We start from the raw sequence: 56,625 nt of genomic DNA, 5'->3' as shown, positions 1-56,625 counted from the left end.
GCGATGAGGAGTGCGGGCCGGAAGTATGTCACGCGCGAACCTGTAGGAGCGCTGCGCGACAGGCGCAACCGCCGCCGTCTCTGGTAGACGACGGTGAGATGTACGGACAAGACTATTTTTATGACAGTCCGAGGGAAAGACAGTCAGTTTGTTAGTTGATGACCAGCTCCGTGCCGGTCAGGCGGTGGTAGGCCTCCAAATAGCGCTTGCTGGTCGCGTCGATCACCTCAGGGGGCAGCGGCGGCGGCGGGGCTTCACCGTTCCAGCGGCCGGCGCGGCGCTCGATGTCGAGATAGTCGCGCAGCGGCTGCTTGTCGAAGCTCGGCTGCGGCTGGCCCGGTCTATAGACGTCGGCGGCCCAGAAGCGGGAGCTGTCGGGGGTCATCACCTCGTCGATCAGGATGATGCGGCCATTGCCTTCCCTGCCGAATTCGAACTTGGTGTCGCCGATGATGATGCCTGCCTCGCGGGCGATCTCTTCACCCTGGGTGTAGACGGCGCGAGTCATGCTCTCGAGCGTGAAGGCATCCTCCTCGCCGATGATCTCGCGCATCCGGGCGATGGTGATGTTCTCGTCATGGCCGGTCTCGGCCTTGGTGGCCGGGCTGAACAGCGGCTCAGGGAATTTCTGGCTTTCAAGCAGTCCGGCTTCCAGCTTCTCGCCGGCCAGCGTGCCGCTCGCGGCATATTCCTTCCAGGCCGAGCCCGAAATGTAGCCGCGGATCACGCATTCGATCGGAAACACGGTGGTGCGGCGGCACAACATGGCGCGACCGGCCAAGGCGGCGCGGTGACCTGCGAGAGCCGGCACCTGCTGGATGATCTCGTCAGCATCGGCGGAGATCATGTGATGCGGGACCACGCCGCCAAGCTGGTTGAACCACCAGGCGCTGATCTGGGTCAGCACCGCGCCCTTCATCGGGATGGTCTCGTGCATGACCACGTCGAAGGCGCTGATGCGGTCGGTGGTCAGCAGCAGTACGCGGTCGTCGCCGACGGAATAGATATCGCGCACCTTGCCGCGACCAATCTTGGGGAGGGGCAGGTCGCTGGTGGCCATCGTGGTCATGTCAGGGTCTTTCGAAAACAGAGTCGTCCGGCGTCTGGCCGGCGGCGGCGTGATGAAGGAGTGAGCCTATTCCGGCAGCGGGATGAATTCGTGTTCGTTGGGCACATGGGCGAAGCGGCCGGTCTTCCAGTCCTCTTTCGCCTGCTCGATGCGCTCCTTGCTGGAGGACACGAAATTCCACCACAGGTGCCTCGGCCCTTCCAGCGCGTCGCCGCCGAGGAACATCATACGGGTATTGCGCGTCGCCTTGATGGTGATGGCATCGCCGGGCCGGAAAATCAGCAGTTGCGGCCCCTCATGGCGGTCGCCGGCGATCTCGATCTCGCCATCAACCACATAGACTGCACGTTCCTCATGGTCGGGATCGAGCGGCACGCTGGTGCCGGCCTCAACGGCCACTTCGGCATAGAACCATGGCGATACCATCGACACCGGCGATGCTTTGCCAAACGCCTTGCCGGCGATCACGCGCGCGGTGAAGCCGGTGTCGGTGATGGTCGGTAGGCTGTCCGCGGCATAATGCTGGAACGACGGCGCGATTTCCTCGGAGCCCTTGGGCAGCGCGATCCAGCTCTGCAGGCCCAGCATCTTCTGGCCGTCGCGGCGTTGCACGTCCGGCGTGCGCTCGGAATGGGCGATGCCCTTTCCGGCGGTCATCAGATTCATGGCACCCGGCTGGATCTCGCGGACATTGCCCTCGCTGTCGCGATGCATGATCGCGCCGTCGAACAGATAGGTGACGGTGGCGAGACCGATATGCGGATGCGGTCGCACATCCATGCCCTTGCCGGAGATGAACTGCATCGGGCCGAAATGGTCGAAGAAAATGAACGGGCCGACCATCTGCCGCTTGCCATGGGGCAGGGCACGGCGGACGAGAAAGCCGTCGCCGAGATCGCGGGTGCGCGGCACGATCACGAGCTCCAGCGCATCACAGGTCTGCGCGTCGCCGAGGATCGGATCTTCTGAAGGTTGCCAGCTCATGAGGGCTCCATAGGGTTGAGGCCATCATAGCAGCATTTGGCGGGGTGGGTAAAAGGGGCAGCTTCTCCGGTCTCTCAGTCGTTATGCCCGGCGAATGCCGGGTATCCACGTCTTTTCCCAGCGGGATGCAAGGCGTGAATGGCCGGGACAAGCCCGGCCATGACGGAGTGTGGTGTTCGAAAAAGAGCCTTACAGCGGCTTGATCTGGACCTTGCGGAATTTCACCACGCCGGAGCCGTATTGCAGGGCGATCGGGCCGGCGGCGTGCTTGGTGTCCTCGACATCGACGGTCTTTTCGCCGTTCAGGATGACAGTGAGCTTCGGACCTTTCGCCGTGATTTCATAGGTGTTCCACTTGTCCGCCGCCTTAGGCATCGGATTGACCTTGGCCACATCGACAATGGCGCCGGTGCCATAGGACGGGTCGGGCCGCTTGTCGAAGATGTTGACCTCATAGCAGGTCTTGCCATCGATCACCTTCGGGTTATCGCAGCGGATGAAGATGCCGCTATTGGCTTCGGCATCGGTCCAGAACTCGGCCTTGATCTGGAAATCCTTGTAAGGCGTCTTGCTGACGAGATAAGCGAGATCCTTGCCGGAGAGCAGCTTGTCGGCGGCGAGCGCGCCGTCCTTCATCTCCCAATTGGCGTCGCCAACCTTGTCCCAGTCACCCATCTTGGTGCTGTCGACCAGCGTGACCCAGCCGTCAGACTGGCTCATGGCAGGCTGGATTGTCGTAAGAGCCGCAACGCCGATGACGAATCCGGCCGCAATCGCTGTAACGCGCAACATAAAGGTCTCCTCCCGTTTGCTTTTTATTGGTGTGACGTTAGCCACGGGCGAATGCGGTTGTAAATCTACTTCACATTGTGCGGTGCGCTAACGCTTGATGCCTTGCGCTTAGCTGCTGGGCCGCGGGTCGTTCGTTCGTCCAGCAGCACTTTTTGCATTGCTTGGACGTTCGGTGAAGCTGCGCCCTTGCGCCAGATCAGCACGGTCTCGGCGTGATTCTCGCCGCGTGGCAGGCGATGCACGGTGAGCCGCTTGCCCTCCGGGAATGTCGACAGCACGCTTTCCGGCAGCAGCGCGATGCCCATCCCCGCGACTACGCAGCCGAGCATGGCGTGATAGGAGCCGAGTTCGATGGTGCGCTCGGGCATCTCACCGCGCTTTGCATACCAGTCTTCCAGCCGCTTGCGATGCGGGCAGCCGTTCTCGAACACCAGCACCGCGCGCGGCGCTTTTTCCTTGCGACCGATCGGCGGATGGCGTGGCGACGACACGATCACCGGCTCCTCGTCGAACGCATGCATGCGGTCGAACGGCGCCGCGGCGATCGGCTCAGCCACGAAGGCGGCATCGAGATCGCCGGCGAGGATGCCCTTCGCGAGCGTCTCCGGATTGCCGATGCGCATTTCGAGCTGCACGTCGGGATAGCGGCGGTGAAATTCGTTCAGCGGTCCGGGCAACCGCACCGCTGCAGTGCTCTCCATGGCGCCGAGGCGGAAGACGCCCCGCGGCCGCGGGTCCTGCACCGCGTCGCGGGCCTCGTCGGCGAGCGCCAGCAGCCGGTCGGCATAGCCGAGCAGCGTTTGACCTGCGGGCGTCAGATGCAACCGCTTGCCCTCGCGCACGAACAGCGCCGTGCCGAGATCGTCTTCGAGCTGACGCACCCGCGTCGTCACGTTGGACTGCACGCGATGCAACCGCTCCGCGGCGCGCGTCACACCGCCTTCGCGCACAACGGCGCGGAAGATGCGCAGCTCGGACAGATCCATACATCTCTCCATGAGATCGAAATGATCTTGATTATTCATTTTATGGGATGAAATGCGCCGGGTAAACCCATCGTGGCCAGCGTCACAGCATAAGCGGAGAGGGTGGACATGATCGAGGATGAACCCGAACCGCACGCGCACGATGCGCGCTACCTGACGCCGCTGCAATGGACCGCGCTGAAGCGAATCACTATTCAGCGCGCTCATGCCGAGCGCGGCCAGATGTTGCGTTCAGTCGCGAGCGCGGCCGTTGCAGCCCTGCGTCACGGCTGGCGCTGCCTGCGCGAGCGGCAACAGGCGCGTGACCAACTACGCTCCATGAGCGACTACGAATTGCACGATATTGGCGTGACCCGCGCCGGCATTGATGCCGTGACCCGCCGCGGCCATGACGATGCGACGCAGGACGCGTCACAACGATCACATTAAAACTGGAGAGCCATGATGTCGAAAGCCTACTGGATTGTCCGCGTCTCGGTGCGCGACGAGGGCCGTTATCCGGAATATCTCGCTGCGGCCAAGCCGGCGTTCGACAAGTTCGGCGCACGGTTCATCGTGCGCGGCGGCGCCTTCGAAACCATGGAAGGCGACGCCCGCGATCGCAATGTGGTGGTGGAATTCGCCGACCGCGCGACCGCAACCGCCTGCTACCGTAGCCCGGAATACGAAAACCGCCAGATCCATCCGGCAAAAATACGCCGATGCCGATTTTATCATCATCGACGGAGCCTGATGTCCGTTACCGTCCCAGCGCCGTCGCCGTTGCCACGCGGTCAAAACTCTCAAGCGAGAGGATCGCATCCGCGAATTTCTCGGCGCGATTGTTCAGCACGGGACGGGCAAGCTGCAGGAATTTCTGCTGCATGGCGGCGGCATCGGGAAACGATGTCGGCTCGCCCGACGGATCGGCATAGATGCGCTCATGCACGCCGTCCTCGGTGGTGATGCTGACCCGGGCGCCGAACGGATGGCGCTTGCCTTCGAGGCGTTCGTCCTGAACCACGTCGAAACGGTCGGCTAGCGTGTTGATTGCGCTGTCGCCGAGACGCTTGTAGTCGTCCCAGCCGAAGCTGCCCTGGTCGAGCGCCAGCGCGCCGGTGAAGAACATCGAGAACTGGCCGCCAACGATGGAGGTCGGATGGCGCTTGGTGGCGGCGTCGCCGGTCAGCGTGATGCCGTTGCGATGCAGGCCGATCTCGACGCGCTTGACCTGATCGGGTGTCAGATTGTGCTCGCGCCGCATCGCGACCAATGCGTCGATGGCGGCATGCGTGTAGCGGCAGCTCGGATAGGGCTTGATGCCGATCTTCATGGTCTCATAAACCGAGCCGAGATCGGCCACGGCCTTTTCCGGATGCGCGTTGTCGCTGTAGCCGACCAGGAGGCCATGCTTGCCCTCGACGGATTCGGTCGCGCCGACGAATTCGTTGCGCGCCAAGGTCGCGGCGATCACGCCGTTCATGGCGGCCGCGCCGACCTGATAGCGCTTGTTCCAGGCGCCGTTGACGAGGAATTGCAGCGAACCCGCCGCCTGGCTGCCCGACACGCCGAAGGCCGAGATGAGCTGATCCTTCGATAGCCCGAACAATTTTCCGGCTGCAGCCGCAGCGCCGTAGGTGCCGGCGGTGGCAGTGGGGTGGAAGCCCTTGGCATAATGCGAGGTCGGATCGAGCGCGTTGCCCAGCCGGCAGCAGACTTCATAGCCGGCGACGATGGCTGTCAGCACCGCTTTGCCGGATGCGCCGACCATTTCGCCGACGGCAAAGGCGGAGGGTACCACGGGAGCGCTGGGATGCAGCGAGGAATCAGCATGGGTATCGTCGAAATCGAGCGAGTGGCCGAGCGCGCCGTTGAGCAGGGCGGCCACGGCCGGTGTCCAGGTCTTGCTGTCGCCGAACACGGTGGATTCGCCCCTGCCGTCCAGCGACAGGGCCTCCAGCATCTTCAGCAGTGAGGGGGTAGATTCGGCCTCGCTGCGGGCACGGATGGTGCTGCCGAGATAATCGAGGGTGAGGACCTTGGCGCGTTCCAGCACGTCCTGCGGAATGTCGTCGAATTTCAGGTCCGCGACATAAGCGGCAAGCGTTGCGGTCTCATTGGCCATTGTGTTTCCTCACTCTTGTTGAAATAGCCTTAGGCGGACCAAATCGGCGTTTCAAGCGGCCATGGCGACGCGTGGATCAGCCATGCTGAAACTGGTTCGTCAAAATCCGTTTCAGGGATCAATTCTGACATGTCCGCATCGAAGCGAATTCTCGGCTTCCTGAAACGGGTGGTTGCCTTCTTCCGGGCGCGAAAGGTCGAACTCGGCCTCGGCGTCCGGGTGACCACGGCGGCGCTTGCTGCGCTGATCATAGCCCTGACCGTCGGGCTGAAACTGCCGCTGTGGGCTGTGCTGACGGCGATCATTGTCACCCAGATGAGTGTCGGGCGGTCGCTGAAGGCAACACGTGATTATCTGGTCGGCACGATCGGCGGCGCCATCTATGGCGGCGCGGTTGCGATCCTGATCCCGCATTCCAATGAAGGTGCGCTGCTCGCGGTGCTTGTGCTCTCCGTGGCGCCACTGGCCTTCATCGCGGCGATCAATCCGAGCCTCAATGTCGCGACCGTGACGGCCATCATCGTGCTGCTGCTGCCGATGATGAACCACAACACGCCGCTGGAATCCGCCATCGATCGTGTGCTCGAAGTCACGGTCGGTGCCGTTACAGGTCTTCTGGTATCGTTCCTGGTGCTGCCGTCGCGGGCGCATAGCCAAGTCCGGGCCAGTTCGGCGGAAGCGCTCGATCTGATCGCAACGGCGTTGACCGAACTGCTGGCGTCATTGACGCGCGGGCGCGACAATGAGGCACTGCACCGGTTGCAGGATGGCATCGGCCATGCGCTCACCAATCTGAATGCGATCGGCGCCGAAGCCGAGCGCGAGCGTGCGGCGCATCTGTCCAGCGGCCCTGACACTGGCCCGCTGCTGCGCACAACGCTGCGGCTGCGGCATGACCTGGTCATGATCGGGCGGTCCACTGTGGTGCCGTTGCCATCCGCGTTGCAGGTCAGGCTGGCGGGTCCGCTGTCGCGGGTTAGCGATGCTATGACGACGTTTCTGCATTCGACCGCCGTAGCACTGCGCAGCGGCACCGGCGCGCCGGCGATCTGGCCGGTGCAGACCGCACTACAGGCTTATGCAGGAGAGGTCGGTGCGCTTCGGCAAGAGGGGCTAACGCGCGGATTACCCGGCGATGTAGCCGAGCGCTTCTTCGCGATCGGCTTTTCGCTGGAACAGATGCGGCAGAATTTGAAGGATCTCGAACGTTGCGTCGCCGAATGGGCCGAGACGGATCCGGTGAGCAAGGAGCCTACTGACGCGATTTGAGCAATGCCAAGGCGTGGAGCTGCAGCTTTTCCGGGTCGCGCTCCCCGCGCGATGCTTCATCGAGAATACTGCTCGAGAGCAACTGCACGGCGTCCGATGAAATCCGCAGCGGCAATTCATCGAGGCAGCGATCCAGCGCTGTGGACATCGCAGCGACCGTCTCCGGGCCGAACGACTGGTTTCGTTGGTCGTCAGCTTGGGGCGCCAGATCGGGAGATGCGACGTCACGAATGCGGGCGGAAAGCCGCGCCGCCTCGGCGAGTACGCGGAGGTAAATCAATCCGGCCTCGCTGAGCGCCTTTTCATCGATCTGTCCTGACCGCGCCACGGCGACAATCCGCGCGGCAAGGCGGCGGCGGTTCTCGGGCGTGTCCGCGGACTCGCCTTCATGCGTCACAAAGGGCTGCCAAGCGGCGTCAAACGCGTGCGCCAGCGTGACTTTCAGCTCCTCGTTCTGCGGATCAATCTCTGTAAATGGCATATGGGCTAACGGGCTGCGATGACCCAGGTTCCCCACGGCTGCCACGGCAAATTCAGCGCGTGACCTGCCGCAGCATGGAACGGACCACCATTCGGTGAAACGGCTTGATGACCGTCAGGTAGATACGTCCGAGCCAGTTATGCATCAGCACGACGGTCGTTGCCGTAACGCGCTGGCCGGTACCGTCCGCTGCGACATCGACCACGACGCGAAAATCGAGATGATTGTCATTGAAGCCCGCGATCAGACGCTGCGGCGTCTCGCTGAGCACAGGGAAAAAGCCGACCTTGTCGACATTGGCGTGACGCGCGGATTGCGCCGTCTTCAGCCCGAAGGGCGCAACGATCAGATCCCGCAGCCGCATCAAGGCGTCCACCCAAGGCGGAGAATGGCTGAGCATGCGGGTGGCGGCGTCGCGGGCGGTCAGGTCCGTCGTCTCGGTCGTGATACTGAAGGCGTCGGCGAATTGTGCGCCGGTCAGCAGGCTCTTGGTATCGATCGTTGGGTGAACCATGGAGATGGTCATAGGACCTCCGTAGACGTCAAGGAACGGCGCCGCACGCCGTCGGTTACGCCGCTCTGCAGCATAACATGTCTTTGCATCCGGCGCCGGATACTCCCTAAGATCACGGAAAAATCAGGCAAAGATCTACTTAGACAAGACCTGGTCAGGGAGGATTTGGGATGGCTTGGTTCAGGCTTGCTCCGCTCTGTCTGGTGCTGATCGCGCCGCTGTGTGCATCCGCACAGGATTATCCCACCCGTCCCATCACGCTCGTTGTGCCATTCGCTGCCGGCGGCAGTTCCGATGTCAACGCACGGCTGATTGCCGAACAGATGAGCCGGCATCTCGGTCAGCCCATCGTGATCGAAAATATCGGCGGTGCGGGCGGGGCCGTGGCGCTGGCTCGCGTCGCGCAGGCCCCGCCTGACGGCTACACCATCGTGCAGGGCAATAGCGGCACCAATACTGCGGTCTACCTGTTCACGCCCGATGTGAAATTCGCGCCGTCGGATTTTGCAGGCATCGGCATGTTCAACAAGAGTTCGGCTATGGTTGCCATCCGGCGCAATTTTCCGGCCGACAATCTCGCGCAATTCATCGCGCATGCGAAACAGAATCCCGGCCGTCTCAATATCGGCCACTCCGGCGTGGGCTCGCAGAACTATCTATTCTGCAAGGCTTTCGTTCAGGCTGCGGGCATCGATGTCACGCTGGTCGGCTATCGCGGCGGCGGTCCGGCCCTGAATGATCTGATAGGTGGGCAGATCGATGGCATCTGCGATTCCTCGGCGTCGGTGACGCCGGCCATCCAGAGCGGTCTCATTCGCGCGATTGCGCTGGCATCCAGAACGCGCTTGCCGCATCTGCCTGACGTTCCGACCGCCAGCGAGGCCGGGTTGCCGCAATTTGAAATATCTGGCTGGTATGCGCTGTTCGCGCCGAAGGGCACGCCTGCGTCGATCATCGCGAAGCTCAATGCCGCGATGCGCGCTGCCGTTGCCAATCCCGATTATCAGAAACGCCTCGATGATCTCGGCTCGATGCCCGCCGCAGATGCCGAAATGGCGCCGGCCTATCTTGCGCATTTCGTGCCGCAGGAGATCGAACGTTTTCGAAAGATGCTGGGCGACAGCAAGTGATCTAAGGCCGGACCACCCATGCAACGGTATGGTATGGCCGTCATCGCTTCTGTGTTATAAGGGTTCCAGTCTGATTGTGAGTGGGGGACTAAGTTGGCTTATAATCGTTCGACCGTTGAAGCGGTGATCCAGCATTATTTCGACGGCCTCTACGAGGCCGATGCCGACAAGCTCGGCGCGATCTTTCATCCGACCGCGGACCTGCGCTGGGTCGAGAATGGCGAGCTGAAAGTGCTGACCATGCCGGACTGGATGCCCATGGTTCGTACGCGGACCTCGGGCAAGGTCGATGGCAAGACCCGCGATGACCTCATTGTCACCATTGATCGCTCCGACGACAAGACGGCCTTCATCAAGGTGCGCTGCCAGCTGCCGCCGCGTTATTTCACCGATTACCTGATTGCGATGAAGCTGGCCGATGGCTGGCAGATCGTCTCGAAATCCTATCGCTACGACGTGAAGGACTAACAGGCGCAAGCATCCTGTCTGCACCTGTAGAAGAGACGCGCCAGGTTCGGTTGCGCGACATTGGTTGTAAGTATCAAAAATTGCGATTGATCCCGGTCGGAATCCGTTCGCGGGCTTGACCTAAGTCAATCGCTGTGGCGGCGCAGTGAGCTAGTCGTGATGGTGTGAGGATGCTCTGTGCCGATCGGGCGCTGCGCGTCCTGCCTGACGAGCCGGTGCGAGACGAGTAGGGGATGACCGGATGATCGCGCAATTGACCAAATCGGAGCGGCAGCTCGCGCTCATCATCCTGCTGGCTCTCACGATTTGCGGCCTCGCGATGGCGATCGCCGGCCGCCAGGACCCGCTCGGCGTCCATGGTGCGATTGTCATGCTGGCGGGAATCGCCGGCACCTTCGGTGTCATTTATGTCTATTACGAGCCGGAGCCGGACGAGGCCCGGCTCGCGCTGTATTACGATGACCCTACCAAACTGGCGATCATTCTAGCGATGATCTGGGCCGTCATCGGCATGTTCATCGGCGACTGGGTCGCGTGGCAGCTGGTGTTTCCCAATCTGACGTTCGATGCTGGCTGGTCGAGCTTCGGCCGCATCCGCCCCGCGCATACCAGCGCAGTGATCTTCGGCTTCGGCGGCAATGGACTGATTGGCACCTCGCTTTATGTGCTCCAGCGCACCTCGCGCGCGCGGTTGCCGGATCAGATCAGCCCGTGGTTCGTGTTGCTCGGTTACAATCTGTTCTGCCTACTCGCCGCCACCGGCTATCTGATGGGCGTCACCCAGTCGAAGGAATATGCCGAGCCGGAATGGTATGCCGACCTCCTGCTGGAAATCGTCTGGATCGTCTATTTCGTCATCTATATGCGGACGCTGGCGCGGCGGAAGGAGCCGCATATCTACGTCGCCAACTGGTACTACATGGCCTTCATCCTGGTGGTGGCGATCCTGCATACCGTCAATAATTTGGCGATGCCGGTCTCGTTCGGTCACGCCAAGAGCTATTCGGCCTTTTCCGGCGTGCAGGATGCGATGACCCAATGGTGGTACGGCCACAACGCCGTCGCTTTCTTTCTCACCTCCGGCTTCCTCGGCATGATGTATTACTATCTGCCGGTGCGCGCGGGTCGGCCGATCTATTCCTACCGGATGTCGATCATCTCGTTCTGGGGCATCACCTTCATGTATATGTGGGTGGGCTCCCATCACCTGCATTACACGGCGCTGCCGCAATGGGTGCAGACACTCGGCATGACTTTCTCGCTGATGCTGCTGATTCCGTCCTGGGGCTCGGCCGGCAACGCTCTGCTGACGCTGAACGGCGCCTGGTACAAGGTGCGCGACGATGCGACGCTGCGTTTCATGATGGTGGCTGCGGTGTTCTACGGCCTCACCACGTTCGAGGGATCGTTCATGGCGATCCGTTCGGTGAATTCGCTGTCGCATTACACCGACTGGACCGTCGGCCACGTCCATGCCGGCGCGCTCGGCTGGGTGGCGATGATCACTTTCGGTTCGATCTATGCGTCGGTGCCGTGGCTGTGGAAGCGCGAGCGGATGTATTCGCCGGCGCTCGTCGAATGGCACTTCTGGCTCGCTGTCGCCGGCCTCTTCACATACGTCTTCGCGATGTGGAATTCAGGCATCATCCAGGGCTTGATGTGGCGCACCTATAACAGCAGCGGCACGCTGTCTTATTCCTTTATCGAGACAGTGATCGCGATGAAGCCCTATTACGTTGCGCGCGCGGTCGGCGGGTTCTTCTTCTTCGCTGGTGCGGTGATCGGTCTCTACAACATCGTCATGACTATCCGCACTGCTGATCAGCCGGCCGATGAACGTGCCGCAGATCGTCCGGCGGCACAGCCCGCTGGCGTGCCTGCGCTGCAGCCGGGAGAATGACGATGGGTTTGTTCGGTCTGCATTACAAGCTCGAACGCAAGACGATGGGCCTTGCCATCGGCATCATCATTGCCGCCAGCATCGGCGGCCTCATCGAGATCGTGCCGCTTTTCACGATCCATCAGACGGTGGAAGACGCGCCGGATATGCGCGTCTATACGCCGCTCGAAATCGCTGGCCGCAATATCTATATCCGCGAAGGCTGTTATGCCTGTCATTCGCAGATGATCCGCACTTTGCGCGATGAAGTGGAGCGTTATGGGCCATATTCGCTCGCGGTCGAATCCAAATACGACCATCCGATGCTGTGGGGCTCGAAGCGTACCGGACCGGATATCGCGCGCCTCGGCGGCAAATATTCCGACGAATGGCACGTCAAGCATCTGATCAATCCACGCGACGTGGTGCCGGAATCCGTGATGCCGCCTTACGCCTATCTCACGCGCGCCAAGGCGCGGATCGACGATCTCGGCCTGCATCTGGCCGCGCTGCGCAAGGTCGGCGTGCCCTATACGGATGAGATGATCGCCAACGCGTCGAACGATGCCTATGGCCAGACAACGCCGGATACGCCTTTCGCGGAAGGCGTCACCAAACGCTATGGCGAGGCGACCAATGTGCGCGCCTTCGATGGCCAGCCCGGCGAGCCCACCGAGATGGATGCGCTGGTCGCTTACTTGCAGATCTTGGGCAAGCTGACCGATGCGGCTCACAAGGCCAAAACGGCTGCGGCGAGAGAGTGATGATGGAGCACGAGGCCACTGTCTGGTTCGCGAAGTCCTTCGGGCTGTTCTATCTGATCGCCATGTCGATCGGCGTGGTGGTCTATGCATATTGGCCGAAGAACAAAAAGTCGTTCGACTCTGCGGCGCAGTCGATCCTCGATCCTTCCGTTGAGGACAAGCCATACGAGGCGAAGCGATGGCAGTAGAGGAACGCGATCCCGTCTCCGGCTATCTCACCACCGGTCACGAATGGAATGGCATCAAGGAACTGAACACGCCGGTGCCGCGTGCGGTGGTCTTCTTCCTCTGGGCGACCTTTCTCTATTCGGTCGTGTACTGGATCCTGATGCCGGCCTGGCCGCTCGGCATGACCTATACCAAGGGCCTGCTCAGGATCGACCAGCGCAACGTCGTGGCCGAGCAGATCAAGGACGCGGCCTCGGACCGCGCCAAGTGGAGCAAGCTGATCGAGACCGAAAGCTTCGAAGCTATCCAGGCCGATCAGAAGTTGATGAAGATCGTGCGGCAGACCGGCGCGACTTTGTTCGGCGATAATTGCGCGGCCTGTCATGGCCGCACCGCCGAGGGCGGCAACGGCTTTCCAACGCTGGTGTCGCAGGCCTTCCTGTGGGGCGGCACGCCCGATGCGATCGCTGAGACGATCCGCGTTGGCATCAATTCGCCGCACAAGGACTCGCGGACCTCGCAGATGCCGGCCTTCGGCCGTGACGGGATGCTGAAGCGCGAGCAGATCGACGATGTCGTCGACTATGTCCGCAGCCTGTCGAATCCCGCGGCGGCCAAGGCGATCGCGCCCGCGAAGCTCGCCAGCGGCAAGGCGGTGTTCACCGACAATTGCGTCGCCTGCCACGGCGAGAACGCGACCGGCAATATCGAACTCGGTGCGCCGAACCTGCGTGACAATTTCTGGATCTATAGCGGCGACGCCCAGTCGGTCTTCACGACTGTCTGGGGTGGCCGGCAAGGTCATATGCCGAGCTGGGATTCGCGACTGTCGGCGCTCGATCGCAAGATCCTCGCGCTCTATCTCGTCAACCTCAGGGCTGCCGGGCCATGAATGTAGCAGCGATGAAGCACGTCAACGCGAAGGTCTGGGTCTGGATGGCGATTGCTGCCGGTCTGCTACTGGTGCTGATGGCCAATGCGCACATGGTCTATGTGGCGTTCTCGTCGCAGCCCGACTGTATCGATCACGTCAAGCGCGGCGCCAGTGTCGCGGAAGCCGGCAAATTCAGTGCGGCGTCCTCGTCATGCACGGCGCGTCATTGAGATTGCGAGGTCGAAGATGACTCTTCCAGCCGTTGCCCCTCCGCTGCCGCCCTCGGTGTCGTGGAATCGCCATGTCGCGCCATCTGTCGCCTTTGACTGGCTCAAAGCCGGCTGGCGCGATCTGACAATTATCCCGTCGGTGAGCCTCAGCTATGGCGTGCTCGTTTTCGCGGTCTCGGTCGTCCTGGTCGGCGGGTTGTTCGCCTTTGGCTGGGACTACATCCTGTTTCCGGCCTTTGCCGGCTTCATGGTGGTCGGGCCGGTACTCGCCATCGGACTCTATGAGAAGAGTCGCCGGATCGCCGCCCATGAGCGTGTCTCGCTGTTGCAGATGATTCTCGTCCGGCCGAAGTCGGGTGGGCAGTTGCTATTCGCGGGCCTTTTGTTGTGCTCGCTGATGTTGGTCTGGATTCGCGCCGCGGTGATCATCTACGCGCTGTTTTTCGGCATGAACCCGTTTCCTGGCCTCGATGGCGTCGCTTCCATGCTGTTCACCACACCCATCGGGTGGGCGATGCTGATCGCCGGCACCGCGGTCGGCGGCATCTTCGCGGCATTCTCGTTTGCGATCAGCGTGTTCGCCATTCCCATGCTGCTCAACGAGCGCGTCGATGCGCTCACCGCCATGGGCACGAGCATGGGGATGGTCTGGGCCAATCTGCCGGTCATGCTGACCTGGGCGGGAATCGCGCTGGCTTTGTTCTTGATCAATGTCATGACCGGCCTGCTCGGTATGATCGTCGTGTTTCCCGTGCTCGGTCACGGGACATGGCACGCCTATGTGGCGATGAAGCCGGGCGTCGAGGTGACTGGCTAAAGCATGATCCGGAAAAGTGGGAACCGGTTTTCCGAAAGGATCATGTGTAAAGTGAGAAACGAGGTCTCCGATGAGTTGCTGTGGCTCAGGAGCAGAATTGGCCATACTGGCGGCGCCGGATCCGCGCGAAGTCCTGCTGGTCAGCCGTACCATTGCCGGCGGTTTGAGGCAGACCGATCTCTCGGTGCCGGACGTTCATTGCGGCGCCTGTATTCGCACGGTCGAACAAGCGCTTGGTGCGCTCGATGGCGTGACATGGGCACGGGTTAATCTCTCCACGAAGCGGGTCACCATCAAATGGCGCGCCGATGCCGCACCGCCGCCTTTCATCGAAACGCTACGCAATGTTGGCTATGAAGCGCATCTGTTCGAGGTCGATGGCGATGCGACGGATACGACGCTGTCAGAACTGATCCGTGCGCTCGCGGTATCGGGCTTTGCGGCCAGCAACATCATGTTGCTGTCGGTCTCGGTGTGGTCTGGTGCCGAGCCCGCGACGCGCGATCTGTTCCACGGTATCTCTGCGCTGATCGCGCTGCCGACGCTGATTTATTCCGGCCGGGTATTCTTTCGCTCGGCCTGGCAGGCACTGCGTCACGGTCGCACCAATATGGATGTGCCAATCTCGCTCGGCGTGTTGCTGGCCTTCGGCATGAGCCTGTACGAAACCGCGATCCATGGGCCGCATGCTTATTTCGATGCCTCCGTGACACTGCTGTTCTTTCTACTGATCGGCCGCACCCTCGATCACATGATGCGTGAGCGCGCGCGTGTCGCGGTGAAGGGGCTCGCACGCCTGGCGGCGCGGGGCGCGTTGGTTCTGCAGAGTGACGGTGCGCAGACCTATCTGCCGGTCGGCGAAATCACTGTGGGTATGACCATCATGCTCGCTGCCGGCGAGCGCGTGCCGGTCGATTCGCAGGTGACCAAGGGTCTGTCGGAACTCGACGTCTCGCTGGTCACCGGTGAGAGCGTGCCGCAGCCGGCTCTGCCGGGTTCAGTGCTGCGCGCGGGTACGCTGAATCTCACAGGGCCTCTGATCATCACGGCGACAGCCTCGGCCAACGAGTCGTTCCTCGCGGAAATGCTGCGGATGATGGAAGCCGCAGAGCAGGGCCGTTCGGTCTATCGCCGCATCGCCGATCGTGCGGCCGGGCTCTATGCGCCGGTGGTGCATCTTACCGCGGCCATCACGCTGGTTGGCTGGCTCATCGTGTCCGGCGACGTTCATCGCGCGATCACTATTGCCGTCGCGGTGCTGATCATCACCTGTCCCTGTGCGCTTGGCTTAGCTGTGCCGATGGTGCAGGTGGTTGCTGCGCGGCGGCTGTTTGAGAGCGGCATCATGATCAAGGATGGCGGGGCGCTTGAGCGTCTCGCCGAGATCGATACGGTGGTGTTCGACAAGACTGGCACACTGACGCTTGGCAATGCCCGCGTCGTCAATTCGGACAACGTCGATCCTGCGACCCTGGCGTTGGCCGGCGCGATCGCCGCGCATTCACGTCATCCCTATTCGCGTGCACTCGCTGCTGCCGTTTCAACAACGACGACTCCGATTGCGCTCGATGATGTCTCCGAACATCCGGGCTGCGGCATGGAAGCGCGTCTCGGCGGCAGCGTGCTGCGCCTCGGGCGGCCGGAATGGGCCCTCACCGATACCAGCGGTATGGATCTCGATGGCTCTTCCGTCGTGTTGTCGCGCGATGGACAATGCGTGGCGGATTTCCGCTTCGAGGATCGGTTGCGTGCGGGCGCGGCTGAAACGGTCGGCGACCTGAAGCGCGGCGGACTGGCTGTCGAGGTTGTCTCGGGCGATCGCGAGACGCCGGTGCGGACACTCGCTGCAGGCATAGGCGTGCCATATTTCGCCGGCGTGCTGCCGGGCGGCAAGGCGGCGCATGTGGCGAAGCTGGCATCGGCCGGCAAGAAGGTCCTGATGGTCGGCGACGGTCTCAATGACACGCCGGCGCTGATGGCCGCGCATGCGTCGATGGCTCCGGCATCGGCCGCCGATGTCGGGCGCAACGCCGCAGATCTCGTCTTCCTGCGCGAGGATCTGTCGGCCGTGTCGCAGGCAATCGCGGTCTCGCGCGAGGCAGGGCATCTCGTGCGGCAGAATCTCGCGCTGGCAGTCGGCTACAATCTCATTGCGGTGCCGATCGCGATCATGGGCCATGTCACGCCGCTGGTTGCGGCGATCGCGATGTCCGGTTCGTCCATCGTGGTTGTCGCCAATGCGCTGCGGCTGCGTGGCCGCGGCAAGTCCGACAAGTCTCAGGACGCGAGCGCATCAACGCCGCGAATGGCGGTCAGAATGGAGCCGGCGGAATGACAGACTATTTCTATCTGATTCCGATCGCCATCGGGCTTGGCCTGTGCGGCCTCGCGGCGTTCCTGTGGTCGCTGAAATCAGGCCAGTATGACGACCTGCAGGGTGCCGCCGAACGCATCCTGCATCAGGATGATGTGCCGCTGTCGCATTAGCGAAGTAGATGCCGGTTCGCGTCAGGGAAATAAGCCAGAACAAAAAGAAAGAGCCCCGGTTCTGATCAGAACTGGGGCTCTTTCTTTAGCGACAGTGTTGCTTACGGCTGGATCGCCGAGGCGTCGCGGCTGGCGAACTGCCGGTTGATCGAGATCGCAAGCAGGGTCACGACTGCGCCCGACAGCAGATACACGCCCGACGAGGACAGGCCGAAGCGGCTCGACATCACCAGCGCCACGAATGGTGCGAAGCCGGCACCGAACAGCCAGGCAAGGTCGGTGGTGAGCGCCGAACCGGTGTAGCGGAAGCGCTTCGAGAAGCTCGAGGCGACCGAGCCCGACGACTGACCGAGCGACAGGCCGAGCAGGATGAAGCCGGTCACCATGAAGGCCAGTTCGCCGACGATGCCGCCGTCCAGCATCTGCGGTGCGAAGCCGCTGAATACCGCGATGGCAATCGCCGAACCGGTCAGCAGCGTGCGGCGACCGACCTTGTCGGCGACATAGCCCGACACGATCATGGCGATGATGCCGAACACGGCGCCGATACATTCGACGATCAGGAAGCGGCCGGGTGCTTCGCGGGTGAACAGGAACACCCATGAGAGCGGGAACACTGTGACCATGTGGAACAGTGCGAAGCTCGCCAGTGGTGCGAATGCGCCGATCACCACGGTGCGGCCCTGCTGGGCGATCGTCTCGGTGATCGAGGACGGCTCGAGTTCACGGGCTTCGAACAGTTCGGTGTAGCCGGGCGTCACCACCATGCGCAGGCGCGCAAACAGGGCGACGACGTTGATGGCGAAAGCAACGAAGAACGGATAGCGCCAGCCCCAGTCGAGAAAGTCGTCAGCGGACAGAGTGTCGACGAAGAAGGCGAACAGCGCGCTCGCCACCAGAAGGCCAATCGGCGCGCCGAGCTGCGGGATCATGGCGTACCAGCCCTTCTTGCCTTCCGGCGCATTGAGCGCCAGCAGCGAAGCAAGGCCGTCCCAGGTGCCACCCCAGGAAATACCCTGGCCAATACGTGCAGCAGCCAGCAGCCAGGCCGATGCGACGCCGATGGATTCGTGGCCGGGCAGGAAGGCGATGGCGACGGTGGCAATGCCGAGCAGGAATAGCGCGATGGTAAGTTTGGCGCCTTTGCCCTGGCTGCGATCGATGGCCGTGAAGATCATCGTGCCGATCGGGCGGGCGATGAATGCCAGCGAAAAGATCGCAAAGGAATAGAGAGTGCCGGTCAGCGGATCGAGATAGGGGAAGACGAGCTTCGGAAACACCAGCACCGAAGCGATCGCATAGACGAAGAAGTCAAAGAACTCGGAGGTCCGGCCGATGATGACGCCAATGGCGATCTCGCCCGGATTCACGGCGCCGTGGCCATCCGCGTGCAGAAGGCGTGCGTCCCGTTCAATCGTCGATGACGTCTGCGCCATTTTTTCTATCCGTCGGTGCTGTGTTGAAGGTCATGCAATCGACGCCCAAAGGGCGACGCGAGGTTGACGATTTGTCGCGAACCGCGTCTTCGGACCATTGGACAAATTGTCCAATGTTGCCCTGCAGCAAATACGCCTAACCGTGCGCGCGTACGGACATTATCGAATGGGTAACACCTTGAGCCGCCTACGGATACTCCTTTTGCTGCCCTTGGTTGCCTTGCTGGGCGGATGCAATTTCGTCGTGATGAATCCTGCGGGTGACATCGCAGTGCAGCAACGCGATCTCGTGGTCATTTCCACGGTGTTGATGCTGCTGATCATCGTGCCGGTGATGGCTCTGATCGTGTTCTTCGCCTGGAAGTACCGGCAGTCGAATGCCGACGCGAAATACGAGCCGGACTGGGATCACTCGACCCATCTCGAGCTCGTCATCTGGTCGATGCCCCTCCTCATCATCATCTGTCTCGGCGCCGTGACCTGGTCCAGCACGCATCTGCTAGACCCGTATCGTCGGCTCGACCGGATTGCGCCCGGCAATGCTGCGAGCCTTCTTGAGCCGCTGCAGGTCGAAGTCGTCGCGCTCGACTGGAAGTGGCTGTTCTTCTACCCGGAATACGGCATTGCTACGGTCAATGAACTGGCCGCGCCGGTCGATCGTCCGGTGCGCTTCAAGATCACTGCTTCGTCGGTGATGAACTCTTTCTATATCCCCGCGCTCGCCGGCCAGATCTACGCGATGCCCGGCATGGAAACCAAGCTGCACGCGGTCATCAACAAGGCTGGCGTTTATGACGGTTTCTCGGCGAACTATAGCGGCGCCGGCTTCTCCGGCATGCGCTTCAAGTTCCATGGCGTCGATCAGGCCGGCTTTGATGCCTGGATCGCCAAGGCCAAGGCGAGCAATGAGACGCTGAGCCGCGAGGCCTATCTGGATCTCGAAAAGCCCAGCGAGAATGTGCCGGTGCGTCTCTACAAGGAAGTCGCGCCTGACCTCTACAAGGCGATCCTCAACATGTGCGCCCAGCCCGGCAAGATGTGCATGAGTGAAATGATGGCGATGGATGCGAAGGGGGGCCTCGGCCTCGCCAGCGCCCGCAACATCCTGCCGCTGAAATACAATATTTCGATGCTTGACGGCTCCAGCTCGACCAAGAACTATGTCGCCAGCGTCTGCACCCTCGCCGAGGCTGCACGCGAAGCAGCCGATCACCGCTCGACGACGACTCCACTCGACCCGACGCCGGTCACCGGTGCTGGTCTCGCGCGCCCAGGTGCCGCCCCCGCGCCATTCAATTTCACGCCTGCGCCGCCGCCTGCCGAGCGGCGCGCTTCCAACACCTGATCGGGTCGATCTAAATGTCTGATACAGCCGCACTGGCAAATACCGGGCTTGCGAAGTTCATCTTCGGCCGCCTGACGCTTGAGTCGTTTCCATATCATGAGCCGATTCTGGTCGCGACTTTCGCGATGGTCGCGCTTGGCGGCATCGTGCTGCTCGGCGCGCTGACCTATTTCAAGCTGTGGGGCTATCTCTGGAAGGAGTGGTTCACCAGCGTGGACCACAAGAAGATCGGCATCATGTATATGGTGCTGGGCATCGTCATGCTGCTGCGCGGTTTCGCCGACGCCATCATGATGCGCGCCCAGCAGGCGATGGCCTTCAACGGCTCCGACGGGTTTCTGCCCGCCCATCACTACGATCAGGTCTTCACGGCGCATGGCGTGATCATGATCTTCTTCGTGGCGATGCCGCTGGTCACCGGCCTGATGAACTATATCGTGCCGCTGCAGATCGGTGCGCGCGACGTGTCGTTCCCGTTCCTGAACAATTTCAGCTTCTGGATGACCACCGGTGGCGCCATCCTTGTCATGATGTCGCTGTTCGTTGGTGAATTTGCCAAGACCGGCTGGCTGGCTTATCCGCCGCTATCAAACATTGGCTACAGTCCGGATGTCGGCGTCGACTATTACATCTGGGCGCTGCAGGTGGCCGGCGTCGGCACGACGCTATCGGGCATCAACCTGATCGCGACCATCGTGAAGATGCGCGCGCCGGGCATGACCATGATGAAGATGCCGATCTTTACCTGGACCTCGCTCTGCACCAACGTCCTGATCGTAGCGTCTTTCCCGATCCTGACCGCCGTTCTCGCGCTGCTCTCGCTGGATCGTTACGTCGGCACCAACTTCTTCACGAACGATCTCGGCGGCAACCCGATGATGTACGTGAACCTGATCTGGATCTGGGGACATCCGGAGGTTTACATCCTGATCCTGCCACTGTTCGGCGTGTTCTCGGAAGTGACCTCGACCTTCTCGGGCAAGAAGCTGTTCGGCTACACCTCGATGGTCTACGCCACGCTGGTCATCACCATCCTGTCCTATCTCGTTTGGCTGCATCACTTCTTCACCATGGGCTCGGGCGCCAGCGTAAATTCCTTCTTCGGCATCACGACGATGATCATCTCGATCCCGACGGGCGCGAAGATATTCAACTGGCTGTTCACAATGTACCGCGGCCGCATCCGGTTCGAATTGCCGATGATGTGGACCATCGCCTTCATGCTGACCTTCGTGATCGGCGGCATGACCGGCGTGCTGCTCGCGGTGCCGCCGGCCGACTTCGTGCTGCATAATAGCCTGTTCCTGATCGCTCACTTCCACAACGTCATCATCGGCGGCGTGGTGTTCGGCATCTTTGCGGCCATCAATTTCTGGTTCCCGAAGGCCTTCGGTTTCAAGCTCGATCAGTTCTGGGGCAAGGTCTCGTTCTGGGGCTGGGTCCTCGGCTTCTACTTCGCCTTCATGCCGCTCTATGTGCTTGGTCTGATGGGCGTCACCCGCCGCCTGCGCACCTTCGACGATCCGTCGCTGCAGATCTGGTTCGTCATCGCCGCCTTCGGTGCGGTTCTGATCGCGATCGGCATCGGTGCTTTCCTCGTCCAGATCGCCGTCAGCATCTGGAATCGCGAGAAGCTGCGCGATACCACGGGCGATCCCTGGAACGGGCGCACGCTGGAATGGGCAACGTCGTCGCCGCCGCCGGATTACAACTTCGCTTTCACCCCGGTCATTCACGACAATGACTCGTGGTGGGACATGAAGCGCCGCGGTTATACGCGTCCGCTGGAGGGCTTCAGGCCGATCCATATGCCGAAGAACACCGGCACCGGCGTGATCCTCTCGATCTTGGCCACGGCGATGGGCTTCGCCCTGATCTGGTACATGTGGTGGCTCGCGACCCTGAGCTTCGTTGCCATCGTCGGCGTCGCGATCTTCCATACCTTCAACTACAACCGTGACTTCCACATCCCGGTGGAGGACGTCATCCGTACCGAAGGCGAGCGTACGAAACTTCTCGCAGTACAGGCCGCGTCATGAACGTACCGACCCAAACGATAAACGGCACTGAAGTCCCGGTCTTCCACGTCGTCGACGAACACGATCATCCGGCCGGCTCCAGCACGATGCTGGGCTTCTGGCTCTACCTGATGAGCGACTGCCTCATCTTCGCGATGCTGTTTGCTACCTTCGGCGTGCTCGGCGGTAGCTATGCCGCGGGGCCGGGGCCGAAGGATCTGTTTGACCTCAAGCTTGTCGCGCTCAATACCGCGATGCTGCTGTTCTCGTCGATCACCTACGGCTTCGCGATGCTGGAAATGATGAAGGGCAGAGTGAAGTCGACCCAAATGTGGCTCGGCATCACCGGTCTGTTCGGCCTCGCGTTCCTCTGCATCGAACTCTATGAGTTCCATCACATGATCCACGAAGGTGCTGGCCCCTGGCGGAGCGCCTTCCTGTCGTCCTTCTTCACGCTGGTCGGCACCCACGGCCTGCACGTCACCTTCGGCATCATCTGGCTGGTGACGCTGATGGTGCAGGTCGCCCGTTTCGGCCTGATCGAGGCGAACCAGCGGCGGCTGATGTGCCTGAGCATGTTCTGGCATTTCCTCGACGTCGTCTGGATCGGCGTCTTCACCTTTGTTTATCTGCTGGGAGTGCTGCGATGAGCGCCGATGCACATGCCGCGCACGGACATGGTCACGATGACCACGGCCACGACGACGGCCGCGACCATGGTTCGTTCAAGTCGTATATGACTGGCTTCGTCCTCTCGGTCATCCTTACCGCCATTCCATTCTGGCTGGTGATGACGGGCGCGATCGAGAACAAGAACTGGACCATCGCGATCGTCGTTGCGTTCGCTGTGGTGCAGATCGTGGTTCACATGGTCTACTTCCTGCACATGAACACGACGTCGGATGCCGGCTGGACCATGATGGCGCTGATCTTCACGATCATCATCGTCGTGATTGCGCTGAGCGGTTCGCTCTGGGTGATGTACCACCTCAACGTCAACATGATGCCGGTTCACGACATGAGGAATATGCCCTGATGGCCACGGCGCGCGCCAACGACGGGATCGTCGTAGGCCGCCCGGCCAGACAGGAGTCGTCTGAATCGAAAATGGAATCCGGGCGGTCGCCACGTAGCGCGACAACCCTCACGGTGCTGGGCCTGCTGGCACTGCTCGGTATCGCGGGATTGACCGCGCTGGGCATCTGGCAGGTCGAACGCCGCGCCTGGAAACTGGATCTGATCGCACGTGTCGATCAGCGCAGCCACGCCGCGCCCGAAGCTGCACCCGGGCCTGCGGCGTGGCCTGCGATCAATCGCAATGACGATGAATATCGTCGCGTCAGCGTCACCGGGCGGTTTGTGCCGGGCGCCGATACTCTGGTGCAGGCTGTCTCGGATCTCGGCGCCGGCTTCTGGGTGCTGAGCCCGCTGCGCGCCGAGGCCGGCTACACTGTGCTGGTGAACCGGGGTTTCGTCAGCCCGGATGAGCGCAAAGCCGGCGCATTCGCGGCGCCCGCGACGCCGGTGTTGGTGACGGGCCTGTTGCGCGTCACCGAACCGAAGGGCGGGTTCCTGCGCTCAAATGATCCCGCTGCCCAGCGCTGGTATTCCCGCGATGTCGAGGCGATTGCCGCCAGCCAGACGCTCGGCGCTGTCGCGCCCTATTTCATCGATGCCAATGCCGCGCTGGACGCGCCGGGGCAGCCCCATGGCGGCCTGACCGTGATCGCCTTCCCGAACAACCACGTGGTCTATGCCATCACCTGGTTCGGCCTCGCTTTGATGCTGGCCGGCGCTGCGCTGTTCGTCGCCCGCGACGAGTGGCGGATTCGGAAAAGATCACTACCTCGCGTATGACGTCATGGATGGCGCGCCGGTCCGATTGAGGCTGGCCGATCAAGCTGACGGGGCGAGATGCCGGGTTTGGGAGCAGAGAGCAAGGTGGGCGCACCAGACGACACTGGCGTCAGTGCGGTTGCCGCGTCACCGGTCGACGCGACGGGTGTCACCACACCCGTTGCAGTCACGGCTCTGCCGCTCGACGAGACCACCAATATCAAGAACATCAATCTGCTGATCCAGTTGCGCTGGATCGCAGTGGTCGGGCAGGTTCTGACCATCGGCTTCGTGCATTTGGTGATGGGCATTTCGCTACCACTGATGGCCATGGTCATGGTGCTGTGCGGCTCAGTATTTCTGAACGTCATCAGCCAGGAGTGGCTGCGTCAGCAGACCGACGCGCGTGACCGCGAACTGCTCCTTCTTTTGCTGCTCGACGTCGCGGCGCTGACTGCCCAGCTTTATCTGAGCGGCGGCGCCACAAATCCATTCATATCGCTCTATCTCCTGCAGGTTACGCTCGGGGCGATGTTGCTGAACGGCCGCTCGACCTGGGTCGTTGTTGTTGTTGCCTGTATATGCTTCGCCGGGCTGATTGTATTTCATCGTCCGCTGGCGCTACCGGACGCGCTGCGCGACGATCTGTTCCAGTTGCACATTATCGGCATGTTGATCTGCTTCGTGCTCGACGCGGCGCTGATCGTCGTTTTCATGACGCGCATTGCAGAAAACCTGCGCGAGCGCGACGAGGGTCTAGCAGCGCTGCGTCAGCAGGCCGCGGAGGAAGATCATATTGTGCGCATGGGCCTGCTCGCTTCCGGCGCCGCGCATGAACTCGGTACGCCGCTGGCCTCACTGTCGGTGATCCTCAGTGACTGGCGCCGGATGCCGGAACTTGCAGGCAACCCGGAGCTGATGGAAGAGATCAGCGAGATGCAGGCCGATGTGCAGCGCTGCAAGTCGATCGTCACTGGAATTCTCATGTCAGCGGGCGACATGCGCGGCGAGGCGCCGGTTGTGACGACCGTCAACGGCTTCTTCGGCGAACTGGTCGAGGACTGGCGCGGCGCGCGCTCGATCAACACGCTGGTCTATGAGAACCGGTTCGGCGAGGACATGCCGATCGTGTCGGACTCGGCGTTGAAGCAGATGATCTTCAACGTGCTCGATAACGCCAACGAGGTATCGCCGCTCTGGGTTCGCCTCGCCATCGAGCGCGATGGCGATTCGCTGGTGCTGAAGGTCAGCGACATGGGACCGGGTTTCGCCAAGGAGATGCTGGCGAATTTCGGCAAGCCCTATAATTCAAGCAAGGGCCAGTCCGGTCGCGGGCTCGGTCTGTTTCTGGTGGTCAATGCCGTCCGCAAATTGGGCGGTACGGTGGTGGCGGAGAATCGTCCTGTGGGCGGTGCCCTCGTGACGTTGTCGCTACCACTATCCGCCCTCGCGATTGGAGCGCGCAAACATGTCGGATGAACGTCTGCTGGTCATTGTCGAGGATGACGAGGGTTTCGCGCGAACGCTGAAGCGATCGTTCGAGCGTCGCGGTTACACCGTGCTGCATTCCGAGGGCTTCGAGACCTTGACCGAGGTGCTCGGCGACAAGGTGCCGGGCTATGCGGTGGTCGATCTCAAGCTCGGCGGAGCCTCGGGCCTGGCTTGTGTCGAGGCGTTGCATGCGCTGAGCCCTGAGATGCTGATCGTAGTGCTCACCGGCTATGCCAGCATTGCCACGGCGGTGGAGGCGATCAAGCTCGGCGCGTGTCATTACCTCGCCAAGCCTTCGAACACCGACGATATCGAGGAAGCGTTCCAGAAGGCGACCGGCGATGTGCAAGTGGCGCTCACGGAACGTCCGACCTCGATCAAGACGCTGGAATGGGAACGCATCCACCAGACGCTGGTGGAGAGCGATTTCAACATTTCGGAGACGGCGCGCCGTCTCGGCATGCATCGCCGCACGCTGGCACGAAAGCTGGAAAAACGTCAGGTGAACTGAAGCCGCTGAAGGTTTGGTGAGCTAGCAGCGCCCCCGCTGCTAGCAACACCCCTGTTGCCGGAACCAGTGCGACACGGCGCTTTCGAACGGTGCCCAGGCGCGTTCGAACGCCTTGAACTGGGGCACGCTCTTGCGATAGAGCCCGCGCAACTCGGTCTCCATGACCTCCAGGTCGACGCCGGTCGGCTTGCCATCGCGGCTGATGGTGCGCCCGTCGACCACGACATCGCGAACGCAGCTGCTGTTGCCGCGGGCAAACAGCATGTCGATCGGATCGACCGGCATGATGGCATCGCGGTCGAGTTGGCCGATATCGAGAACAATGAAATCAGCGGCTTCTCCGGCGGCGAGCATGCCCGAGCCCGGTGCGCCGATCGACTTCCGGCCGTTGCAGACGGCGAGCGTGAGAAACTCCGCACGGCTCCATGTGCGGTTGAAGCCGAGGCCGTCATGCGCCATCTGCACGAGGCGCATTTCGCGGATCGCGTCGTCGTCTTCGTCGAGCGCGACGCCATCGATGCCCACGGCAATGGGGCAGCCGCGGCGATGCGCATCGGCAATCGGAGCGAGGCCTGAATGCAGATGAAGATTGGAGCTGAAATTCGTCACGATGGTCGCGCCAGACTCGGCGATCATATCGAGTTCGTCCGGCCGGGCATGGATGCAATGGGCCAGCGTCAGCCGGTTCGATAGCAGGCCGATATCTTTCAGATAGCGCACAACGCCGCCCGGAAAGGCGCGATCGGCCCATTGCCGCTGATAGATGGTCTCAAGAAGATGCATGTGCACGCGCCGGCCGGTGGCAGCGGAGCGCTCGGCGATGGCTTCGAGCAAAGCAGGCGAGCACCACTGGACGCCGGCCGGGCCGAATTGCACATCGGTCATCGGACTGGCGATGGCGGCATCAATGGCCTCCACACGGTCAAGATATTCTGATGGTGTCGGGCTCGAACGAATGAACATGTCCTGGATCGTGCTGCGGTCGTCTTCGGGCAATGCGGCAAGCACGTCGGCGCTGTCGCCATAGACGATCGGATTCTGGTCGCGGACGGCCAATGCAAAGGCCAGCCGGATGCCGACATCGCTGGCGGCCTTCGCGATCGCAATCGATTCATCGAGAATCGGCATCTTGCCGCTTGGGCGGGTGTAATGAATCATCGCGCCGCCGCAGCCTGCACGCGCTGAACGGGCGAGCGAGACGGCGGCGACGAGATAGGGATCGGGCGGCGTGCCGAAGGCTGACCGTGCGATCCATGATTCCAGCGGCATATCGGATGCGCCGAAGGATGTCATCGATGGACGTGCGTGGTCGTGGGCGTTGACCAGTGCGGGGATGATCAGGTGGTTTGTCTGCGGCGAAATATGCGCGCCGGCCGAGACGCTCGTGATCAGACCATCCGCATGCTGGATGCTGGCCTGAGGCACGAGGCCTCGATCTGCGCCGGTGAAAATATTCGTCGCAGACAGGATCCCGTTCATCCGCGTGCAAGCCTTAGTTCGCCGTATAGACCAATTCGCGATCCCCGCGCGCCGGCAGGAATTCGCGCGAGAATACTTCCTTCGGGGTCGGGGTGCGCTTCAAGTCGTAACCTTCGACGACCATGCCGATGGCACGGGTCATGCGGTCATCCTTGATGTCGCCGACGCCGATTTCCTTCATCTCGGGGGAGACCATCAGCTTGTCGAAAGAATATTGCAGCCGGCGCTTCTCGACGGGGACATCAACGAGGTTGTCGAAGGCGACGACCGAAGCCATGCCGGCATTCTGATCCTTGGCGACGGCGATGTTAGCCTTGTTGATCGCGCGGACCAGACCGGCAACGGCCTTGGGGTTCGAGGCCAGCAACTTCTGCGACACCATCACGCCGTTGGAATACAGGTCGAGGCCGAACTCACCGAACGAGAACCACTTGTAGTCCTTTTCGGGATCCTGACGGTTCAGGACGAGGTTGAAGTAGCTGGTGATGTTGAACACCAGCGCGGCGTCGATATCGCCCTTGATCAGCATCGGCTCCTGCAGATTGGGAGCCATATTGGTGACCTTGATCTTGTCGGCCGCGAGGCCGTTCTTCTGGATGAAGACAGGTAACAGACGCGTCGTCGGCGTGCCCTGTGCGCCGCCGAGCGTGTGGCCTTCGAAATCCTTGATCGTTTTGATGCCGCTGGTGTTCTTGGTGACGATCGAGAAGGGAGGCTGGTTCCACATCATATAAACCATGATCGGCGCGTCCGCAGGGCGCGTCGATGAGTTCTGGATGATAGCATTGACGTCGCCGAAGCCGGCATCCCAGGCGCCGGACATGATGCGGGTCACCGTCGCGCCCGAACCCTCGCCCTGATCGATGACGACGTTCAGGCCCTCTTCCTTGAAGTAGCCTTTGTCCTTGGCATAGAAGAACGCCGCGTCACTGCCCTGGGTTTTCCAGCCCAGCGTGAACTTAATGGTCGTCTCTTGAGCGAAGGCGGAGCCTGTGAGCAGGACGCTGCCGACTGCGAGGGCGGTCAATCTCTTCAACATGACATTCTCCTGGTTGATGTGGGTGGATTAGGTCGCAACAAGATCGTTCTTGCGCGTGGCCCAGCCGGTCACACGCGCCTCGATCAGAGAGAAAATGACGTAGAGCGCCACGCCAAGGATCGCGAGAATGAACAGGCAGGCGAACACCAGCGGGACGTTGAAGTTCGACGATGCGCTCATCATCACATTGCCGATGCCGCGATTCGACGCGACGGTCTCGGCCAGAACGGCACCGACAAAGGCGTAGCTGACCGCGACTTTCAGCGAGGCAAAGAAGAACGGCATGGTGCGCGGCAGGCCGACATTCCAGAGAATGTCCATCTTGCTGGCGCCAAGCGCCTTCAGCACGTCTTCCAACTCGGGCTCGGTGGTGGCGAGACCGGTCGCGATATTGACGACGATGGGGAAGAAGCAGATCGACAGCGCGGTGAGGATCGCCGGTACCGAGCCGGAGCCGAACCACAGAACGAAGATCGGCACGACGGCGACCTTCGGAATCGACGAGAAGCCGACCAACAGCGGATAGGCGGTGTCATAGGCGACTTTCGAGACGCCGATGACCGCGCCTAGCACTACGCCGAGGCCGACGCCAAGGACGAAGCCGGCCATGGTCGTGCCGAGGGTCTGCAGAATATGCGGCCACAGGATCGGGAAGCGCGCAATCAGCGTCGCAATGATTTCCGTCGGACGCGGAAGAACCAGATCCGACACGCCCGACATGGCGCAAAATAACTGCCATCCGACGAAGAAGATGACGATCAGTCCGAACGACCAGAGTTTTTGACGCAGGCCTACACTCATGACCTATGCCTCCTGCGCTTCGGGAGCGTTGCTCCGGGCATTGACGATGAGTTCCCGCAGGCGCTGGTTGAGCGCGACGAAATCAGGCTCGAAAGTCATGGGGATGGTGCGCGGGCGCGGGAAGTCCACCGGGCTGTCGTCGAGGATGCGGCCTGGTCGTGCGCTCATCACGCAGATGCGGCTGGCCAGGAAGCCGGCTTCGCGGAGGTCATGCGTGACCAGCAGCACCGTCGGTTTGTGTTGCAGCCAGAGGCTCTGCAGGATTGACCAGAGTTCTTCCTTGGTGAATTGGTCGAGTGCGCCGAACGGCTCGTCGAGCAGCAACATGCGCGGCTCGTGAATTAACGCGCGGCAGAGATTGGCCCGCTGCAGCATGCCGCCGGACAACTGCCAAGGATATTTGTTGCCGAAATCCTTGAGGCCGACCTGGGCTAGCAATGCATGGGCCTTGTCGCGAAATTCGCCTTTGCGCTTCTGCCGATACTCGGACCGGAACGGCTCCACGATCTTGAGCGGAAGCATGATGTTCCGCTCAATGGTCAGCCAGGGCAGCATGGTCGGGTTCTGGAACGCCATCCCAATCCGCAACGCCTTGGCGGCGACCTCACGCCCGCCGACGATGACGACGCCGGTGGTGGGGCGGAGCAGATTGCTGACGAGCTTGAGGATCGTCGACTTTCCGCAGCCGGAGGGGCCGACAAGGGCAAGGAATTCGCCGTCGGGGATGATAAGGTTCGTCTCCGCAAGCGCCGGCGTGGCGGTCGGGCCGCGGCCGAACGTTACCGAGGTCGCTGACAGTTCAACGGCGGTCGGTCTGCGTTGGCCCTCGGTGGGCCCATTTTCTTGCATACTTGTCATGGCGATAAGTGCATGCAATTGGGGTGCCACTTGAGTCCGGAGCGAAACGTTGTCATTTTACGTTCGCTCGCCATTCCCTGAGGAATTATTGGGCAGTCACTCTCCTCGATTGCATGCACTTCGGGCACGGCCGAGAATGCCCAAATCGCGACAGGTTCGATCTGAATGCCAGAAGCGCCGAATTCAAAAGACAAGGTTGGGATGATCTGCCGCGCGCTGCGGCGGGCGATCATCGAGCAGGCTCTGGAACCCGGCGCCAAGCTTCCCGAGGACTCCTTGGGTGAGCGCTTTGGCGTTAGCCGCACCATCGCGCGCTATGCACTCGGGCAACTGGCGTCCGAGGGGCTTGTGGAGCTTCGCCGGAATCGCATCGCGGTGGTGGTGACGCCGAGCTGGCAGGATGCGCGCGACATCTTTGACATCCGGATGGATCTTGAACGGCTGATCGTCCGAAAGATCGCCGGCAAGCTCAGCAGCAGCCAGATCGCGCGCCTCAAGGCGCATGTCGAGGCGGAGCGCGAGGCGCATGACGGGCCGAACGCCGTGTCCATTCGCCTGGCGACTGAATTTCACATCATGCTGGCGTCGATGACCAACAGCCCGGTGCTGGTCCGCTATGTCAGCGAGATCGCCTATCGCTGCTGTCTGACACTGTCGCTGTTCAGTCGCCCGCATTCATCGGAATGCGGCATCAGCGAGCACATAGCGATCATCGAAGCGCTGCAGGAGGGCGATGCCAACAAGGCGATGTCGCTGATGCATTCGCATCTGGACTCGGTCGCCAACCGCGCGCTGGTGGAGCCGACCCCGGCGCGGGGTCGGGATCTGCTCGACGTACTGGCCCCCTATACCGAGGAAGCGACCTGAAGGCGTCGCGGCGTCTATTGCAGCCGGCGCAGCAGAAATTCGTAGAATTTCGGATTGTCCGCCCGTGACACATTAATCCTGATCGCGCGCGCTAGCGGGCTGTTCTTGTCGAGACAGAACAGGCTTCCCGACGCGATGAAGATGCTGTCCTTCGCGCCTTCGCGCGCCAGCGCCATGTCGTCGATTCCGTCCGGCAGCAGCAGATACAGGTAATAGCCCGTGCGTGCGTCGGCATAGACCTGATGTCCGCCGCGCACGAGATTGGCGCGCACCTGGCCCATGGCGGCTTCACTCCGCTGTCCCAGCCGCTTCAGGTGCCGTTCATAGTGGCCGTCCGCGAGCAGCCGGTGCAGCAGCCGCTCCACATGTCCTGAACTGTTGACGGTGGTAAGCATCTTCAATTCGGCCAGCGTCGCGATGCGGTCGCTGCGGGTTGCGATGAAGCCCGATCGCAGGCTTGCCGACAGCGTCTTCGAAAAGGTCCCGATCGAGATCACATTGTTCAACTGATCCAGCGTCGCCAGCCGGCTGTTCACCCCCATCGGCAGATCGGCAAACGGGTCGTCCTCGACGATCACGAGGTTCGATCGCATCGCCGTCTGAAGCACCGCATGCGCCACGGGCAGCGTGATCGATCCTCCAGTCGGATTGTGGCCGAGCGACTGCGTGAAAAACAGCTTCGGCCGCTCCGACTGGATCTTTGCGGCGAGGTCGTGAACATCCGGCCCATCCACCAAGCGGCGAACGCCGACGATGCGAACCTGCGCCAACGTGAGCTTTGCGAACAGAGGATAATAGCCGGGCTCGTCCACCAGCACCGTATCGCCAGGCGACAGCATCGCGCGGATGATCAGGTCGAGCGCATGATTGGCTCCGAATGTGAGTAGGAGTCCGTCTTCCTTCACCGCGATTTGCTGCGCTTGCAACCGCAATGCGATCTGTTGTCGGAGCGGCAGGAAGCCGAGCGCGGAGCCATAGGCGTCAGCGGCGGCCGGCAGGATCCGTCCGGTCCCGCTCAGATGGCGCTTGATCTCCGATTGCTCCGTCCACGACGCCGGCGGCCGTCCGTCGCCGACGCGGATCTCGAAATTCTGCGAGAGCTGGGCACTTAGCAGCGATGCGATGTCGACGGCTTCGCTCACGTGTTTCGGTCGCCCGCCATCATCGCCGCGATAGATGACCACGAAACCGGAGCCTGCCTTTGCTGCGACGAGATTGCCAAGCACCAGTCGGTCATAGGCTTCGACCACGGTGTTCTTCGACACGCCAAATTCCCCGGCGGCTTTTCTGATCGAGGGCAGGCGGTTGCCTTCCGGCAATGCGCCGGAGAGGATTTGCACACGCAACCGGCCGGCCAAAGTCTCGGCCAGCGTTGTGCTGCGGTCGGACGGCTCACGAGAAGCGGTCAAGCAATGCCTCCAGGTGCAATGCTGGACGGTCCATCGGAACCGTACCTTTCTCCAAGAGCGACAAGATTGAATTCAATCGTCCAGTCTCATGTCTTCGCGCAGATGGACCTGGTCTGCACTCCATTTGCACGGAAGAATGCTGCATCCGCGAATAGAGAGGTCATATCGCCATGGGTACAGTCTAGGACAATATTTCAGAACTGTCTCTTTCGAACGTCATCCGCGGATGCCTAACGTGCCGCCAACAGAAGACCCTGTATGGGAGGCGCCGCAATGGCCGGTTCAAAGTCGGGCGAACAGCCCGGAAAGATCAATTCGCGTTTGGAAAATCTGCGCAATCTCGCGCCTGCCGAAAGGCTGGGCCGTGTGATCGACGCGACCTCACTCGGTGACACCGAGCGCGCGGCCTTTGGCCCCGGTGCGCTGCCGCTCGAACTCGCCAATGGCATGATCGAGAATGTCATCGGCACGTTCGAACTGCCGGTCGGTATCGCCACCAATTTCACCGTGAACGGCCGTGACTACCTGATTCCGATGGCGGTCGAGGAGCCGTCGGTGGTGGCCGCGGCGTCCTATATGGCGCGCATCGTTCGCAAATGCGGCGGTTTCCAGACCTCAAGCTCCGCGCCGATCATGCGTGCGCAGGTGCAGGTGTTAGGCGTGACCGACTTGCACGGCGCCCGTGCGCGCGTGCTACGCGAGCGCGATGCCATCCTTGAGGCGGCCAATACCAAAGACAAGGTGCTGATCTCGCTCGGCGGCGGCTGCCGCGACGTCGAGGTGCATGTGTTCGAAAACACATCGGTAGGGCCGATGATGGCCGTGCATCTCATCGTCGACGTGCGCGATGCCATGGGCGCCAACACCGTCAACACGATGGCGGAGACGGTCGCGCCGCTGATCGAGAAGATCACAGGCGGAACCGTGCGTCTGCGCATCCTGTCGAACTATGCCGATCTGCGCATCGCCCGCGCAATGGCGTCAGTGACGCCGGAGGCGTTGAAGACCGAGGAATATAATGGCGAGCGGATCGCCCGCGGCATCGTCGAAGCCTGTGCGTTTGCGATCGTCGATCCCTACCGCGCTGCGACCCACAACAAGGGCATCATGAACGGTATCGATCCCGTCGTGGTCGCCACCGGCAATGACTGGCGCGCCATCGAGGCCGGCGCCCATGTCTGGGCCTCGCGCTCCGGCCGCTACACCTCGCTCACCAATTGGGAAATCGATGGCAAGGGCAATCTCGTCGGCACCATTGAGATGCCGATGGCGCTCGGCCTCGTCGGCGGTGCCACCAAGACCCATCCCGCTGCGCGAGCGGCCCTGAAGATACTTGGCGTGCAGAGTGCGCAGGAGCTGGCGGAAGTCGCCGTTGCCGTCGGTCTGGCGCAGAACATGGGCGCGCTTCGTGCGCTGGCCACCGAAGGCATCCAGAAGGGGCACATGGCACTGCATGCGCGCAACATTGCCATCGTCGCCGGTGCCACCGGCGACGAGATCGAAAAGGTCGCCGCCGCGCTCGCCGCCAATCACGACGTGCGTGTTGATCGCGCCAAGGAAGTTATCGAGAAGCTGCGTTCGTAAAAAGTGGAGGCGTTCTAACGCCACTTGTGCAACGCAATTTCGTGCAGGCGTCACACCTGCACGGCCGGCGGGTATGAAAATGTATCTTCGATACTCATGCTCTTGTACGAAAACCACGCGTGCCGATGTTGTCGGCGGATATTCGTATGGACTGGGAGGATGATGTGAACACTGCAGAAAAGATAGATGGGCTCAAGGAGCGCAACGGTCCTCTCAAGGGCGTGACGGTGCTTGACATCACGCGTGTTGTCGCAGGTCCATTCTGCTCGATGTTGTTCGCAGACCTGGGTGCCACCGTGATCAAGGTGGAGCATCCCGGAGAGCCGGATTATGCGCGGACCTTTCCACCCTTCGTCGGCAACGACGATGAGCAACTCAGCGCCTTCTTCACACAGTTCAACCGCAACAAGAGGGGCATTACGCTCAATCTGAAATCTGATGATGGCAAGGCCCTGCTGAAGAAGCTGGTGCAGAAGGCCGACATCCTCGTCGAGAACTTCCGTCCCGGCACCATGGACAAGCTTGGCCTCAGCTACGAGGTGCTGCGCGAACTCAATCCCAGGCTCGTCTATACCGCTATCAGTGGCTTCGGTCGCACAGGTCCAAATTCATCCAAGCCGGCCTATGACAATACGGGGCAGGCGGCCGGCGGGCTGTGGTCGATGAATGGCTATGCCGACATGCCGCCCGTTCGCGTCGGCACGATCATCGGGGACCTCGCCGCTTCCCTCTATGCGGCTATCGGAACGCTCGCAGCATTGCGAGAGGCGGAGAAGACCGGCCTCGGTCAGGTGGTCGATGTATCTCAGCAAGACTCCGTGCTGACTCTGACCGAGAACGCCGTGGTCCGTTACACCGCACAGAAAGAGGTCGCCTCGCCACTGGGCAACGATCATCCGTTCGTTCGACCCTATGGCCAGTTTCCCTGCAAGGACGGCTACGTTTTCTTCGGCGGCTACACCGACAAGTTCTGGGCGATTACCTGCGCGCTGTTCGGCGAGCCGGAACAGGCCAAAGATCCTGCCATCGATACGATGGAGAAGCGGTTCGATCACGCCGTGGCAGAGACCAAGGTCAAGCCGCTGCTGGAACGCTGGTTCGCGAACTACACCAAGGCCGAACTCGAGGAGATGGCGGGCGACAAGATCCCGCTTAGCGCCATCAAGACCATCGCCGAAGTGGTGGAAGACCCGCACATCGCTGCGCGTAACATGATCGTCGACGTTCCGATCGCCGGAAAGCTGATCGGCATGTTCGGTCTGCCGATCAAGCTATCCGGTGCGGGACAGATGTCGTTCGAAAAAGCGCCGCTGCCTGGCGAGGACAATGCAGAGGTTCTCTCCCGGTTGGCGGATGTCACGGCGGCCGAACTGGCGCGTCTCAAGGCGTCGGGAGCGATCTGATGGCGATTGATTTCACCAAGGACAGTCACGTCGCAACGGTACGGATCAACCGGCCGGACAAGATGAATGCGCTGACGCTCGCCATGTATGACGACCTCGGCCGCGCATTCCACGCCATCAAGGATGACGATGAGATCCGGGCCGTGGTGCTGACCGGCGCGGGCGATCGCGCCTTCTGCGTCGGTGCTGACCTCCGGGAGTCTATTCCTGCACTTGCGGCGGACACGATCGACATCTCTGCCTGGGACCCGGCCCACATCAAGTTTCCCGGATTCTATAAGCCGGTCATCAGCGCCATTCGCGGCATGTGCATGGGCGGCGGGTTCGAGATCATGCTGGCGACGGACATCCGGATCGCGGCGCGCGACGGTGTCTTTCAACTGCCCGAACCGAAGCACGGTTTCGTACCGGCGGGAGGCACGCTCGTGCGCCTGGTCCGGCAGATCGGCTACGCGCATGCCATGGAGATCATGCTGACGGCGGAGCGCTTTTCCGCGGATGACATGCTTGCCAAAGGCGTCGTCAACCGGGTTGTCGATTCCGATCAAGTCGAACCACTGGCCTATGAGATGGCAGCCAAGATCGCGGCACTGAGTCCGATCGCCGTCCAGACCATCAAGGAAGCGGCGCTGACGCTTCAGGACCTGCCGCTCGCAGAAGCATTTCGCGTGGAGGCCGCGCTCGGTCAGCGCACCTTCACGAGTGCGGATGCCAAGCGTGGCCTGGCTGCGTTTGCGAACAGAGGAAATGAGAAGTGACGATGCGATAGGTCCCTGGAGAGATCGCGCGTCGCAGGCGTATTAAAAAATCAAAAACGTAAAAGGGGTGGAGGATATGAGACGATCTGAACTGGGTGTGTGCTTTACGACTGCGATTGCCAGCGTTTTTCTTTGCACGGTCTCTGCTTTGGCGCAGAACGCACAGGTCTCGGATGGCGTCGTCCGTGTCGGCGTGATCGAGGATATGTCGGGCGTCTATGCCGACATTACCGGCAAGGGTGCCGTGACTGCGGCGCAGATGGCGGTGGAGGATTTCGGCGGCAAGGTCCTCGGCATGCCGATCGAAGTCGTATTCGCAGATCACCAGAACAAGCCCGATATTGCCGCCACGGCCGCGCGCAAATGGTTCGATACCGACAAGGTCGATGCCATTCTCGACGTTGCGTCGTCGTCGCCTGCTTTGGCCGTCCTTGAAATCGCCAAGGAGAAGAAGAAGATCATCACGCTGAGCTCGCCGGGATCGACCCGGATCACGAACGAGGTGTGTGGACCCTATGTGGTTCATTGGGCCTATGACACATTCGCGATCGCGAACAGCACTGGCAAGGCGCTTGTCAGCCAGGGTTTCGATACCTGGTATTTCGTGACGGCGGACTATGCGTTCGGTCAAGGCCTCGAGAAGGACACAGGCGACGTCGTCAAGGCTTCGGGCGGCAAGGTCGCCGGTGCGACGAAACACCCGGTCGGGACCGCGGACTTCGCCTCCGTCCTACTGCAGGCACAGTCGTCCAAGGCCAAGGTTGTGGCTCTCGCCAATGCCGGCGGCGACACCATTAATTCGATCAAGCAGGCGGCAGAGTTCGGTTTGACAGCAGGCGGCCAGAAGCTCTCGGCACTGGCCGGATTTATCAACGACGTTCACGGTCTCGGGCTGAAGGAGGCCCAGGGGCTGACGATCACCGAGGCGTCGTATTGGGACATGAACGACGAGACGCGGAAGTGGTCGAAGCGCTTCTACGGGAAGGTGAACGCCATGCCGAACATGCTTCAGACCGGCACATATTCATCGGTACTGCATTATCTGAAAGCCGTGCAGGCCGCCGGCACCGACAGCACCGAAGAGGTGATGAAGAAGATGCGTGAACTGCCCGTCGATGACGTGTTCTACAAGAACGGCAAGATCCGCGAAGATGGTCGTATGGTCCACGACATGTATCTGTTTGAGGTGAAGAAGCCGAATGAATCCAAGGCACCATGGGATTATTACAAACTGCTCGCCACGGTACCCGCCGATCAGGCGTTTCAGCCGTTGGCGCAGTCGCGCTGCCCGCTGGTGAAGAAGTAGGATAAACGCAAAAAGGCCCGCCAGAATGGCGGGCCTTTTCAGTTTTATCTCTAGGGTGCGATACGCTTACACGTCCACATTCGCGCTGAGCGAATTGTCCTGGATGAATTCGCGGCGCGGTTCGACCACATCGCCCATCAGTTTGGTGAAGATGTCGTCGGCCTCATCGACTTCCTTGACCCGGACTTGCAGCAGCGAACGCTCATTGGTGTCGAGCGTGGTTTCCCAGAGCTGGCCGGGGTTCATCTCGCCCAGACCTTTGTAGCGCTGCAGGGCCACGCCCTTGCGGCCGGCGTCGGTGACGGCCTCGAACAGCGAGACGGGGCCGTGAATCGGGAATTCGATGTCCTTGCGGCGCAGGACACCGGATTTCGGATAGGCCTCCTGCAGGCTGCCGGCATATTCGTCGAGCTTGCGCGCATCGGCGGAGCCGAGCAGGGCGTCATCGATGAAGGAGACGTCCTTCACACCGCGAATCGTGCGTTCAAAAAAGAAGCCCTGGCCTTCGCGGAATTCACCAATCCAGCCGCGCTCGACTTCGTCGGCCAGCGCATCCAGCCGCTTGGCGATGTAGTCGGCGGCGGCATTGGCGGTGGCGAGATCAGCGGTGACCCTCGGATTGAGCACGCCAGCGATTGCAGCTTGCTCGACGACCTTGCGATTATAGCGCGAGTGCAGGTTGTTCAGCGTCGAGCGGATGACGCGGGCGTCTTCCACCAGCGCCAGCAGATCTCGGCCCGTGCGATCCTCGCCCGAGGCGAGCTTGAAGATGCAATCGTCGAGACCCGTCTCGATCAGGTAGTCTTCCAGCGCCCGTTCGTCCTTGAGGTACTGCTCGGACTTGCCGCGCGTCACTTTGTAGAGCGGCGGCTGCGCGATGTAGAGATAGCCGCCTTCGATCAGCGTCGGCATCTGGCGGAAGAAGAACGTCAGCAGCAGGGTGCGGATATGCGCGCCATCGACGTCGGCGTCCGTCATCAGGATGATCTTGTGATAACGCAGTTTCGACAGGTCGAAGTCGTCGCGGCCGATGCCGGTGCCGAGCGCCGTGATCAGCGTGCCGATCTGTTCGGAACCGAGCATCTTGTCGAAGCGCGCGCGCTCGACATTGAGGATCTTGCCGCGCAGCGGCAGCACGGCCTGGAATTCGCGGTTGCGGCCCTGTTTCGCGGAGCCGCCTGCCGAGTCACCCTCGACGATGAACAGTTCGGACTTGGCGGGATCGCGCTCCTGGCAGTCGGCGAGCTTGCCGGGCAGGGAGGCGATATCCAGCGCGCCCTTGCGCCGGGTCAGTTCGCGGGCCTTGCGGGCGGCTTCGCGGGCGGCGCCGGCCTCGATCACCTTGCTGACGATGATCTTGGCTTCGGTCGGATGTTCCTCGAACCACGAGGCGAGGGCTTCGTTGAGAACGTTCTCGACCACTGGACGCACTTCCGAGGACACCAGCTTGTCCTTGGTCTGCGATGAAAATTTCGGATCGGGCACTTTCACCGACAGCACGGCAGTGAGACCTTCGCGGCAATCGTCGCCGGTCAGGGCGATCTTTTCCTTCTTGGCGACAACTTCGGCATAGCCGTTGACCTGACGCGTCAGCGCGCCACGGAAACCGGCCAGATGGGTGCCGCCGTCGCGCTGCGGGATGTTGTTGGTAAAACACAGCACGTTCTCGTGGTAGCTGTCGTTCCACCACATCGCGACTTCGACACTGATGCCGCTCTGTTCGGCGCGCATTACGATCGGCGTCGGCACCATCGCCTTCTTGTTGCGGTCGAGATATTTGACGAATTCCTCGACGCCGCCCTCATACATCATGTTCTCGGTCTTCTCGACCGGATGACGCAGATCCGACAATCTGATGTTGACGCCGGAATTCAGGAAGGCGAGCTCGCGCAGACGATGTTCGAGTGTCGCGAAATCGTATTCGAGTGTCGTGAAGGTTTCCGCCGAGGCATAGAACGTCACTTCGGTGCCGCGCCTGCCATTGGCATCGCCGACCACCGAGAGTGGTGCCACAGCGTCGCCATGGGCGAATTCGATGCGGTGCTCTTGGTCGTTGCGCCAGACGCGCAGGATCAGCTTGCTCGACAGCGCGTTGACGACGGAGACGCCGACGCCGTGCAGACCGCCGGACACCTTGTAGGAATTCTGGTCGAATTTTCCGCCGGCATGGAGCTGGGTCATGATGACCTCGGCTGCCGAAATGCCTTCGCCCTTGTGAATGTCCACGGGAATGCCGCGACCGTCGTCGCGCACCGTCACCGAGCCATCGGCGTTCAGAATAACTTCGACGGCGCTGGCGTGACCCGCAAGCGCTTCGTCGATCGCGTTATCGACGACTTCATAGACCATGTGATGCAGGCCGGAACCGTCGTCCGTGTCGCCTATATACATGCCCGGGCGCTTGCGGACGGCGTCGAGTCCCTTCAGGACCCGGATCGATTCCGCACCGTATTCGATGGGAATGGCATGCTCAGTGTCGGCGATGGGTTGCCGGGCTGGTTCAGTCATGTAAGGGCCTTCGAAGGTGTGCCGAATCAGCGCGGAAAACGGCGTCTGAATCGCTCTATTTGTGCCACGAAAGGCGCATTGCGCCTAGCGCAAAGTAACGCGCAGCAAGCTATTGAATAAATAGGTTTTTTTGGCGTCATTTCAAGCCGATTTGAGGCCGTTTTCGTAGCCTGATTTCGCGCCTGTTCCGGGCGTCGAAATGCCCGGCTTGCGTGCATCCGAGAGGCTATTTTTCGGCCAATCCCGCAGCCGGTTTGGCGGGGGTCCCCTTCAGGCCGCGCCGGGCGATCAAATGCGCGGCCAGCACGACCGGCTCCAGCAACACCATCCCGAACAGAATGCCAAACAGGCGGTCATAGCCGGGCTCCAGGGCGGCATTGGCGTAGTTGTCAGGCACCAGCACCACGAGGAAGGCCAAAGTGAATTGCAGGCCCGCATAACTCATGGAGGGCGGGCCATTTTCGATGTGACGGCCGATCATGACGCCGAGCGCGAGTCCGATGGTCATCACGACGGGCGAATGTTGGCTGACCAGCAGGATTGCGCTGGCCAGCAGACCGCCCGCGAGACAGCCGACCAGCCGGTTCATCATGCGCGAGGAAACCGGGCTAAGCATGCCCTCCGCCAGCGAGGCGGCGGGCACCAGCATGACCGCGAAGATTGTGATGCTGGATTGGCTGAGCGACGGGATGCCGAGCCACTGCCAGGCCCACGGGATCAGTGCCAATGCAATGCCGCCGACCAGAGCGTGACGCGCTGCCGTGGCGTGCCATTGTCGCGTCGGCTGGTCGACCGGCTTGGCACGCAGATTGTTGTCCGGATTCGGTAGCGCGCGCCGCACTGTCCAGGTCGAGATCGCACTGACGATGACGCAGGCGGTGGTACCGGCCAGCACTTCGAGCACGCGCGTCGAGGCAAATCGCAGGATCGGCTCGCGCGCATGCTCCATGCCTTCGATCAGCACCATCAGGAAAGTGAGGCCGGTGAACAGCCAAGCGTAGGCGCGGCGGCCGACGATGGCGAAATAAAGGGTGATGCTGCCACCGATCAGAAGACCGAGACTCAGCAGCACCGGCTGGCGCAGCAGCAAAGGCGCAGCGGCAAGCGCGAGTCCTGCGCCAGCAAGCGTCCCAATCACGCGGAGGATGCCGCGCGTAAAACTTTCGGCGACATGCGAGCGCATTACCATGTATCCGGAGAACGCGGCCCAGCCGACATTCTCCGCGCCGATGGCGTGCGACAAGACGATCGCCAGCAGCACCGAACAGATGCATTCGGCCTCATCGATCATGCGCGGTCCGGGAATCGGAAGCGAACGCATTTCGGTTCCGAACGCGCGTGCGATCCGCGACAGATGAATGGCCAAAAATACCAGCATGGCCAGATATTTATGCTGTCGAACGTGGTCTACAACAGACGATTTCTCATGGCCCAATGCAGTGGCGGACGCGCGCGCTGGCGCGCTTGCACGTTTTGTCCTTAGTAGAGCTGCAGCGGGAGGATATCCCGACCGTCAGGGCCAACCATCAGGCCCCAGCTGTCGTTGGCCGCCACTTTGATCGTACTGTCATGCGCGGGCTTGCCCGCGGCCTTGATCGTGACCTTGTAGGCGCCGGGCGGCAGTTCCATCGTCGGCCCGTTCGGGTTTTGCGGTCCGCCCACGCCGGGCGCGACCTTGATCGTCTTGTTATTGACGCTGACCGACACTTCCGCGTCACCCATATTGCCGAACAGCAGCCGAACCTTGCCCAGTGCAGGCAGGATACCCGCCTTCGTCGCTTCTGCGGGATGGCGCACCACCAGACTGACCGTGGTCTCGTCGTTGCGGCGTTCCAGCTTCAGCATGGCCGGCCCATCGGGGGCCTTGAAGGCGAGCGTGGCGCTGTCCGGCTTGATGACAGCGCTCTTCGTGTCTTCCTGCCACTGTCGCTGCGTGAGTTCGCGTCGGTAGAACGCCAGAACCGAGTCCAGTCCCGCAGGCACAGATGCACTCAACTCATGTCTGAACGGCGCGCCGCCTGGCAGCCCTGAAGTACCCAGCGATCGCAACGTCCGCTGCTTCGGCGTGGGATAATCGGTGTCGCCATCGGACTCGAGAACCTGTTCGGCGCTCTCGGCGTTGCCCGTGGTGGTGGTGTTGGCAACGGCCGCGACTGGCACGCCCTTCAGGCCCGAGCCTGTCGCCGTGACATTGACCTTCGGGCCCATCTGCATCGCCGTCATTGAGATGCTCTGCTTGGTCTTGCTGAAATTCAACACCACCATATTGGGATTGTTGATGACTGACGGCGTGCTCTTCCAGCCGAGCGCCTTCATTCCGCTGCGGTAAAAATCCGCCAGCGCGCTGACGCTTGATGAGCTGGTGAATGCGAGCCTGCCATCGGCGCCGTCGAAGTCGATCTCGCTGGCGGTGTCGGGGACGGGAATCGGTGTGCTCGAACCGTCCATCGCGCGCAACGCAGTTTCCGGCCCACGCGCGGCTTGTGCCGCTGCGCGCTTCGCGTCCGCTTCGGCAATAGCCGCTTGCCCGAACGCGAGTGCATCCTTGATAAAGCGGTCGTCTGCTTCCTTCTTGGCCTTGGCGCGCGCAGTGATCACCGATGGCAGAACCTGTACGTCGATCTGCACGGTGGTCAGATCGTATTTGCGACCGATCTGCATCGTTGCCGTCTCTTCCGGCGATGTGAATGCGAGCGAGGCGCGATCGGCGGTGACGACGGTGTCCTTGCTCTGTTCGACCCAGCCCTTCTTGCCGAGTTCGCGGCGATAGAAGGCTAGCACCGGGCCAAGTTCAGCCGGGATCAGCGCATGCGCTTCACGCTTGATGGAATCCGCGCTGCCCGTGGTTCCTGCGGATTTAGTGCGTTCCGGTCGCGGCAGGCCTGCGGATTCAGGGCCCGCTGCGAGGTCTTGCGGAAGCGCGAAGGGCGCAACGCGAATTTCGACGCTGGTCTTGTTATCGGTGCTCCGCTGCAAGGTCAGCATCACCGGCAATTGCCGCGTGTTGCCGTCACGAGAAAAATAGACGCGCACGCCATTCGCGATCGTCTCGTCGATCTTCGCATCCGGCCAACGCGCCTCGGCTGCGCCCGCGGACAGCGGCGACCAACCCAATGTAGCGAGTTCTTTCTGAAAGAAGGCGAGCGTCGCATCAACGGTTTCAGCCGTTGTGCATCCAAGATACGGCCGCCGTTCGTCATAGACGATATCGGTCGCGCGATCGGGGAAAGGCAGGTTCACTTCCAGGCGCTGCGAGCTGTAGCTGACGCCCGACCGATCGGTTCTACTGCCGTCGCTCATAAAAGAGGCCGACACACCCTGCGCACCCTTCTTGTACCAGCGACTGCGATCTGATCCCTCGAGTGGCGGCGTGTAGGCGATCCAGCCATCGGCTGCGAGTAATTTTCCGGTGTTGGCAATGGTGTCCGCGACGTTGCCTGCGCCGAAATAGCTGGCGCTGAGATTGGGGTATTTGGTGGCTTCAGGCCGGGCCATCGCGCCTTCGATATGCGGCAGCGATCTCACATCCACCAGGCCGTCTTCCGCACGGCAGGCCAGCGAGCCGCCGGCGATGGCGGTGCTGACGAGCAGGGCCAACAGGCAGTGTCTGGCCGGGAGCTGTATCCCGCGCTTGCTTGAAAATATCACTGAAAGCCTCCGGCGTTTGCTTGCGTGCATGCAAAAGCGCTGCCCACAAGGGCAGCGACATTATTTGCGCGGGGCACTTAGAGTGAGTTGTAGGAGGTGTTGCTTTGGTTCAACCGGCCGGCTGGCGCCGCGCGATATGCCCATTGGCGACATCGAAAATCCCGCCGGATGGGCCGATATCTGCGAAAGCAACAGGATCGGCGCCGGTCATCCAAACCTGGGCGCCCAATTTCGAGAGTTCGCCGAACAGCGACTTGCGCCGATCAGGGTCGAGATGGGCGACGACTTCGTCAAGTAACAGGAGCGGCGTGATACCGGTCATCTCCGCGACCAGGGTGGCGTGGGCGAGGATGAGCCCGATCAACAGGGCCTTCTGTTCGCCGGTGGAGGCATCGCGCGCCGGCATGTTTTTCGGCGCATAGATCACCTGCAGATCGGTGAGATGCGGGCCGTCGAGCGTGCGGCCGGCGGCGGCATCACGCGGTCGGCCATCGCGCAAGATCTGGCGATAGCGATCTTCGACCGCTGTGGCCGGTTCATTGACCAGCGCATTCTCCATCCAGCCATCGAGCATGATGAGTGCGGATGGAAAGGCCGAGGCTTCGCCGCGCACGCGCAGCATCTCTGCGAGCCGCATCGCGGTCTGGCCGCGCGTCGCGGCGACGGCGACCGCAAGTTCGGCGGTCTCGCGCTCGATGGCATCGAGCCAGTGGGCGTCGTTGTTCCGGTCTTCGAGCAAGCGGTTACGCGAACGCAGGCTACGCTCGAGTGCGGAGACGCGACCGGAGTGATCCTTGTCGATGGCCAGCACGAGGCGGTCGAAGAAGCGCCGGCGTTCGGAGGCGGCGCCCATGAACAACTGGTCCATGGCTGGCGTCAGCCACACCATGCGCAGGTGATCGCCGAATGCCGCGGCAGAACCGACAGGCTCCCGGTCGATACGACAGCGACGGCTGGTGGACGCACCTTCTGCCGCGGGGGCATCGATGCCGGTGCCGAGTGTGGCGAGACCAACCTCACCCTCGACTGTCGCCGAGACTGCCCAGGAACCGTCGCCTTCGTTATTCGCAACGTCTTCGAGCGTCGCGCGGCGCAGGCCGCGGCCGGGCGACAGAAACGAGATCGCTTCGATGCAATTTGTTTTGCCGGCGCCGTTCGGGCCGACGAGGGCGACCATGTCCGCCGACGTCTCCAGCGACGCCGCGCGATAGCTGCGGAAATTGGTGAGCGACAGGCGATGGATGCGGGAGGCGGTCATTGGTGAATATGGGACTCAGCTAAAGTCGTCGCGACGCGCTGCGTCAATCTCCGTTGTCATCCTCGCCTAGTGCGCCGAAGGCGCATGCGGGGCGGGGATCCATAACCACGGCCGGCATAAAACGGCAGAGTCGTGGCTACCTGGCTGCAACTAGTTCTTCGAAGGCTATGGGTCCCCGCTTTCGCGGGGACGACACCTGAAGGACTCACACCCGCATCGGCATCAGCACATAGAGGGCGCCCTTGGCGTCCTTGTCCTGTACCAGCGTCGGCGAACCGGGATCGGCGAGGCGCAGCACGGCGACTTCGCCTTCGATCTGGGCAGCGATGTCGAGCAGATAGCGCGAGTTGAAGCCGATATCGAGCGCGTCGGAGGCGTATTCGACCTCAAGCTCTTCGGTCGCACTGCCCGAGTCCGGATTGGTCACGGACAGCACCAGCTTGCCCGCGGACAGCGCGAGTTTCACGGCGCGGCCGCGTTCGCTGGAGATCGTCGAGACGCGGTCGACTGCGTTCTCGAAATCCTTCTTGTCGATCACCAGTTCCTTGTCGTTGTTCTGCGGGATCACGCGGCCATAGTCGGGGAAGGTGCCGTCGATCAGTTTCGAGGTCAGAACCACATTGCCAAGCGTGAAGCGGATCTTGCCCTGCGACAGCTCGATGGTGATCTCGGCTTCCAGATCCTCGATCAGGCGCTGCACTTCACCGACCGTCTTGCGCGGCACAATGACGCCCGGCATGCCGTCGGCGCCCTTGGGCAGCTTGAGGTCGATCTGCGCCAGACGATGACCGTCGGTGGCGACGGCACGCAGGGTCGCCGCGGTCGCGGTGCCGGCGGCGTGGAGATAGATGCCGTTGAGATAATAGCGGGTCTCTTCGGTGGAGATCGCAAACTGCGTGCGGTCGATCAGGCGCTTGACGTCGGATGCGGGCAGCGCAAACGAGTGCGTCATTTCGCCGGCGGCGAGATCCGGGAAATCGTTCTCCGGCAGCGTCTGCAGCGTGAAGCGCGAACGGCCGGCGCGGATCGCCATCACCGAGCGGTCGCCATCGGCTTCGAGCACGATCTGGGAGCCGTCCGGCAGTTTGCGGACGATGTCGTAAAACATATGCGCGGGCACGGTGGTGGAACCGGCGGTGCCCACTTCGGCGGCCAGGGTTTCCGTGACTTCAAGGTCGAGGTCGGTGGCCTTTAGCGACAGCCGGGCATTTTCGGCGCGGATCAGCACATTTCCCAGGATCGGAATCGTGTTGCGGCGCTCGACCACGCGATGCACGTGGCTCAGCGACTTCAGGAGTTGCGCGCGTTCGACGGTGACCTTCATAACAAAACCCGCCCGATTCAATCCGGTGTCGTGTGGAAATGCCTGGCGGCCCGAATGGGCGCCGCGGCGATGACACCCGCAAGCTCGATCAAGTGGATTTTGCTCAATCCCGCGGGGGACCGCAAGGTGGCGTGGATGGCCGGGAAGCGCAAGAGAGATGCGCTTCCGGCCCCCAATGTTTTGACGGTTAACACCCTCGTCCTGCCCCGGTGCACGCTTTGGCGCGTCGGGGCGGGGACGCTTTTACTCCTGTAGTTGGCGCTTCAGCGTCTCGACCTCATCCTGCAGGGCCACGTCCTTGCCGACCAGCGCCTCGATCTTGCGCACGGCATGCAGAACCGTGGTGTGATCGCGGCCACCGAAGCGGCGGCCGATTTCCGGCAGCGAGCGCAGCGTCAGGGTCTTGGCCAGATACATCGCAACCTGACGGGGGCGCACGACATTGGCGGTGCGGCGCGACGACAGGAGGTCGGACCGGCTGACATTGTATTGACGCGCGACGACACGCTGGATGTCCTCGATCTTGATGCGCTTCGGCTCCTGCGGGCGGATCAGGTCGCGCACTTCGCGCTCGGCCATTTCCAGCGTGACCGGCGTGGCGTTCAGCTTCGAATGCGCCAGCAGGCGGTTGATTGCGCCTTCGAGGTCGCGGCCGTTATGGGTGATGGTGCGGGCCAGATAGTCCAGCACCGGCTCCGGCACCTCGAACGAGGCGTGATGTGCACGTGCGGCGGCAACGCGCGATTTCAGGATGCCCAGGCGTAGCTCTTCGCCGAGCGAGCTCATTTCGACGACGAGACCGCCGGCGAGGCGCGAACGCACGCGTTCGTCGAGGCTTTCCAGATCCGACGGCGGACGATCAGCGGCGATCACCACCTGGCGGCCGGCATCGATCAGCGCATTCAGTGTGTGACAGAATTCGGCCTGCGTGGTCTTGCCCTGCAGGAACTGCATGTCGTCGATCACCAGCACGTCGATGCCGCGTAGCGCTTCCTTGAAGGCGAGCGCCGTTTGCGTCTTCAGCGCAGCGACGAAGCCGTACATGAACTTCTCGGCGGTGAGATACAGCACCTTGCGGTCGGGGCCGGAATTGCCAGCCCAGGTCACTGCCTGCAACAGATGGGTTTTGCCGAGGCCGACGCCGGCATGGATGTAAAGCGGGTTGAACATCACCGGATCGCCGCGGCGACCTTCGGCGACCTGACGCGCTGCAGCATGGGCCAGCGTGTTGGCGCGGCCGAGCACGAAGCTCGCAAAAGTCAGGCGCGGATCGAGCGGCGAGCCGCCGAGTGCTTCATGGCTTGCGGACACCGGCGCGGTGGCCGTGGCGCGGAGTTCGGGCGCGGGACGGTTGTTGAACGTCTCGGTGCGGCGCGCTTCGGTCGGCGCTGCGGCTTCCTTGTTGGCGGGCGCCACGTTGCGCATTGCGGAGCGCACGGTGAGGTCGACGCGGTGAACCTGCGGCATCTCGGCCTGCCAGGCGTTCAGCACGCGCTCGGCATAGTGGGCCTGGATCCAGCTCTTCAGGAATCGGGTGGGTACCGAAAGATGGACGCTGTCGTCCTGCACGCTTTCGAGATCCATCCGCGCGAACCAGCTGGAGTAAACGTCTTCGCCAACCGTCGACCGCAGCCGACCTTTCACACGAGACCAGTGATCCTGTTCCATATTAGCCATTGTCAGAGAACTTTTCAGATAGAGTGAGTGTCCGGCACAACGCTGCCGATGAATGTCCGCGTATGGAGACGCGGTGCGACCTCGTGTGACGCGTCGTCTTCGGGCACAGCTCCGCCAACGGCCATCCGGCCGAGGTCAGATCAGTGATGTCGAAGAGGACCTCGTCGCGAGGTCAGCGCGTACTGGAGGGTCTGTCGGGAACGTGGGCGGAGGTGTGGGTCGCCGTATCTGAACGAGACGCAGATCGCGGTCGCTGGAATGCTGTCGTGGTCGATTTGCGCATAAAGCCTCCCCCGCTCACCGCGGTCGCTCGCGGCAAGATGTCAGTTCACATGTGGTTCAAAGTCAGTCCGCAACGCTGAACATCGAAACTCGTTCAGTCGTATTCCCGTATCGTCGTCTTGCCCGCTCGCCTGCCCGCTTACTTCCGCACCGTCAGCTTTGCTGGTTGCGATTGGCCGGTGCGCATTTCTTTTCAAAGCATCCGAATGGATACCCGAGAAATTTCGACACAGAACAACCCTTCCCATATTGCTATGGGCTGCGATCCGATCAAAGCTTGGAAGGTGTCGCTAACCTGAAGACCGTCGCTGATCCTAAGGTCCGTCCTGGTTCTTAAATCGCTCTGATCTGAAGAACCGCGGGCGCCGCGAGTGATTAAAGAAATACAGCACGCCCGGTTTCTCGCAACGGAATCATTTTTCAGGTGCCCCGCAAAAGCCTCACTTGCGCAGCCCGGAACACGTCGTGATTTTTTTGACGATGCGTCAAGGTTTTGAATCAACGCGCTGAATCGTAATGTGACAGTGCCGTTGCAGATTCGATCCAGCGAAAAAAGAAATTCATAATTCATTTACGAATGAAGGGGCGGAGTCCGCGTTTTCAAACTGGTCCGCTTCGCTATGCCGATAAGTGATTAGAGCCGCGCGTTTTTTTCTGTGCGTTGAGTCAGGGTAACCCTAGACATCGGACTCGCGCTGGCGGCGTGGCGCTGTTGCTTTTTCAGAATCACGCTGACGCAAGCGATAACGCGGATTGGCACTCGGTGTGATGCGTTGTGCGTTCCGGCTGTGCCGTTGAAGAGACATGACGAGACGCGCATCGCGCAAGCGCGCGGCGGTCTTTGCGCTTCATCAGAATTTGTGACGCGATAGCGCGAACGCATTGCGGCATAAAAAAGCCCGGCGTGAAGCCGGGCTTTTTGGAAAGAATGTTGTCGTCAGATTACTGCGCGAGCTTCGCGATCTGATGGACGAGACGCGAGACCTTGCGGCTTGCGAGATTCTTGTGAACGAGGTTGCGCTGAGCAGCCTTCATCAGTTCGGGCTCGGCGAGCTTCATCGCCTTCAGCGCCGCTTCGCGGTCGCCGCTCTTGATCGCCGCCTCGACGGTGCGGACTGCACCGCGCATCTGGGTGCGGCGGGATTTGTTGACGATGGTGCGGCGGGCAATCTTGCGCGTCGCCTTCTTGGCGGAGGTCGTATTGGCCATATCTCACTATCCTTCAGCAGCGTCCCGTCTCGGGCGCCGGGCTGATTGACGTCTGCCGCTCGACTGCGGCCAACGCTGATCTGTTTCCGGGGTGTTCCTGAAAATGCTATCCCCGGAGCGGCAAAGCTCACGCGTTTCGAAACTCACGGGGCGCGCCGCTCAAAGAACAGCGGCGGCGGGATTGCGCCCACCGCCATTGGCGCTCCTTATAGAGTGCCCGATTTCCACCGTCAACGCCTTCCGGCTGCGCCTTTAGACGAAAAACAGCCGCAGAGTGGCGGTTAAGTTGCTGATGAGGTTGAATTTCTCGGGTTTGCCCGGTATTGCCGGGGGTGAGAGCGATGAGGGGATTCGGATGATCCGCGGGTTTTTCCGCCTGATAGGGCTGTTATTGCTGGCCGGTGGGTTCGTGTTCCTGGTCTATGATGGGGCGCGCTCGATTGCCGATCAGGCGCTGCGGCTGACCCGGCTCGGGGAGTTCTGGAACGACATCAACCAGGCCAGCCAGCGTTCCTTCCAGGCGATGGTCGATGCCAATGCGCCGTTCCTCAGCGGGCTTCTCAAATTGCTGCTCAACCAGCCGGCCTGGGCCGTCATGGGCGTGCTCGGCATCGTGCTGATGCTGTTGTTTCGGCCAAGCAAGCCGTTGATCGGCTATTCGCGGAATTGAACGGCGCTCGACGACGTAACACACCTGCCGTTTCCCTCGTAGATACCTATATTGCGACCTGAGATACGCCGCGCGGCAGGAGTGAATCCGGTTCTGCCTCGCAGGTGCTGTTGGCCCCCAAGATCTGCGCGTTCGTCCAGCGAGCCGGAGTCCACTTCGTTCGCGAGCGCGCCGGGAGATGACTCATGTTGTTCATGCGCAAGACCACTGCATTGCCGACCGCGGCCGAAGCGCTGCCCGGTCGCGATACGCCGATCCCCACCGCCAAGCATCACTTCGTCAATGGCAGCAACATCCAGCCGCCCTATCCGGAAGCAGTTGAGCAGGCGGTGTTCGGGCTCGGTTGCTTCTGGGGCGCTGAGCGCAAGTTCTGGGAGCTCGGCGACGGCATTTACACGACCGCGGTCGGTTACGCCGGCGGCTTCACGCCGAACCCGACCTATGAAGAGACCTGCTCGGGCCGTACCGGTCACACCGAAGCAGTGCTGGTGGTGTTCGATCCGAAGAAGATTTCTTACGAGCAGTTGCTGAAGACGTTCTGGGAGAGCCACGATCCGACCCAGGGCATGCGTCAGGGCAACGACATCGGCTCGCAATATCGTTCCGCGATCTACACCTTCAGCGATGCACAGCGCGATGCCGTCGCAGCGTCGAAGGCGGCGTATCAGAAGGCACTGTCGGCGAAGGGCCTCGGCACCATCACCACCGAGATTGCGCCGGCCGGGAAGTTCTACTTTGCCGAGGACTATCACCAGCAGTATCTGGCAAAGAATCCTGGCGGCTATTGCGGTCTCGGCGGCACCGGTGTGTCGTGCCCGATCGGGGTCGGCGTCACGGCCTGAGCTGACCACGGCTAAGTGTAGATAAACAACGTCAAAAGCCCGCTTTCGGAGCTCCCGAAGGCGGGTTTTTTGCTGCCTGATGGAAGGCCATGACAACGGAATTTTAACCATAAGAGGCCAAAACCGAGGCTGCCTCTATGAGGGATATGTCCAGTGTCGTCTGCCCGCGCGTTTCGTCTGCCCATGATTGTCGCGGTTGCCGCGCTGGCTTTGTCCGGCTGCATGCGGAGACCGGGTCCTGTTGCAGTGGTTGCGCCGGCTGCCGATCTCGACACGCTCGCTTACGGTCGCCCGGGTTACGGGCCGGCAGCAGTGCCGGTTGCTTATGCTCCCCCGGTCTCGACCTATGATGCGCAGTACAAGCTCGATGCCGGCGACAAGCTGCGCGTCGTGGTTTACGGTCAGGAAGGTCTCACCAATTCCTACGCCATCGATGCCGGTGGCGCGATCACCATGCCGCTGATCGGCCGCGTGCCGGCGCGCGGCATGACGCCCGCTGGGCTGGCTGCGAGCATCACCGGCCGCCTGCGTAATGGCTTCATTCGCGAGCCGTCGGTGGCTGTCGAAATCGAAGCCTACCGTCCGTTCTTCATCCTCGGTGAAGTTGCCGCTCCTGGACAGTATCCCTACGTGCCCAATATGAGCGTCGAGAGCGCGATCGCCATTGCCGGTGGCTTCTCGCCACGCGCCAAGCGTGATGAAGTCACGCTGACCCATACCACCGTCGAGGGCTCGTACCGCGCCGTGGTGCCATTGGGCACGCCGATCAATCCCGGTGATACGGTGCTGGTCAGCGAGCGCTGGTTCTGATCGCACGCATCGATCGCGGTCATCACCTCACACGCGATTTTCTCCGCTTCACGGAATAGACGCGCTTTCCCGCGATGAAATTGGCTGCGATGTATCGGCGCATTGGCGTCAGGATACGCGTTGCTCTGTATCAGAATCGTCTCCCGCCCTGTAGCAATGATCAAGCGAGGTCAACTCGCTGAAATGCGCCGCCATGTCGGCACATATGGATATCAGGGGGAGAAGAGATGAAGACCAGTCCGTCGGTCAACGTGATGCGCGGCGTCACTCTGGCAGCCATCGTGGCGCTGGGAGCGGCGCTGTCTTCGCAAGCATTTGCGCAGACCGCGCAATCCTATCCCGATCGGCGCATTACTTTCGTCGTGCCCTATGCGCCCGGCGGTGCCACCGATGTCGCGGCGCGCCTACTGGCGCAGAAGCTGCAGGAGTCCTGGAAGCAGGCCGTCACCGTGGAGAACAAGCCGGGCGCCGGTGGCGTGATCGGCAACGATTTCGCTGCCAAGGCTCCGGGCGACGGCTACACGGTGCTGATCGCAATCACGCAGATCATCCAGGCGCCGAGCCTGATGTCGAAATTGCCCTACGATGCGTTCAAGGATCTCGCGCCCGTCACGCAGGTCGCGATCTCGCCGATCGTGCTCGTCGTGCCCGAAGCGCAGCCGATGAAGTCGGTGAAGGAACTGGTCGATCTTGCTAAATCCAGTCCCGGAAAATATCCGTACGGCACTTTCGGCAACGCCACCACGTCGCATCTTTATGGCGAGCTTCTGAAGAAGAACACCGGCATTGATATGACCCATGTGCCGTATCGTGGCGCGGCGCCGCTCTTGAACGATCTGCTCGGCAATCAGGTCACGGCGGCCTTCCTCGACTTCACCACGGCCGGTCCGCAGCTCGAAGCCGGCAAGATCCGTCCGCTCGCAGTGGGCGGCGAGAAACGCAAGCCCAAGCTGCCGAACGTGCAGACCATGGCCGAACTCGGCTATCCCGGTTTCGAGGCTGAAGGCTGGGTCGGCGTCTTCGTGCCAGCAGCGACGCCGAAGGACATTGTGAGTAAGCTGTCGGCCGAGCTCGGTCGCATCATCAATTCGCCGGAGGGGACCGCCGGCCTGCAGGCGGTCAATCTCGTTCCGGTCGGTGATAGCCCCGAGTCCTTCGAGAAGAGCCTGCGTCGCGACTTTGAGCGCTGGGCAACGGTGGCAAAGACAGCGGGCGTGAAGGGCGAGTGACGTTCCAATCTCTCCCGACTGGCAGGGAAAGATCGAGGCTGCTCCCTCTCAGTCGTCATACCCGGGCTTGACCCGGGTATCCAGCTTTGCCCAAGCGCCTGTTGGTGCCGCAAAGGTGGATTGCGGGGTCAAGCCCGGCAATGACGTGGAGAGGGTGGCGGCTTACTTCAGATGCTTCGCGAGGAACGCGAGGCTCCGTTCTCTCGCAACATCCGCGCTGGCCTTGTTGTAGCTGGCGCGCTGATCGCAATTAAAGCCGTGTTCGGCCCCGTCATAGACGAAGATCTCCACATCCGGCCGCTTGGCGCGGATGGTCTCGACGTCCGACAGCGGAATGCCGTGATCCTTTTCACCGAAATGCAGCTGCGTCGGTACGGTCGGCTTGTCGTCGGCAAAGCGCACCACGGCGCCGCCGTAATAGCCAATGGCGGCGCTGAGGCCGGTCAGCTTCGTGGCTGCGGCGAAAGCAACACTGCCGCCAAGGCAGAAGCCGATGATGCCGACATTGCCGACATCCCCAACGGAATCGATCGCGGCCTGGGTATCGCGCAGCATCGCGGGCCAATCCGGATTAGCAACGAACTTGCGCGCGATGGCGATTTCCTCGGGCGAATAACCGGACTGGAAGTTGGGTTCGGTGCGATCGAAGATCGACGGCGCCACCGCCACATAGCCTTGCACAGCGAAGCGATCGCAGACCGTGCGGATGTGGTCGTTTACGCCGAAGATCTCCTGGATCACCACCACGGCGCCCTTGGGCTTGCCCTCAGGCTGGGTGCGGTAGGCGCCGAGTTTGAAGCCGTCAGATGCAGTCAGCGTGATGTCTTGTCCCACGAGGTATTCCATATCGTTGTTAAGGGGTGAGGTCTGTTTGGCGCGGACGATAGCACGGGTCTACTCACAAAGCGGCTACTGCCACATCCAATGCCGGCCCCAGTCGCCCTTCCAGCCGGTCAGGCGTCCCTTGCGAAACTGGAGATAGAGGCGGTCGCGGCGGTCGAAGAAGCCGCTGCCGCCGAAGGTGCGGATCGCCAGATAGATCTCATCGCCCGGTCGGCCGCTGACATAGGTTAGCGGGGTGCCCAAGATACGGGCGGCGTCGTCCGCCGCCATCCCAAAAGCCAGCGGGGTGGCGTTCGAAAGGGTTGCCGTGAATGGCAGATCGGGCCTCGTCCCGGCGGGCTGCCCGTGGGCTGGAACCGTGACGGCGAGGGCGGTCGCGACGCCGAGGATGAACCTGATGGTCTTCATGGCGCGATTGTTTTCCGGATCGGATTCTGGCGCAAGGCGGCATTGCTTAAAGTTTTCGCGAAAGCCCTAACCGACTGATAGTGCTATCCGCCGGAATGAAACCTTCCGGGGGGCGATCAGGAAGCATTAACAATACCCATTAAGCTTCAAGAACCCTGTTCCAAGGTATGTATGTCCTGCTTGCGGCCCGTTCGCCGCAATAGATCGAGGGCATATGACCGCTTCAGTCAACCAATCGCCGGCGCGCCGCCGACTGCTTCTGGCATCGGACCGCAGCGATCACAGCAGCGAACTCGTCGATATCCTGCAGAAGGTCGGCGAAGTCGATGTTGTCCCAACGTCAGCCATTCCGGAGACACCGCCCAGCGAGCTGTCGGGTATCGTGGTCGATATCAATCTGCGCTCGGCAGAGGCCGTGCAGCGCGTGCGCAACAAGCTGCGCCACAAATCCTATGAAGCGATACCGCGCCTGTTCGTGCTGGCCGACTCGCTGCATCACGGATCCATGCAGGCCTGGGCGCTCGGCGCCACCGATACGATCGCGCGGCCGTTCGATGCACGTGGCATCATGCAGCGTATTCGCGCGGCATTTCCAAACCCGCATGACGAGGACTTCTCCGCCCGCGGCAAGGCGCTGAATCGCGGCGTCGAGGCGGCGCATGCGGTCATGGTCAAGATCTTCGAGAAATTGCCGGCGGGCGTGCCGCTCACCTTCAACGACGTGATGCAGGCAGAGAACCAGATTCTGAAGGCCATCAAGCGTACATCGCTGCGCGAATGGCTGGCCGCAGTCGGCCGTCATCACAATCACAGCTATCGTCACTGCCTGTTCGTGACGGGGTTCGCGGTGGCCTTTGCGCAGCATCTCGGCATGCGCGACGAAGATCAGCGCCGTCTCACGCGCGCAGCTCTCGTGCACGACGTGGGCAAGGCGTTTATCCCGGTGTCGATTCTGGACAAGCCGGGCAAGCTCACCGAGGACGAGACGCTCGAGATGCGCAAACATCCGCGTCTCGGCTTCGAAGCGCTGGTGGCGCAGGGCAGCTTTCCGCGCGAGATGCTCGACGTGGTGCTGCATCACCACGAATTCCTAGATGGCAGTGGCTACCCCGATGCGCTGGCCGGCGACCAGATCAGCGACATCGTGCGCCTGATGACCATCGTCGACATCCATGCGGCTCTGGTGGAGCGGCGCGCCTATCGCATGGCCTTCACGCATGCCAAGGCGTTCGAGATCATGGAGCAGATGGGCGACAAGATCGACCAGCAACTGCTGCAGGTGTTCCGCCCGGTGGCGCTCGGCGCGTAAGCGCCGTTCGCCTCAGGCCAGCAGCTTGCGCAACTCGGCCTTGGCGACTTTCTCGAGAGTTGAACGTGGCATCTCGTCCACGAAATGGATTTCGCGGGGCACTTTGAAATCCGCCAGCCCGCTCTTGCAGGCCGCCATGACATTGTCATGCAGCGCGGGTGGCGCCTGCGCGACGCCGGCATGCGGGATGATGAAAACCACCGGCACTTCATCCAGCATCGGATGTTTCTTGCCGACGACGGCCGCCTCGCGAACGCCGGGCACCGTGATGACGACTTGCTCGATCTCGGACGCGGCAACGTTCTCGCCGCCAACTTTCAGCATGTCCTTCGCACGGTCACCAAACTTGATATAGCCGCGCTCGAGTAGCGTGACGCGGTCGCCAGTGATGAAGAAGCCGTTGGTGTCGAAACTGTCTGAGGTCGCAGCTTCGTTGTGCAGATACTCCTTGAACAGCGACAGGCCGGGAATGCCCTTGATCGTGAGATTGCCGGTCTCGCCCACGGCGGTCGGCGTGCCGTCGTCATTGGTGACGCGGATGCCATATTCGGTTGCGGCGCGGCCGATGGCCATCGGCGTATTGGGCTGGTCGACCTCGCCAATAATGCCGTGGGTGATGGTCTCGGTCATGCCCCACCAGCCGACGATCTTGACGCCGAATTTGGCGAAGGCCGGCGGATTGCAGAACGAGGCTCCCCACAGACGGAAGTGATGATGCTTCGGCACGTCGTGCTCGAGCAGCGCCTTCATGCAGAACGGGATCGTCGACAGCCAGGTCGCGCGATGTTCGAGCGCCACGTTCCAGAACCGGCGCGCGGAAAAACGCGGCTGAAGCACTAGGGAGGCACCGACCCACAACGTCGACAGCATCGAATAGGCCAGCGCATTGGTATGAAACAGCGGCAGATAAGTCATATGCGTATCAAACGCATGGAGGTGCTGATGCGCGGCGTTCACCTTGCCGCCCCACAGCGCATTGGCATGGGTCCACAGCACCGCTTTGGGCCGCGATGTGGTGCCAGACGTATACTGGACGCTACAATGCGCCCACGGGTCGACCGGGCGGCGCGGGCGATCGGCGCTGTCGGCGAACAGGGATTCGAACCGCTCAGCCTTGCCCACCGCATGGCCGTCGGCCGACGCGCCGGCGTTGTGCGACGTCACCGCGATCCAGCGTAGTTTGCGACAATTGGTGGCGACAGGCTCGACATAGGATGGCTGGGTGATTGCGGCGACCGCGCCGCAATGATCGGCGAAATATTCGATCTCCGCGGCTGAAGAGCGCGTATTCGTGGTGACGGCGATGGCTCCGAGTTCGACGCAAGCGAACCACGCCAGCAGCATCTCGACGCAGTTGTCGAGATGGATCAGCACATAGTCGCCCTGGACGATGCCGCGTCGGGCAAGGCCTGCGGACAGTGCGCCGACGCGATCGTGAAACTCGCCATAGG

The 56,625-nt window shown here is 61.7% G+C and carries 52 protein-coding genes and 1 pseudogene (1 of these 53 cut by a window edge); 30 read left to right on the top strand and 23 right to left on the bottom strand.

Going from position 1 to position 56,625, the window contains the following annotated elements:
- Nucleotides 1-151: 151 nt before the first annotated feature.
- The 4 genes from AB8A50_RS20475 to AB8A50_RS20460 all read right to left on the bottom strand — a co-directional run bounded on the left by AB8A50_RS20475 (nt 152) and on the right by AB8A50_RS20460 (nt 3,831).
- A complete protein-coding gene (locus tag AB8A50_RS20475; protein WP_439078750.1) occupies nt 152-1,069 on the bottom strand; it encodes a phosphoribosylaminoimidazolesuccinocarboxamide synthase in 918 nt (305 codons plus the stop codon).
- Nucleotides 1,070-1,135: 66 nt separating this feature from the next.
- Nucleotides 1,136-2,053, bottom strand: a complete 918-nt coding sequence (locus AB8A50_RS20470; protein ID WP_089263359.1) for a pirin family protein — start codon at nt 2,051-2,053, stop codon at nt 1,136-1,138.
- 189 nt (nt 2,054-2,242) lie between these two features.
- Nucleotides 2,243-2,845 (bottom strand): 3-keto-disaccharide hydrolase, encoded by a 603-nt coding sequence (locus AB8A50_RS20465; protein ID WP_089263360.1) that lies wholly within the window; start codon nt 2,843-2,845, stop codon nt 2,243-2,245.
- Nucleotides 2,846-2,910: 65 nt separating this feature from the next.
- Complete coding sequence (locus tag AB8A50_RS20460) at nt 2,911-3,831, bottom strand: LysR substrate-binding domain-containing protein (protein ID WP_439078749.1); 921 nt, start codon at nt 3,829-3,831, stop codon at nt 2,911-2,913.
- Nucleotides 3,832-3,939: 108 nt separating this feature from the next.
- Between AB8A50_RS20460 and AB8A50_RS20455 the strand changes: the two genes are divergently transcribed.
- Together AB8A50_RS20455 and AB8A50_RS20450 are read left to right on the top strand one after the other, a co-directional pair.
- Entirely contained in the window at nt 3,940-4,260 is a 321-nt protein-coding gene (locus tag AB8A50_RS20455; RefSeq protein WP_439078748.1) for a DUF1127 domain-containing protein, read from the top strand.
- A 15-nt stretch (nt 4,261-4,275) separates the two neighbouring features.
- Nucleotides 4,276-4,564: pseudogene (locus tag AB8A50_RS20450) on the top strand (DUF1330 domain-containing protein).
- A gap of 6 nt (nt 4,565-4,570) precedes the next feature.
- On the opposite strand, the gene AB8A50_RS20445 reads toward AB8A50_RS20450, so the two are convergent.
- A complete protein-coding gene (locus AB8A50_RS20445) occupies nt 4,571-5,935 on the bottom strand; it encodes an MmgE/PrpD family protein (protein ID WP_439078747.1) in 1,365 nt (454 codons plus the stop codon).
- 129 nt (nt 5,936-6,064) lie between these two features.
- Between AB8A50_RS20445 and AB8A50_RS20440 the strand changes: the two genes are divergently transcribed.
- Entirely contained in the window at nt 6,065-7,204 is a 1,140-nt protein-coding gene (locus AB8A50_RS20440) for an FUSC family protein (protein WP_439078746.1), read from the top strand.
- Here AB8A50_RS20440 and AB8A50_RS20435 read toward each other — a convergent pair.
- Complete coding sequence (locus tag AB8A50_RS20435; protein WP_184512420.1) at nt 7,188-7,730, bottom strand: hypothetical protein; 543 nt, start codon at nt 7,728-7,730, stop codon at nt 7,188-7,190. The genes AB8A50_RS20440 and AB8A50_RS20435 overlap by 17 nt on opposite strands.
- Before the next feature lie 7 nt (nt 7,731-7,737).
- On the bottom strand, nt 7,738-8,211 hold the full coding sequence (locus AB8A50_RS20430; protein ID WP_089263368.1) for a DUF2867 domain-containing protein: 474 nt from the start codon (nt 8,209-8,211) through the stop codon (nt 7,738-7,740).
- 158 nt (nt 8,212-8,369) lie between these two features.
- Here AB8A50_RS20430 and AB8A50_RS20425 point away from each other — a divergent pair, with 158 nt between their 5' ends.
- From AB8A50_RS20425 to ccoS, 10 genes are all read left to right on the top strand, one after another.
- Entirely contained in the window at nt 8,370-9,329 is a 960-nt protein-coding gene (locus AB8A50_RS20425; protein WP_439078745.1) for a tripartite tricarboxylate transporter substrate-binding protein, read from the top strand.
- A 93-nt stretch (nt 9,330-9,422) separates the two neighbouring features.
- Nucleotides 9,423-9,797, top strand: a complete 375-nt coding sequence (locus AB8A50_RS20420) for a nuclear transport factor 2 family protein (RefSeq protein ID WP_439078744.1) — start codon at nt 9,423-9,425, stop codon at nt 9,795-9,797.
- Between the two features lie 241 nt (nt 9,798-10,038).
- Nucleotides 10,039-11,697 carry a cytochrome-c oxidase, cbb3-type subunit I gene (gene ccoN, locus AB8A50_RS20415; protein ID WP_439078743.1) on the top strand — a complete coding sequence of 553 codons (1,659 nt, stop codon included), beginning with the start codon at nt 10,039-10,041 and terminating at the stop codon, nt 11,695-11,697.
- A 2-nt stretch (nt 11,698-11,699) separates the two neighbouring features.
- Complete coding sequence (ccoO, locus tag AB8A50_RS20410; RefSeq protein WP_439078742.1) at nt 11,700-12,440, top strand: cytochrome-c oxidase, cbb3-type subunit II; 741 nt, start codon at nt 11,700-11,702, stop codon at nt 12,438-12,440.
- On the top strand, nt 12,440-12,628 hold the full coding sequence (locus AB8A50_RS20405) for a cbb3-type cytochrome c oxidase subunit 3 (RefSeq protein ID WP_439078741.1): 189 nt from the start codon (nt 12,440-12,442) through the stop codon (nt 12,626-12,628). The genes ccoO and AB8A50_RS20405 overlap by 1 nt, the downstream gene beginning before the upstream one ends.
- Nucleotides 12,619-13,500, top strand: a complete 882-nt coding sequence (ccoP, locus tag AB8A50_RS20400) for a cytochrome-c oxidase, cbb3-type subunit III (protein ID WP_439078740.1) — start codon at nt 12,619-12,621, stop codon at nt 13,498-13,500. The genes AB8A50_RS20405 and ccoP overlap by 10 nt, the downstream gene beginning before the upstream one ends.
- Entirely contained in the window at nt 13,497-13,712 is a 216-nt protein-coding gene (locus tag AB8A50_RS20395) for a hypothetical protein (RefSeq protein WP_439078739.1), read from the top strand. The genes ccoP and AB8A50_RS20395 overlap by 4 nt, the downstream gene beginning before the upstream one ends.
- A gap of 16 nt (nt 13,713-13,728) precedes the next feature.
- The gene (locus tag AB8A50_RS20390) at nt 13,729-14,529 is read left to right on the top strand and encodes a DUF2189 domain-containing protein (RefSeq protein WP_089263377.1); all 801 of its coding nucleotides are present in this window, start codon (nt 13,729-13,731) and stop codon (nt 14,527-14,529) included.
- Nucleotides 14,530-14,599: 70 nt separating this feature from the next.
- Entirely contained in the window at nt 14,600-16,864 is a 2,265-nt protein-coding gene (locus tag AB8A50_RS20385; RefSeq protein ID WP_439078738.1) for a cation-translocating P-type ATPase, read from the top strand.
- The gene (ccoS, locus tag AB8A50_RS20380) at nt 16,861-17,016 is read left to right on the top strand and encodes a cbb3-type cytochrome oxidase assembly protein CcoS (protein ID WP_089263381.1); all 156 of its coding nucleotides are present in this window, start codon (nt 16,861-16,863) and stop codon (nt 17,014-17,016) included. The genes AB8A50_RS20385 and ccoS overlap by 4 nt, the downstream gene beginning before the upstream one ends.
- 101 nt (nt 17,017-17,117) lie before the next feature.
- Here ccoS and AB8A50_RS20375 read toward each other — a convergent pair whose 3' ends face one another.
- Nucleotides 17,118-18,452 carry an MFS transporter gene (locus tag AB8A50_RS20375; RefSeq protein WP_439078737.1) on the bottom strand — a complete coding sequence of 445 codons (1,335 nt, stop codon included), beginning with the start codon at nt 18,450-18,452 and terminating at the stop codon, nt 17,118-17,120.
- 178 nt (nt 18,453-18,630) lie between these two features.
- Between AB8A50_RS20375 and cyoA the strand changes: the two genes are divergently transcribed.
- From cyoA to AB8A50_RS20340, 7 genes are all read left to right on the top strand, one after another.
- A complete protein-coding gene (gene cyoA, locus AB8A50_RS20370; protein ID WP_170849649.1) occupies nt 18,631-19,797 on the top strand; it encodes a ubiquinol oxidase subunit II in 1,167 nt (388 codons plus the stop codon).
- Between the two features lie 14 nt (nt 19,798-19,811).
- Entirely contained in the window at nt 19,812-21,836 is a 2,025-nt protein-coding gene (cyoB, locus tag AB8A50_RS20365; RefSeq protein ID WP_439078736.1) for a cytochrome o ubiquinol oxidase subunit I, read from the top strand.
- Nucleotides 21,833-22,465, top strand: a complete 633-nt coding sequence (gene cyoC / locus AB8A50_RS20360) for a cytochrome o ubiquinol oxidase subunit III (RefSeq protein WP_439078735.1) — start codon at nt 21,833-21,835, stop codon at nt 22,463-22,465. Before cyoB ends, cyoC begins: the two co-directional genes overlap by 4 nt.
- Nucleotides 22,462-22,851: a cytochrome o ubiquinol oxidase subunit IV gene (cyoD, locus tag AB8A50_RS20355; RefSeq protein WP_093757703.1), complete on the top strand. Its 390-nt coding sequence runs from the start codon at nt 22,462-22,464 to the stop codon at nt 22,849-22,851. The genes cyoC and cyoD overlap by 4 nt, the downstream gene beginning before the upstream one ends.
- Before the next feature lie 71 nt (nt 22,852-22,922).
- The gene (locus tag AB8A50_RS20350) at nt 22,923-23,672 is read left to right on the top strand and encodes an SURF1 family protein (RefSeq protein WP_439080009.1); all 750 of its coding nucleotides are present in this window, start codon (nt 22,923-22,925) and stop codon (nt 23,670-23,672) included.
- A gap of 84 nt (nt 23,673-23,756) precedes the next feature.
- On the top strand, nt 23,757-25,130 hold the full coding sequence (locus AB8A50_RS20345) for an ATP-binding protein (protein WP_439078734.1): 1,374 nt from the start codon (nt 23,757-23,759) through the stop codon (nt 25,128-25,130).
- On the top strand, nt 25,120-25,653 hold the full coding sequence (locus tag AB8A50_RS20340) for a response regulator transcription factor (protein ID WP_231078731.1): 534 nt from the start codon (nt 25,120-25,122) through the stop codon (nt 25,651-25,653). Before AB8A50_RS20345 ends, AB8A50_RS20340 begins: the two co-directional genes overlap by 11 nt.
- A 39-nt stretch (nt 25,654-25,692) precedes the next feature.
- On the opposite strand, the gene AB8A50_RS20335 is transcribed toward AB8A50_RS20340, so the two are convergent.
- Genes AB8A50_RS20335 through AB8A50_RS20320 form a run of 4 tightly spaced genes read right to left on the bottom strand, consistent with a single transcriptional unit; the run spans nt 25,693 to nt 29,830 of the window.
- A complete protein-coding gene (locus AB8A50_RS20335; RefSeq protein WP_439078733.1) occupies nt 25,693-27,132 on the bottom strand; it encodes an amidohydrolase family protein in 1,440 nt (479 codons plus the stop codon).
- 13 nt (nt 27,133-27,145) lie between these two features.
- Entirely contained in the window at nt 27,146-28,171 is a 1,026-nt protein-coding gene (locus tag AB8A50_RS20330; RefSeq protein WP_439078732.1) for an ABC transporter substrate-binding protein, read from the bottom strand.
- 27 nt (nt 28,172-28,198) lie between these two features.
- Nucleotides 28,199-28,972: an ABC transporter permease gene (locus tag AB8A50_RS20325; protein ID WP_068729960.1), complete on the bottom strand. Its 774-nt coding sequence runs from the start codon at nt 28,970-28,972 to the stop codon at nt 28,199-28,201.
- Between the two features lie 3 nt (nt 28,973-28,975).
- Nucleotides 28,976-29,830 carry an ABC transporter ATP-binding protein gene (locus tag AB8A50_RS20320; RefSeq protein WP_210185312.1) on the bottom strand — a complete coding sequence of 285 codons (855 nt, stop codon included), beginning with the start codon at nt 29,828-29,830 and terminating at the stop codon, nt 28,976-28,978.
- A 165-nt stretch (nt 29,831-29,995) separates the two neighbouring features.
- Between AB8A50_RS20320 and AB8A50_RS20315 the strand changes: the two genes are divergently transcribed.
- Nucleotides 29,996-30,697, top strand: a complete 702-nt coding sequence (locus AB8A50_RS20315; protein WP_093757697.1) for a GntR family transcriptional regulator — start codon at nt 29,996-29,998, stop codon at nt 30,695-30,697.
- A gap of 14 nt (nt 30,698-30,711) precedes the next feature.
- Here AB8A50_RS20315 and AB8A50_RS20310 read toward each other — a convergent pair whose 3' ends face one another.
- Nucleotides 30,712-32,106 carry a PLP-dependent aminotransferase family protein gene (locus tag AB8A50_RS20310; RefSeq protein WP_439078731.1) on the bottom strand — a complete coding sequence of 465 codons (1,395 nt, stop codon included), beginning with the start codon at nt 32,104-32,106 and terminating at the stop codon, nt 30,712-30,714.
- Between the two features lie 273 nt (nt 32,107-32,379).
- On the opposite strand from AB8A50_RS20310, the gene AB8A50_RS20305 reads away from it, so the two are divergent.
- The 4 genes from AB8A50_RS20305 (at nt 32,380) to AB8A50_RS20290 (ending at nt 37,157) form a co-directional block, all read left to right on the top strand.
- Nucleotides 32,380-33,690 carry a hydroxymethylglutaryl-CoA reductase, degradative gene (locus tag AB8A50_RS20305; protein ID WP_439078730.1) on the top strand — a complete coding sequence of 437 codons (1,311 nt, stop codon included), beginning with the start codon at nt 32,380-32,382 and terminating at the stop codon, nt 33,688-33,690.
- Between the two features lie 164 nt (nt 33,691-33,854).
- The gene (locus AB8A50_RS20300) at nt 33,855-35,093 is read left to right on the top strand and encodes a CaiB/BaiF CoA transferase family protein (RefSeq protein WP_439078729.1); all 1,239 of its coding nucleotides are present in this window, start codon (nt 33,855-33,857) and stop codon (nt 35,091-35,093) included.
- A complete protein-coding gene (locus tag AB8A50_RS20295; RefSeq protein WP_439078728.1) occupies nt 35,093-35,851 on the top strand; it encodes an enoyl-CoA hydratase/isomerase family protein in 759 nt (252 codons plus the stop codon). The genes AB8A50_RS20300 and AB8A50_RS20295 overlap by 1 nt, the downstream gene beginning before the upstream one ends.
- Nucleotides 35,852-35,927: 76 nt before the next feature.
- The gene (locus tag AB8A50_RS20290; protein WP_439078727.1) at nt 35,928-37,157 is read left to right on the top strand and encodes an ABC transporter substrate-binding protein; all 1,230 of its coding nucleotides are present in this window, start codon (nt 35,928-35,930) and stop codon (nt 37,155-37,157) included.
- Nucleotides 37,158-37,223: 66 nt separating this feature from the next.
- On the opposite strand, the gene gyrB is transcribed toward AB8A50_RS20290, so the two are convergent.
- From gyrB to rpsT, 7 genes are all read right to left on the bottom strand, one after another.
- Nucleotides 37,224-39,665, bottom strand: coding sequence for a DNA topoisomerase (ATP-hydrolyzing) subunit B (gyrB, locus tag AB8A50_RS20285; protein WP_439078726.1), 2,442 nt, complete (start codon nt 39,663-39,665; stop codon nt 37,224-37,226).
- A 226-nt stretch (nt 39,666-39,891) separates the two neighbouring features.
- The gene (locus AB8A50_RS20280) at nt 39,892-40,986 is read right to left on the bottom strand and encodes an FUSC family protein (RefSeq protein WP_439078725.1); all 1,095 of its coding nucleotides are present in this window, start codon (nt 40,984-40,986) and stop codon (nt 39,892-39,894) included.
- A 158-nt stretch (nt 40,987-41,144) separates the two neighbouring features.
- Nucleotides 41,145-43,262 (bottom strand): hypothetical protein, encoded by a 2,118-nt coding sequence (locus tag AB8A50_RS20275; RefSeq protein WP_439078724.1) that lies wholly within the window; start codon nt 43,260-43,262, stop codon nt 41,145-41,147.
- Between the two features lie 160 nt (nt 43,263-43,422).
- Nucleotides 43,423-44,571, bottom strand: a complete 1,149-nt coding sequence (gene recF, locus AB8A50_RS20270; RefSeq protein WP_439078723.1) for a DNA replication/repair protein RecF — start codon at nt 44,569-44,571, stop codon at nt 43,423-43,425.
- Nucleotides 44,572-44,776: 205 nt separating this feature from the next.
- On the bottom strand, nt 44,777-45,895 hold the full coding sequence (dnaN, locus tag AB8A50_RS20265) for a DNA polymerase III subunit beta (protein ID WP_089263411.1): 1,119 nt from the start codon (nt 45,893-45,895) through the stop codon (nt 44,777-44,779).
- A 243-nt stretch (nt 45,896-46,138) separates the two neighbouring features.
- Nucleotides 46,139-47,572 carry a chromosomal replication initiator protein DnaA gene (gene dnaA, locus AB8A50_RS20260; RefSeq protein ID WP_309941879.1) on the bottom strand — a complete coding sequence of 478 codons (1,434 nt, stop codon included), beginning with the start codon at nt 47,570-47,572 and terminating at the stop codon, nt 46,139-46,141.
- A gap of 1,224 nt (nt 47,573-48,796) precedes the next feature.
- On the bottom strand, nt 48,797-49,063 hold the full coding sequence (gene rpsT / locus AB8A50_RS20255; RefSeq protein WP_068729934.1) for a 30S ribosomal protein S20: 267 nt from the start codon (nt 49,061-49,063) through the stop codon (nt 48,797-48,799).
- 355 nt (nt 49,064-49,418) lie between these two features.
- Here rpsT and AB8A50_RS20250 point away from each other — a divergent pair, with 355 nt between their 5' ends.
- The 4 genes from AB8A50_RS20250 (at nt 49,419) to AB8A50_RS20235 (ending at nt 52,614) form a co-directional block, all read left to right on the top strand.
- On the top strand, nt 49,419-49,733 hold the full coding sequence (locus AB8A50_RS20250) for a hypothetical protein (RefSeq protein WP_068729932.1): 315 nt from the start codon (nt 49,419-49,421) through the stop codon (nt 49,731-49,733).
- A 185-nt stretch (nt 49,734-49,918) separates the two neighbouring features.
- Nucleotides 49,919-50,575 (top strand): peptide-methionine (S)-S-oxide reductase MsrA, encoded by a 657-nt coding sequence (gene msrA, locus AB8A50_RS20245; protein ID WP_439078722.1) that lies wholly within the window; start codon nt 49,919-49,921, stop codon nt 50,573-50,575.
- A 183-nt stretch (nt 50,576-50,758) separates the two neighbouring features.
- Complete coding sequence (locus AB8A50_RS20240; RefSeq protein ID WP_089263414.1) at nt 50,759-51,385, top strand: polysaccharide biosynthesis/export family protein; 627 nt, start codon at nt 50,759-50,761, stop codon at nt 51,383-51,385.
- Nucleotides 51,386-51,612: 227 nt separating this feature from the next.
- Nucleotides 51,613-52,614, top strand: coding sequence for a Bug family tripartite tricarboxylate transporter substrate binding protein (locus tag AB8A50_RS20235; protein WP_439078721.1), 1,002 nt, complete (start codon nt 51,613-51,615; stop codon nt 52,612-52,614).
- A 162-nt stretch (nt 52,615-52,776) separates the two neighbouring features.
- Here AB8A50_RS20235 and AB8A50_RS20230 read toward each other — a convergent pair whose 3' ends face one another.
- Together AB8A50_RS20230 and AB8A50_RS20225 are read right to left on the bottom strand one after the other, a co-directional pair.
- The gene (locus AB8A50_RS20230; protein WP_439078720.1) at nt 52,777-53,448 is read right to left on the bottom strand and encodes a dienelactone hydrolase family protein; all 672 of its coding nucleotides are present in this window, start codon (nt 53,446-53,448) and stop codon (nt 52,777-52,779) included.
- Between the two features lie 75 nt (nt 53,449-53,523).
- Entirely contained in the window at nt 53,524-53,865 is a 342-nt protein-coding gene (locus AB8A50_RS20225; protein ID WP_093757685.1) for a hypothetical protein, read from the bottom strand.
- Nucleotides 53,866-54,079: 214 nt separating this feature from the next.
- Between AB8A50_RS20225 and AB8A50_RS20220 the strand changes: the two genes are divergently transcribed.
- Complete coding sequence (locus tag AB8A50_RS20220; protein ID WP_089263417.1) at nt 54,080-55,174, top strand: HD-GYP domain-containing protein; 1,095 nt, start codon at nt 54,080-54,082, stop codon at nt 55,172-55,174.
- Between the two features lie 12 nt (nt 55,175-55,186).
- Here AB8A50_RS20220 and AB8A50_RS20215 read toward each other — a convergent pair whose 3' ends face one another.
- On the bottom strand, nt 55,187-56,625 hold the 3' portion of the coding sequence (locus AB8A50_RS20215) for an AMP-binding protein (protein ID WP_439078719.1). The gene runs 160 nt beyond the window's last position; the window shows 1,439 of its 1,599 coding nt (coding positions 161-1,599); its start codon lies beyond the right edge, outside the window — the gene reads right to left on this strand; it ends in the stop codon at nt 55,187-55,189.

Origin of the sequence: Tardiphaga sp. 841_E9_N1_2 (assembly GCF_051811065.1) — a bacterium.
GTDB classification, from domain to species: Bacteria; Pseudomonadota; Alphaproteobacteria; order Rhizobiales; family Xanthobacteraceae; genus Tardiphaga; species Tardiphaga robiniae.
This window is presented reverse-complemented; position numbering and strand designations above follow the sequence as displayed.

What these genes read in the sequence shown, in the direction of transcription:
- AB8A50_RS20430 (WP_089263368.1), bottom strand. Translation starts at nt 8,211, where the DNA reads ATGACCATCTCCATGGTTCACCCAACGATCGATACCAAGAGCCTGCTG.
- AB8A50_RS20445 (WP_439078747.1), bottom strand. Translation starts at nt 5,935, where the DNA reads ATGGCCAATGAGACCGCAACGCTTGCCGCTTATGTCGCGGACCTGAAA.
- rpsT (WP_068729934.1), bottom strand. Translation starts at nt 49,063, where the DNA reads ATGGCCAATACGACCTCCGCCAAGAAGGCGACGCGCAAGATTGCCCGC.
- recF (WP_439078723.1), bottom strand. Translation starts at nt 44,571, where the DNA reads ATGACCGCCTCCCGCATCCATCGCCTGTCGCTCACCAATTTCCGCAGC.
- AB8A50_RS20375 (WP_439078737.1), bottom strand. Translation starts at nt 18,452, where the DNA reads ATGGCGCAGACGTCATCGACGATTGAACGGGACGCACGCCTTCTGCAC.
- AB8A50_RS20235 (WP_439078721.1), top strand. Translation starts at nt 51,613, where the DNA reads ATGAAGACCAGTCCGTCGGTCAACGTGATGCGCGGCGTCACTCTGGCA.
- AB8A50_RS20330 (WP_439078732.1), bottom strand. Translation starts at nt 28,171, where the DNA reads ATGTTGAAGAGATTGACCGCCCTCGCAGTCGGCAGCGTCCTGCTCACA.
- AB8A50_RS20455 (WP_439078748.1), top strand. Translation starts at nt 3,940, where the DNA reads ATGATCGAGGATGAACCCGAACCGCACGCGCACGATGCGCGCTACCTG.
- ccoN (WP_439078743.1), top strand. Translation starts at nt 10,039, where the DNA reads ATGATCGCGCAATTGACCAAATCGGAGCGGCAGCTCGCGCTCATCATC.
- dnaA (WP_309941879.1), bottom strand. Translation starts at nt 47,572, where the DNA reads ATGGCTAATATGGAACAGGATCACTGGTCTCGTGTGAAAGGTCGGCTG.
- AB8A50_RS20240 (WP_089263414.1), top strand. Translation starts at nt 50,759, where the DNA reads ATGATTGTCGCGGTTGCCGCGCTGGCTTTGTCCGGCTGCATGCGGAGA.
- AB8A50_RS20290 (WP_439078727.1), top strand. Translation starts at nt 35,928, where the DNA reads ATGAGACGATCTGAACTGGGTGTGTGCTTTACGACTGCGATTGCCAGC.
- AB8A50_RS20465 (WP_089263360.1), bottom strand. Translation starts at nt 2,845, where the DNA reads ATGTTGCGCGTTACAGCGATTGCGGCCGGATTCGTCATCGGCGTTGCG.
- AB8A50_RS20335 (WP_439078733.1), bottom strand. Translation starts at nt 27,132, where the DNA reads ATGAACGGGATCCTGTCTGCGACGAATATTTTCACCGGCGCAGATCGA.
- AB8A50_RS20295 (WP_439078728.1), top strand. Translation starts at nt 35,093, where the DNA reads ATGGCGATTGATTTCACCAAGGACAGTCACGTCGCAACGGTACGGATC.
- AB8A50_RS20220 (WP_089263417.1), top strand. Translation starts at nt 54,080, where the DNA reads ATGACCGCTTCAGTCAACCAATCGCCGGCGCGCCGCCGACTGCTTCTG.
- AB8A50_RS20405 (WP_439078741.1), top strand. Translation starts at nt 12,440, where the DNA reads ATGATGGAGCACGAGGCCACTGTCTGGTTCGCGAAGTCCTTCGGGCTG.
- AB8A50_RS20460 (WP_439078749.1), bottom strand. Translation starts at nt 3,831, where the DNA reads ATGGATCTGTCCGAGCTGCGCATCTTCCGCGCCGTTGTGCGCGAAGGC.
- AB8A50_RS20280 (WP_439078725.1), bottom strand. Translation starts at nt 40,986, where the DNA reads ATGCGTTCGCTTCCGATTCCCGGACCGCGCATGATCGATGAGGCCGAA.
- msrA (WP_439078722.1), top strand. Translation starts at nt 49,919, where the DNA reads ATGTTGTTCATGCGCAAGACCACTGCATTGCCGACCGCGGCCGAAGCG.
- AB8A50_RS20350 (WP_439080009.1), top strand. Translation starts at nt 22,923, where the DNA reads ATGGAATCCGGGCGGTCGCCACGTAGCGCGACAACCCTCACGGTGCTG.
- AB8A50_RS20395 (WP_439078739.1), top strand. Translation starts at nt 13,497, where the DNA reads ATGAATGTAGCAGCGATGAAGCACGTCAACGCGAAGGTCTGGGTCTGG.
- AB8A50_RS20440 (WP_439078746.1), top strand. Translation starts at nt 6,065, where the DNA reads ATGTCCGCATCGAAGCGAATTCTCGGCTTCCTGAAACGGGTGGTTGCC.
- AB8A50_RS20305 (WP_439078730.1), top strand. Translation starts at nt 32,380, where the DNA reads ATGGCCGGTTCAAAGTCGGGCGAACAGCCCGGAAAGATCAATTCGCGT.
- AB8A50_RS20470 (WP_089263359.1), bottom strand. Translation starts at nt 2,053, where the DNA reads ATGAGCTGGCAACCTTCAGAAGATCCGATCCTCGGCGACGCGCAGACC.
- AB8A50_RS20425 (WP_439078745.1), top strand. Translation starts at nt 8,370, where the DNA reads ATGGCTTGGTTCAGGCTTGCTCCGCTCTGTCTGGTGCTGATCGCGCCG.
- AB8A50_RS20475 (WP_439078750.1), bottom strand. Translation starts at nt 1,069, where the DNA reads ATGACCACGATGGCCACCAGCGACCTGCCCCTCCCCAAGATTGGTCGC.
- ccoS (WP_089263381.1), top strand. Translation starts at nt 16,861, where the DNA reads ATGACAGACTATTTCTATCTGATTCCGATCGCCATCGGGCTTGGCCTG.
- AB8A50_RS20225 (WP_093757685.1), bottom strand. Translation starts at nt 53,865, where the DNA reads ATGAAGACCATCAGGTTCATCCTCGGCGTCGCGACCGCCCTCGCCGTC.
- dnaN (WP_089263411.1), bottom strand. Translation starts at nt 45,895, where the DNA reads ATGAAGGTCACCGTCGAACGCGCGCAACTCCTGAAGTCGCTGAGCCAC.
- ccoP (WP_439078740.1), top strand. Translation starts at nt 12,619, where the DNA reads ATGGCAGTAGAGGAACGCGATCCCGTCTCCGGCTATCTCACCACCGGT.
- ccoO (WP_439078742.1), top strand. Translation starts at nt 11,700, where the DNA reads ATGGGTTTGTTCGGTCTGCATTACAAGCTCGAACGCAAGACGATGGGC.
- AB8A50_RS20385 (WP_439078738.1), top strand. Translation starts at nt 14,600, where the DNA reads ATGAGTTGCTGTGGCTCAGGAGCAGAATTGGCCATACTGGCGGCGCCG.
- AB8A50_RS20325 (WP_068729960.1), bottom strand. Translation starts at nt 28,972, where the DNA reads ATGAGTGTAGGCCTGCGTCAAAAACTCTGGTCGTTCGGACTGATCGTC.
- cyoC (WP_439078735.1), top strand. Translation starts at nt 21,833, where the DNA reads ATGAACGTACCGACCCAAACGATAAACGGCACTGAAGTCCCGGTCTTC.
- gyrB (WP_439078726.1), bottom strand. Translation starts at nt 39,665, where the DNA reads ATGACTGAACCAGCCCGGCAACCCATCGCCGACACTGAGCATGCCATT.
- AB8A50_RS20250 (WP_068729932.1), top strand. Translation starts at nt 49,419, where the DNA reads ATGATCCGCGGGTTTTTCCGCCTGATAGGGCTGTTATTGCTGGCCGGT.
- cyoB (WP_439078736.1), top strand. Translation starts at nt 19,812, where the DNA reads ATGTCTGATACAGCCGCACTGGCAAATACCGGGCTTGCGAAGTTCATC.
- AB8A50_RS20320 (WP_210185312.1), bottom strand. Translation starts at nt 29,830, where the DNA reads ATGACAAGTATGCAAGAAAATGGGCCCACCGAGGGCCAACGCAGACCG.
- AB8A50_RS20340 (WP_231078731.1), top strand. Translation starts at nt 25,120, where the DNA reads ATGTCGGATGAACGTCTGCTGGTCATTGTCGAGGATGACGAGGGTTTC.
- cyoD (WP_093757703.1), top strand. Translation starts at nt 22,462, where the DNA reads ATGAGCGCCGATGCACATGCCGCGCACGGACATGGTCACGATGACCAC.
- AB8A50_RS20315 (WP_093757697.1), top strand. Translation starts at nt 29,996, where the DNA reads ATGCCAGAAGCGCCGAATTCAAAAGACAAGGTTGGGATGATCTGCCGC.
- AB8A50_RS20390 (WP_089263377.1), top strand. Translation starts at nt 13,729, where the DNA reads ATGACTCTTCCAGCCGTTGCCCCTCCGCTGCCGCCCTCGGTGTCGTGG.